This is a genomic window from Paenibacillus sp. HB172176 (genome assembly GCF_011947265.1).
In the GTDB taxonomy this organism is placed as follows: Bacteria; Bacillota; Bacilli; order Paenibacillales; family Paenibacillaceae; genus Pristimantibacillus.
Map to the genome: position 1 here is coordinate 1 of NZ_JAATHD010000017.1, position 57,671 is coordinate 57,671.

The 57,671-nt window shown below is 52.6% G+C and carries 54 protein-coding genes and 1 pseudogene (1 of these 55 running past the window's edge); 31 read left to right on the forward strand and 24 right to left on the reverse strand.

Annotation, left to right across the window (positions count from 1 at the left end):
• Positions 1-262: 262 nt before the first annotated feature.
• Complete coding sequence (locus HFP08_RS19685; RefSeq protein WP_168122320.1) at positions 263-439, forward strand: hypothetical protein; 177 nt, start codon at positions 263-265, stop codon at positions 437-439.
• Between the two features lie 208 nt (positions 440-647).
• Here the strand turns inward: HFP08_RS19685 and HFP08_RS19690 are convergent, their stop codons facing one another.
• Positions 648-839, reverse strand: coding sequence for a hypothetical protein (locus HFP08_RS19690; protein ID WP_168122321.1), 192 nt, complete (start codon positions 837-839; stop codon positions 648-650).
• 261 nt (positions 840-1,100) lie between these two features.
• Between HFP08_RS19690 and HFP08_RS19695 the strand changes: the two genes are divergently transcribed.
• Both HFP08_RS19695 and HFP08_RS19700 read left to right on the forward strand, forming a co-directional pair.
• The gene (locus tag HFP08_RS19695) at positions 1,101-1,529 is read left to right on the forward strand and encodes an SRPBCC family protein (protein ID WP_168122322.1); all 429 of its coding nucleotides are present in this window, start codon (positions 1,101-1,103) and stop codon (positions 1,527-1,529) included.
• Entirely contained in the window at positions 1,492-1,854 is a 363-nt protein-coding gene (locus HFP08_RS19700; RefSeq protein WP_168122323.1) for an ArsR/SmtB family transcription factor, read from the forward strand. The genes HFP08_RS19695 and HFP08_RS19700 overlap by 38 nt, the downstream gene beginning before the upstream one ends.
• 127 nt (positions 1,855-1,981) lie before the next feature.
• On the opposite strand, the gene HFP08_RS19705 is transcribed toward HFP08_RS19700, so the two are convergent.
• Positions 1,982-2,674 (reverse strand): DUF1295 domain-containing protein, encoded by a 693-nt coding sequence (locus HFP08_RS19705; protein ID WP_168122324.1) that lies wholly within the window; start codon positions 2,672-2,674, stop codon positions 1,982-1,984.
• A gap of 142 nt (positions 2,675-2,816) precedes the next feature.
• On the opposite strand from HFP08_RS19705, the gene HFP08_RS19710 reads away from it, so the two are divergent.
• From HFP08_RS19710 to HFP08_RS19735, 6 genes are all read left to right on the forward strand, one after another.
• Positions 2,817-3,464, forward strand: a complete 648-nt coding sequence (locus HFP08_RS19710; RefSeq protein ID WP_168122325.1) for a TetR/AcrR family transcriptional regulator — start codon at positions 2,817-2,819, stop codon at positions 3,462-3,464.
• Positions 3,465-3,602: 138 nt separating this feature from the next.
• Positions 3,603-4,022, forward strand: coding sequence for a universal stress protein (locus tag HFP08_RS19715; protein ID WP_168122326.1), 420 nt, complete (start codon positions 3,603-3,605; stop codon positions 4,020-4,022).
• 476 nt (positions 4,023-4,498) lie between these two features.
• On the forward strand, positions 4,499-7,825 hold the full coding sequence (locus HFP08_RS19720) for a fibronectin type III domain-containing protein (protein WP_168122327.1): 3,327 nt from the start codon (positions 4,499-4,501) through the stop codon (positions 7,823-7,825).
• Between the two features lie 12 nt (positions 7,826-7,837).
• Complete coding sequence (locus HFP08_RS19725; RefSeq protein WP_168122328.1) at positions 7,838-10,312, forward strand: DUF4832 domain-containing protein; 2,475 nt, start codon at positions 7,838-7,840, stop codon at positions 10,310-10,312.
• Positions 10,313-10,675: 363 nt separating this feature from the next.
• On the forward strand, positions 10,676-11,875 hold the full coding sequence (locus HFP08_RS19730; protein ID WP_240941610.1) for a ParM/StbA family protein: 1,200 nt from the start codon (positions 10,676-10,678) through the stop codon (positions 11,873-11,875).
• A 93-nt stretch (positions 11,876-11,968) separates the two neighbouring features.
• Positions 11,969-12,307 carry a hypothetical protein gene (locus tag HFP08_RS19735; protein ID WP_168122329.1) on the forward strand — a complete coding sequence of 113 codons (339 nt, stop codon included), beginning with the start codon at positions 11,969-11,971 and terminating at the stop codon, positions 12,305-12,307.
• A 96-nt stretch (positions 12,308-12,403) separates the two neighbouring features.
• On the opposite strand, the gene HFP08_RS19740 is transcribed toward HFP08_RS19735, so the two are convergent.
• From HFP08_RS19740 to HFP08_RS19750, 3 genes and pseudogenes are all read right to left on the reverse strand, one after another.
• Positions 12,404-13,162 (reverse strand): copper amine oxidase N-terminal domain-containing protein, encoded by a 759-nt coding sequence (locus HFP08_RS19740; RefSeq protein ID WP_206109292.1) that lies wholly within the window; start codon positions 13,160-13,162, stop codon positions 12,404-12,406.
• 175 nt (positions 13,163-13,337) lie between these two features.
• Positions 13,338-13,958, reverse strand: a pseudogene (locus HFP08_RS19745) (FMN-dependent NADH-azoreductase).
• A 149-nt stretch (positions 13,959-14,107) separates the two neighbouring features.
• Positions 14,108-14,557, reverse strand: coding sequence for an RrF2 family transcriptional regulator (locus HFP08_RS19750; protein WP_168122331.1), 450 nt, complete (start codon positions 14,555-14,557; stop codon positions 14,108-14,110).
• Positions 14,558-14,851: 294 nt separating this feature from the next.
• Between HFP08_RS19750 and HFP08_RS19755 the strand changes: the two genes are divergently transcribed.
• A complete protein-coding gene (locus tag HFP08_RS19755) occupies positions 14,852-15,895 on the forward strand; it encodes an NADH:flavin oxidoreductase/NADH oxidase (RefSeq protein ID WP_168122332.1) in 1,044 nt (347 codons plus the stop codon).
• Here the strand turns inward: HFP08_RS19755 and HFP08_RS19760 are convergent, their stop codons facing one another.
• Positions 15,896-16,432, reverse strand: a complete 537-nt coding sequence (locus HFP08_RS19760) for a GNAT family N-acetyltransferase (protein ID WP_168122333.1) — start codon at positions 16,430-16,432, stop codon at positions 15,896-15,898.
• Positions 16,433-16,667: 235 nt separating this feature from the next.
• Here HFP08_RS19760 and HFP08_RS19765 point away from each other — a divergent pair, with 235 nt between their 5' ends.
• Both HFP08_RS19765 and greA read left to right on the forward strand, forming a co-directional pair.
• Positions 16,668-16,946, forward strand: a complete 279-nt coding sequence (locus HFP08_RS19765) for an alpha/beta-type small acid-soluble spore protein (RefSeq protein WP_168122334.1) — start codon at positions 16,668-16,670, stop codon at positions 16,944-16,946.
• A gap of 194 nt (positions 16,947-17,140) precedes the next feature.
• The gene (greA, locus tag HFP08_RS19770; protein WP_168122335.1) at positions 17,141-17,620 is read left to right on the forward strand and encodes a transcription elongation factor GreA; all 480 of its coding nucleotides are present in this window, start codon (positions 17,141-17,143) and stop codon (positions 17,618-17,620) included.
• A 485-nt stretch (positions 17,621-18,105) separates the two neighbouring features.
• Here greA and HFP08_RS19775 read toward each other — a convergent pair whose 3' ends face one another.
• Positions 18,106-19,194 carry an LLM class flavin-dependent oxidoreductase gene (locus HFP08_RS19775; protein WP_168122336.1) on the reverse strand — a complete coding sequence of 363 codons (1,089 nt, stop codon included), beginning with the start codon at positions 19,192-19,194 and terminating at the stop codon, positions 18,106-18,108.
• Positions 19,195-19,457: 263 nt separating this feature from the next.
• Between HFP08_RS19775 and HFP08_RS19780 the strand changes: the two genes are divergently transcribed.
• The 4 genes from HFP08_RS19780 (at position 19,458) to HFP08_RS19795 (ending at position 22,152) form a co-directional block, all read left to right on the forward strand.
• Entirely contained in the window at positions 19,458-20,012 is a 555-nt protein-coding gene (locus HFP08_RS19780) for a hypothetical protein (RefSeq protein ID WP_168122337.1), read from the forward strand.
• 104 nt (positions 20,013-20,116) lie between these two features.
• Positions 20,117-20,659 (forward strand): GNAT family N-acetyltransferase, encoded by a 543-nt coding sequence (locus HFP08_RS19785; RefSeq protein WP_168122338.1) that lies wholly within the window; start codon positions 20,117-20,119, stop codon positions 20,657-20,659.
• 16 nt (positions 20,660-20,675) lie between these two features.
• Positions 20,676-21,350, forward strand: coding sequence for an NAD-dependent epimerase/dehydratase family protein (locus tag HFP08_RS19790; protein WP_168122339.1), 675 nt, complete (start codon positions 20,676-20,678; stop codon positions 21,348-21,350).
• 73 nt (positions 21,351-21,423) lie between these two features.
• Positions 21,424-22,152: a potassium channel family protein gene (locus tag HFP08_RS19795; RefSeq protein WP_168122340.1), complete on the forward strand. Its 729-nt coding sequence runs from the start codon at positions 21,424-21,426 to the stop codon at positions 22,150-22,152.
• Between the two features lie 111 nt (positions 22,153-22,263).
• Here HFP08_RS19795 and HFP08_RS19800 read toward each other — a convergent pair whose 3' ends face one another.
• Entirely contained in the window at positions 22,264-22,596 is a 333-nt protein-coding gene (locus HFP08_RS19800) for an antibiotic biosynthesis monooxygenase (RefSeq protein WP_168122341.1), read from the reverse strand.
• Positions 22,597-22,807: 211 nt separating this feature from the next.
• Between HFP08_RS19800 and HFP08_RS19805 the strand changes: the two genes are divergently transcribed.
• The 5 genes from HFP08_RS19805 (at position 22,808) to HFP08_RS19825 (ending at position 31,779) form a co-directional block, all read left to right on the forward strand.
• Positions 22,808-23,581, forward strand: coding sequence for a hypothetical protein (locus HFP08_RS19805; protein WP_168122342.1), 774 nt, complete (start codon positions 22,808-22,810; stop codon positions 23,579-23,581).
• A 4-nt stretch (positions 23,582-23,585) separates the two neighbouring features.
• A complete protein-coding gene (locus HFP08_RS19810; protein ID WP_168122343.1) occupies positions 23,586-24,074 on the forward strand; it encodes a hypothetical protein in 489 nt (162 codons plus the stop codon).
• Between the two features lie 155 nt (positions 24,075-24,229).
• A complete protein-coding gene (locus tag HFP08_RS19815; protein ID WP_168122344.1) occupies positions 24,230-25,192 on the forward strand; it encodes an alpha/beta fold hydrolase in 963 nt (320 codons plus the stop codon).
• 27 nt (positions 25,193-25,219) lie between these two features.
• Entirely contained in the window at positions 25,220-26,236 is a 1,017-nt protein-coding gene (locus HFP08_RS19820) for an SDR family oxidoreductase (protein ID WP_168122423.1), read from the forward strand.
• Positions 26,237-26,772: 536 nt separating this feature from the next.
• A complete protein-coding gene (locus tag HFP08_RS19825) occupies positions 26,773-31,779 on the forward strand; it encodes a golvesin C-terminal-like domain-containing protein (protein WP_168122345.1) in 5,007 nt (1,668 codons plus the stop codon).
• Between the two features lie 144 nt (positions 31,780-31,923).
• Here HFP08_RS19825 and HFP08_RS19830 read toward each other — a convergent pair whose 3' ends face one another.
• Both HFP08_RS19830 and HFP08_RS19835 read right to left on the reverse strand, forming a co-directional pair.
• Positions 31,924-32,253: a DUF3024 domain-containing protein gene (locus HFP08_RS19830; protein WP_168122346.1), complete on the reverse strand. Its 330-nt coding sequence runs from the start codon at positions 32,251-32,253 to the stop codon at positions 31,924-31,926.
• A gap of 144 nt (positions 32,254-32,397) precedes the next feature.
• Positions 32,398-33,213, reverse strand: a complete 816-nt coding sequence (locus tag HFP08_RS19835) for an AraC family transcriptional regulator (RefSeq protein ID WP_168122347.1) — start codon at positions 33,211-33,213, stop codon at positions 32,398-32,400.
• A 124-nt stretch (positions 33,214-33,337) separates the two neighbouring features.
• On the opposite strand from HFP08_RS19835, the gene HFP08_RS19840 reads away from it, so the two are divergent.
• The gene (locus HFP08_RS19840) at positions 33,338-34,552 is read left to right on the forward strand and encodes an MFS transporter (RefSeq protein ID WP_168122348.1); all 1,215 of its coding nucleotides are present in this window, start codon (positions 33,338-33,340) and stop codon (positions 34,550-34,552) included.
• Between the two features lie 100 nt (positions 34,553-34,652).
• The gene (locus HFP08_RS19845) at positions 34,653-35,051 is read left to right on the forward strand and encodes a DoxX family protein (protein WP_168122349.1); all 399 of its coding nucleotides are present in this window, start codon (positions 34,653-34,655) and stop codon (positions 35,049-35,051) included.
• A gap of 249 nt (positions 35,052-35,300) precedes the next feature.
• Here the strand turns inward: HFP08_RS19845 and HFP08_RS19850 are convergent, their stop codons facing one another.
• Both HFP08_RS19850 and HFP08_RS19855 read right to left on the reverse strand, forming a co-directional pair.
• Positions 35,301-35,735, reverse strand: coding sequence for a MerR family transcriptional regulator (locus HFP08_RS19850; RefSeq protein WP_168122350.1), 435 nt, complete (start codon positions 35,733-35,735; stop codon positions 35,301-35,303).
• 42 nt (positions 35,736-35,777) lie between these two features.
• Positions 35,778-36,194: a VOC family protein gene (locus tag HFP08_RS19855; RefSeq protein WP_168122351.1), complete on the reverse strand. Its 417-nt coding sequence runs from the start codon at positions 36,192-36,194 to the stop codon at positions 35,778-35,780.
• 191 nt (positions 36,195-36,385) lie between these two features.
• On the opposite strand from HFP08_RS19855, the gene HFP08_RS19860 reads away from it, so the two are divergent.
• The 4 genes from HFP08_RS19860 (at position 36,386) to HFP08_RS19875 (ending at position 41,626) form a co-directional block, all read left to right on the forward strand.
• The gene (locus tag HFP08_RS19860) at positions 36,386-37,858 is read left to right on the forward strand and encodes a potassium/proton antiporter (RefSeq protein WP_168122352.1); all 1,473 of its coding nucleotides are present in this window, start codon (positions 36,386-36,388) and stop codon (positions 37,856-37,858) included.
• Positions 37,859-38,068: 210 nt separating this feature from the next.
• Entirely contained in the window at positions 38,069-39,163 is a 1,095-nt protein-coding gene (bglB, locus tag HFP08_RS19865; protein WP_168122353.1) for a beta-galactosidase BglB, read from the forward strand.
• 2 nt (positions 39,164-39,165) lie between these two features.
• Complete coding sequence (locus HFP08_RS19870) at positions 39,166-40,230, forward strand: Gfo/Idh/MocA family protein (RefSeq protein ID WP_168122354.1); 1,065 nt, start codon at positions 39,166-39,168, stop codon at positions 40,228-40,230.
• 391 nt (positions 40,231-40,621) lie between these two features.
• Positions 40,622-41,626 (forward strand): SGNH/GDSL hydrolase family protein, encoded by a 1,005-nt coding sequence (locus HFP08_RS19875; protein ID WP_168122355.1) that lies wholly within the window; start codon positions 40,622-40,624, stop codon positions 41,624-41,626.
• 71 nt (positions 41,627-41,697) lie between these two features.
• Here HFP08_RS19875 and HFP08_RS19880 read toward each other — a convergent pair whose 3' ends face one another.
• Positions 41,698-42,126 carry a hypothetical protein gene (locus HFP08_RS19880; RefSeq protein ID WP_168122356.1) on the reverse strand — a complete coding sequence of 143 codons (429 nt, stop codon included), beginning with the start codon at positions 42,124-42,126 and terminating at the stop codon, positions 41,698-41,700.
• Between the two features lie 261 nt (positions 42,127-42,387).
• On the opposite strand from HFP08_RS19880, the gene HFP08_RS19885 reads away from it, so the two are divergent.
• Positions 42,388-42,912, forward strand: coding sequence for a hypothetical protein (locus tag HFP08_RS19885; protein WP_168122357.1), 525 nt, complete (start codon positions 42,388-42,390; stop codon positions 42,910-42,912).
• 84 nt (positions 42,913-42,996) lie between these two features.
• On the opposite strand, the gene HFP08_RS19890 is transcribed toward HFP08_RS19885, so the two are convergent.
• The 11 genes from HFP08_RS19890 to HFP08_RS19940 form a co-directional block, all read right to left on the reverse strand.
• Positions 42,997-43,710, reverse strand: coding sequence for a DUF3891 family protein (locus HFP08_RS19890; RefSeq protein ID WP_168122358.1), 714 nt, complete (start codon positions 43,708-43,710; stop codon positions 42,997-42,999).
• A gap of 28 nt (positions 43,711-43,738) precedes the next feature.
• Positions 43,739-44,431, reverse strand: coding sequence for an HAD family hydrolase (locus HFP08_RS19895; RefSeq protein ID WP_168122359.1), 693 nt, complete (start codon positions 44,429-44,431; stop codon positions 43,739-43,741).
• 344 nt (positions 44,432-44,775) lie between these two features.
• Positions 44,776-45,204: a GNAT family N-acetyltransferase gene (locus HFP08_RS19900; protein WP_168122360.1), complete on the reverse strand. Its 429-nt coding sequence runs from the start codon at positions 45,202-45,204 to the stop codon at positions 44,776-44,778.
• 19 nt (positions 45,205-45,223) lie between these two features.
• Complete coding sequence (locus HFP08_RS19905; RefSeq protein WP_168122424.1) at positions 45,224-45,724, reverse strand: P-loop nucleotide/nucleoside kinase family protein; 501 nt, start codon at positions 45,722-45,724, stop codon at positions 45,224-45,226.
• A 47-nt stretch (positions 45,725-45,771) separates the two neighbouring features.
• The gene (locus HFP08_RS19910; protein ID WP_168122361.1) at positions 45,772-46,116 is read right to left on the reverse strand and encodes a hypothetical protein; all 345 of its coding nucleotides are present in this window, start codon (positions 46,114-46,116) and stop codon (positions 45,772-45,774) included.
• A gap of 24 nt (positions 46,117-46,140) precedes the next feature.
• On the reverse strand, positions 46,141-46,650 hold the full coding sequence (locus tag HFP08_RS19915) for a GNAT family N-acetyltransferase (protein WP_168122362.1): 510 nt from the start codon (positions 46,648-46,650) through the stop codon (positions 46,141-46,143).
• Between the two features lie 44 nt (positions 46,651-46,694).
• Positions 46,695-47,630, reverse strand: a complete 936-nt coding sequence (locus tag HFP08_RS19920; RefSeq protein ID WP_168122363.1) for an acetamidase/formamidase family protein — start codon at positions 47,628-47,630, stop codon at positions 46,695-46,697.
• 915 nt (positions 47,631-48,545) lie between these two features.
• The gene (gene glpK, locus HFP08_RS19925) at positions 48,546-50,042 is read right to left on the reverse strand and encodes a glycerol kinase GlpK (RefSeq protein WP_168122364.1); all 1,497 of its coding nucleotides are present in this window, start codon (positions 50,040-50,042) and stop codon (positions 48,546-48,548) included.
• A complete protein-coding gene (locus tag HFP08_RS19930; protein ID WP_168122365.1) occupies positions 50,039-50,986 on the reverse strand; it encodes a transketolase family protein in 948 nt (315 codons plus the stop codon). The genes glpK and HFP08_RS19930 overlap by 4 nt, the downstream gene beginning before the upstream one ends.
• Positions 50,979-51,833 carry a transketolase gene (locus HFP08_RS19935; RefSeq protein ID WP_168122366.1) on the reverse strand — a complete coding sequence of 285 codons (855 nt, stop codon included), beginning with the start codon at positions 51,831-51,833 and terminating at the stop codon, positions 50,979-50,981. The genes HFP08_RS19930 and HFP08_RS19935 overlap by 8 nt, the downstream gene beginning before the upstream one ends.
• 13 nt (positions 51,834-51,846) lie before the next feature.
• Entirely contained in the window at positions 51,847-53,280 is a 1,434-nt protein-coding gene (locus HFP08_RS19940) for an L-fucose/L-arabinose isomerase family protein (protein WP_168122367.1), read from the reverse strand.
• A 264-nt stretch (positions 53,281-53,544) separates the two neighbouring features.
• Here HFP08_RS19940 and HFP08_RS19945 point away from each other — a divergent pair, with 264 nt between their 5' ends.
• The 3 genes from HFP08_RS19945 to HFP08_RS19955 form a co-directional block, all read left to right on the forward strand.
• On the forward strand, positions 53,545-54,579 hold the full coding sequence (locus HFP08_RS19945) for a LacI family DNA-binding transcriptional regulator (protein ID WP_168122368.1): 1,035 nt from the start codon (positions 53,545-53,547) through the stop codon (positions 54,577-54,579).
• A gap of 638 nt (positions 54,580-55,217) precedes the next feature.
• Complete coding sequence (locus HFP08_RS19950; protein WP_168122369.1) at positions 55,218-56,969, forward strand: sensor histidine kinase; 1,752 nt, start codon at positions 55,218-55,220, stop codon at positions 56,967-56,969.
• Between the two features lie 77 nt (positions 56,970-57,046).
• A protein-coding gene (locus HFP08_RS19955; RefSeq protein WP_168122370.1) for a glycoside hydrolase family protein crosses the window boundary here: on the forward strand, positions 57,047-57,671 show its beginning. 1,109 nt of this gene lie beyond the right edge of the window; the window shows 625 of its 1,734 coding nt (coding positions 1-625); its start codon is at positions 57,047-57,049; its stop codon lies beyond the right edge, outside the window.

Consider the following 57,671-nt stretch of genomic DNA (forward strand, 5'->3'; position numbering starts at 1 on the left):
CGCTAACTCAAATTATTCGTTCCAAGCAGAAAGCGGCCCAGCAGGACGCCGATTTCCTTGCTTCTTAATGATGTAAAACTTTTTACTGTCCAGATATAGATTAGACTCCTATTTGATGCTGTGTCCCTTTATGTGAAGGATTTTTACATTTTGTGCATTCGACATATGTTCAACACATTTCCCCCTTATCCTGAAGCTAACGATAACGGACAAGAAAGGCGTGATTCATTTGCTTATGGTGCAAGAACGGGAGAATTTGAAGGTGCATTCAAGAAGGCAGGTGGAGGAGATCTGGCTGATGGATACGCGAATCAGCCGCCTCTATGAACAATATGTCGAAGCGCTGGTGGATGGCAAAGAGGAATTAGCCGCATGCATCGAGCGGAAATGCCGCAAGCTCAAGCAAGAGATGCTGGATAAGTACGACGTGATTGTTTGAACTTGGTTGTACTTATTTTAAAGGAAATAAGCTCTTTCCTCTAATTGGAATAGGATGGTGCCTCCTACTTGAAGACCGACAACGATTCCACGAACGCTTCGATTCTGCGAATCAACCGAAGCTTGGGCTTCGAGCCGCTGCGCGGCAGTTATTGAATGTTTGCAGAGCTGTAGCGCTCACAACTCTGCCGGGGGGCTGCTTGACCGATTTAGCTATGCGCTCCCGGCGCTTCACTTTTCATATCCTCCTCGGTAAATAAACCAAACGCCATATCGATATCTCTTTCGGTTACCAAACCTTCATGATCCACGCCTTCCAAACCAAGCGTGTCTTTGCCTTCGCCATCTCTAAGCAGCTTGCTTGTTCCTGTCGAAGGTTTTCCAGAATGCTTGCTTTCCATGTTGTAAGCTCCTTCCGTTGATAATTCTATCCTCTATTGTATATGTCGGTATGCAGATAGAATGCCCATGATTACATGGATTATCAACGGTATTGGATATACTAGTAGCTGCAGGCCGTATGCCAATGACAATTACCAATTGACATAACAGCTTTTGGGTCGTTATGCAAATCATAAATATCATTTGACATAACACCTTTTGGTGTTATAATAAAAAGTAACACCTAATGGTGTTATAAATTAATGTTGGAGGTAGAAACTATGCCATCGCAGGGACAAGATACATTACCGGAAATTCGTCAAACGATACGATTGAACGCGCCGATCGAGAAGGTGTGGAAGGCGGTCGCTACTTCAGAAGGAATCGCGAGCTGGTGGATGAAGAACACCTTCGAGCCCGTACTGGGAGGAGAATTCGTCCTGCATGCGGGCGATTACGGCGATTCGCATTGCAAGATTACCGAGCTGGAGCCGATGAGGCTTGTTGGCTTCGATTGGGGTAAGGACTGGCATCTGACCTTCGAGCTCAAGGAAGTGGACGGCAAAACTGAATTCACGCTTGTTCATTCCGGCTGGGATGCGGATAAGGTTACCGAATTTAATCAACCGCACTCGATTATCCGCGGCCATATGAGCGGCGGATGGGAGAACCTTGTCCAGAAGAGCCTACGTGCAGCCGTCGAAGGTTAAGACGGGCACGGATGTATTCCACGCGATTGCCGATCCTACGCGGCGCTCGCTTCTTCAGATGCTGGCCGTGAGGGAGATGCCGATTGCGGCCTTGACCGAGAAGTTCCCGCTCAGCCGCACTGCGGTGAACAAGCATCTGCATGTGCTGACGGATGCCGGTCTTGTCAGCAGCAAGAAGGTGGGACGGGAGACCAGGTATAAGCTGCAACCCGAACCTCTGATCGAGCTGCAGAAGTGGCTGGACTTCTTTGAGAGCTATTGGACAGAGAAGCTGTCGGCTCTGCAGCAATTCGTGGAGAATGACGATGACGTGGAAAGCTGGTAAATGCGGTACACATGCCGAAGTGTTCGATAGGACTGGATGAAAATTGGATCATTATGCGAAAGAGGCGCCATCGTGGTGCCTTTTTCGCTTTGCCCAGATGGCTTCCAACTCGTCGCATCACAGTCGTTTAATAAAGAAAAGGAATGAATTTCTTCGTCTCGGCGATATACCGGCGGAAATCTTCCCCGTACTTGCTCTCCAGATGCCGGTCGAGCATCGGGATGTTGTAGAAGGCGAAAAGGCAAAATAGCAGCAAAGGAACGATAAGCGCCCATGGATTTCGGGTGACAAGAGCCAATGCGAGCACCCACAGCAAGTCGCCGAAATAGTTAATGTGGGCGGAATAGCGGAACAAGCCTTTCGTATATAATTTGCCTTTGTTCTCGGGCCGCTTCTTCCACTGGTCGCGAAGCCATTCCGAGCAGGTGTTGATGAAGGAGCCGGCGATGAAGAGTAATACAACCGGGAGATCCCATCCGTCCACGACTTCCGAGGCGTTCATGGCGAACAAGGCAAAGCCGACATAATACAGAGAGAAAGCCAGCGGCACGGTGAAGGCTTCTTCCCATGGAATGACTCGCTTCAAAAGATAGAAGATCGTCACGCACATGCGAAGATAGACGATGGCGATCAAGGCGAACAACAGTATATTACGTTCATTCCGACCATCGCCCAAGCTCCAATGAAACCAATCGTTGAGCGTTTGCGAACCCTGGAACAGCAATATCCAGCATGCCGCTGCCAGTATAATTGTTTCGAGCAGCAGCAACGTTACGCGGGGAAGATAATGATTCGTATTTTTGTTGTATATGGTTTTCATGGTCAACCTCCTTAGTTTTGAAATCTTATAATTGTATAGTTCATAACTTGAGTATGGCAGATTCAGAAAAAGAAGACAATAGTTTTGAATTTATATTATGTGATATTTCAAAAAAACATTATAATGGGGAGGAGGTGAGCGAATGAACGGATTCGATCGGAGAACGGAAGGAAAGAAAGTCGCGATTTTGAAGATTGCGCTTGGAGAGCTGAAGGCCGGCAGCTTCGGCATAAAGCCGATCAGAGAAATCGCCAGCGCCGCCGGGGTTTCGCAGGTGAGTATTTATAATTATTTCGGCAGCAAGGATGAGCTCCTTTTCGCGGCGATAAAGAGCGTTCTGGACGATAAGTTGGCACAATACAGGGAGTTTATGCTGGAGGAGAAGAATTTCGCGCGACTAGTTGCGGCGCTGATGAAGGAAGAGGCCGCGATCATTCGATTCGTTCAAGCATGTCTGCGACAATCGGCGAGCCCGTCAGCTCTGCAAGGGAAGGTGGAGGTCTATCAGAGCAGCATGCTTATGCCGTTCTTGCTGGAGCTTATGGAACGCGGCAAGCGGGAGGGTGTGATTTCTGACGATCTGGAGCAACCCCAGCTGCTATTCTACTTCGGCATGTATCAGCGGGAATGGAGCCGATTGATGGGAGGGACGGTAAAGGACGATGCTGCGGAAACGACGGCAGATGGAGCAGAAGCGGAAGCTGTTTTGCAACCTGTGAGCGGTTCATCGCCGCCTCAGATAACGGAAGAAATGCTGGTTCGGTTTTTTTTCAAAGGCTTGATGGGTTGAGCTTGGTACAGGTCGGGCCATCGCGGCTTTGTTTTATTATTTCGGATTTTCAACTTGCTTGTTTACGCTGCGTTTGTTTTGGGTAATTTGGGAGTAGATGAGCATGAACCAAGCGATAGACAATGGAGGCGGGGACTTATGTATAATCATATTTTAATACCGACAGATGGATCGAAGCAGGCGGACAAGGCGCTGGATACGGCGATTGGCTTGTCCAAAGCGCTGCCTCAAGTGAAGCTGAGCGTGATTCATGTCAATCAGCATGTGTACTTGGTCGAACCGGCTATTAATGTGAATGTGAGCGACGTGCTGGAGCGCGAGGCAGCAAAAATTATATCGGAGGCGTCGGGCAAGCTGACTGCGGCCGGATGTCGATTCGAGATTCTTAGCGGTACGGGCGATCCTGCGCAGATCATTTGCCGGGCGGCAGAGGAGCAGCAAGCGGACCTCATCGTCATGGGCAGTCGCGGAGCGGGACTTGTGTCCGAGATTCTCATTGGCAGCGTCAGCCACAATGTCGTGAAGCATTCGCATTGTCCGGTGCTTATTGTGAAGTAACGGCAAGGGCGCGGCGGGCAAGGCTTATATCATACAATTGATTATCATGAACGAGCGGCTGCATGGTCCTGTTGAAGGGCGGTGCAGCCGCTTTTTGGGTTGGGCGGAGGTGCTGCTCCATAATACCTTGGAGCGCGTTATCTTCAACCCGCATCTTAACGAATGAGCATGTCATCTTAAATATCAGGCATTTAAACCATTTACGGGAGAGGGGTAGAATGAACATGTAAAGGAACATCAACTTGATTATGAAAGCGTTTACGAATCAGGGTAATCGATTTCGGCTAATCGCATATCGAACATGTTCAGACAACGGCGCACTCCTGCTAAATGCGCCGTTTTTTTGTCAATCCGAGAGGAGGTGATGCCCGGTTCAATCCATTGTCAGGCCGGACTTTCGAAAGGAGGATGTACGACCGACATCTTGGTGACGACTCGCATGAAAGGATTGAGAAATGAGAGGAGATCGATAGTACATGAACGTTTTTAAAATGAATCGAAAAGCGGCCTTCGCTTCGCTGCTTGCCTTATTGCTCCTGATGAGCGTTTTTGGTTCTTACGCGGCGGCGACACCGGCAGGTCCGCCTTCGCCGCCGGCCGGCTCCGGCATCGCCGATCCTTCCTTGCAGGATCACCCGCTCGCCTACGCGCCGGGACCGCTCGATAATCCGCTGAAGGGCTTTCTGCCGTTCTTTTTCTCGAAGACGGATTATGCGGGCGGATATCCGCACAGCATGGAATGGAGTTATTTTGCGCTGAATGAGGTCATGACGGACGCCAATAATTGCGGCTATTACGATTGGTCGATGATCGAACAGGCTTTGGACGAGATTGCGTCGCGGGGCAATCACGCGGCAATTCGCCTCTATATGGAATATCCGGGCGGAACGGGCAGCCATCCGGGGAACGGCATACCGGCTTGTCTGAACGGAGACGTGACCATGCGGTCCAACACGTTCTGGGGGACGACGAGCCCGGACTACGACGATCCTGATCTGATCGCGGCGCTGGAAGGCTTCATCGAGGCGTTCGGCGACAAATACGACGGAGATCCGCGGATCGGCTACATCCATATGGGCCTGATCGGATTGTGGGGGGAATGGCATACATGGCCGTTCGACCGCGATCTTGCGGACGGTTATCCGGATCTGTTCCCGACCGACGCCTCCGTCAACGCCATCATCGACGCCTATGACGACGCGTTCGACGAGACGAAGCTCGTCATCCGCTATCCCGGACTGGGCGGCGGCCATTCTGTGGAGGCGAACATCGGGTACGCGGACGATTCCTGGCCGTACAAGGAGTTCCGATCGGGTTCGACCGAGCCGAAGAGCATGACGCTTCCGGTCTCGATGGGCGGCTGGTCCGACGCCTTCCTGCAGCTAGCGCTGGATAACGGGGCGGAGAACCGGTGGATGGACGAGGTCATCGGAGGCGAGGCGAGGCCGGAGATTCAAGGCTCGATGTTCTCGAATTGGCCGACCGGCGGCGGACAGGTATCGAACCTGAAAGACTCGATCGAGTTGACCCATATTTCCTGGATGATTAATCAGCAAGGAATTTCGGGTTACTCCGCATCGGATCCGGGCGTGTCGGAAGCCATTCGCCTGATGGGCTACGAATATCATGTGACGGATGCGTATTACAACGACATCGCGGCCGGCGTCCCGCTGAAGGTCGGCGTCAGCATCGAGAATCTCGGCGTGGCGCCGTTCTACTACCAGTGGCCGGTCAAGCTCGGACTCAAGAACGCGCAAGGCGATATCGTGAAGGAGTGGGATACGACGTGGGACATCACGAAGGTGCTGCCTTCCGAAGTCCGAACGTTCCCGGATTGGAATAGCGGGCAGACGTATCTGGATCTCGCCGATCCGCAGTATTACGAGGCGAGCGTCGGCACGAGCGGCGTTGCGGGCGGCACGTACTCGCTCGTCATGCGAGTCGTGAATTCGCTGGAGAACGTGACCGAGGCTTCCGTACGCGACAATATCGAAGAATGGCAGCCGTTCCTGCCGGCCAAGAAATTCCGCTTTGCCAACGCGGATCAGAACGCGGACGGCTGGCTGAACCTGGGCAGCGTCGCGATTGGAGCCGGCGCGCCCGATTCCACGCCGCCGAGCGCGCCGACGAATCTGGCTGTCTCGGCGTATGACAGCGACAGCGTGAGTCTGACGTGGTCGCCGTCTACGGACGATGTCGGCGTTACGGGATACGAGGTGTACCGCGACGGCGCGTCCGCCGGAACGACGGCGACCGCGGCCTTCACGGATACCGGATTGACCGCGTCGACGAGCTATCTCTATCGAGTAAGGGCGGTCGACGCGGCGGGCAACCGTTCCGCCTTCAGCTCAGCGCTGACGGCGGCGACGGATGCGCAGCCTGGCGATACGACGCCGCCGAGCGCGCCGACTAATTTGGCGGTTTCGGCGCATGACAGCTCCAGCGTGAGCCTGACGTGGTCGGCGTCCACGGACGATGTCGGCGTCGCGGGGTACAACCTCTACGTCGGAGGGATGCTTGCCGCTTCGACGGCAGCCGCCGCCACCCAGCACACGCTGACGGGACTGTCTCCCGCTACGGTCTATACCTTGACGGTGACGGCGGTTGACGCGGCCGGCAACGAATCGGCGGCAAGCAATACCGTGACGGCGGCGACGGATGCCGTGCAGAGCGGCGTGTCTTATGAAGCGGAAGCTTCCGGCAATACGCTGGCGCGCGGAGCGGCGACGGCTTCGTGCGGCAATTGCTCGGGCGGAGCGAAGGTAGGTTACGTCGGCAATGGAGGAGAGCTTACGTTCAATGGCGTCTACGCCGAAGAAGCCGGAACCTATACGCTGTCGATCGGCTACCTGACCGCGGAAGCGCGCAGCGCCGAGCTTAGCGTGAATGGCGGAACGGCCGTAACGCATAGCTTCCCGAGCACGGGAAGCTGGGATGCGGTCGGCGTGTCCACAATCGACATTCAGCTGAATGCGGGCAATAACAGCATCCAGCTTGCCAATCCGAGCGGCTGGGCGCCGGACTTCGACAAGATCGCGATCGAAGAAGACGACGACGGCGGAGGCCAGGGCGGCGACACGACGCCGCCAAGCGCGCCGGGAAGCTTGACGGTCGACGGCGAGACGCCGAGCTCCGTCAGTCTGAGCTGGAGCGCCGCGGCCGATGATGTCGGCGTTGTCGGCTACAACATTTACCGGGACGGGGCGATTGCCGCTGCGACCGGGACGGCGACCGCGTATACCGATACGGGGCTGACGGCCGATACGTCGTACAGCTATACGGTCACGGCTGTCGACGCAGCCGGCAACGAGTCGGCGGCGAGCAACGCCGTTCAGGCGACGACCGAAGCTTCCGGCGGCGGTTCGGGCTCCGGTGGCCTGCTCCTCGACAGCTTCGACGGAACGCCGGCATGGCCCGGCGCGAATGATCTTGGCAAGTGGGCGGGAGCTAACGGGTTCGACAATAATGCCGGCGTCCTGGACGGCGGCGCCTTGAAGCTGACGTACAATAACGCGGGCTGGCTCGGCTCGGACATTTTGCAGGATATCACCGCTTACTCGAAGCTGGTCATCCGCGTCAAGGGAGCGTCCGGCGGCGAACAGAGCCACTTTCAGCTGCAACTTGGCGGCGTCTCTGGAACGCTTGGCGACCTTAGCGGCGATACGGTGACGACCGGCTACAAGGATATCGAGATCGATCTGGAGGCAAACGGCGTCAACCGTACATCGCCGGGACAACTGCAGCTGTCGTTCTGGCATGGTCAGAGCGGGACAGTCTGGATCGACGAGATCAGGTTCGAATAGGGAGATGACGAGATGAGAAGGATTTTATCGCTATGTCTGATGGCCGCGCTCATGGCTGCCTACTTCGCACCGGGGAGCGCGTCGGCGCAATCGACGTTCGCGTACCAGGCCGATTACTCGGCGGTGCTCGCCAATCCGGAGCGGGGCTTCCACAATCGGTACGAGATTATCGACGATGTCAGCGTCAACGACTACGCAAGCTCGGCGACGAGCATCGCGGGCTTCAACCCGGATATGCTCGACCGAACATTCGCCCGCGCGAAGCAGAGCGGCAACACGTTGATCCACAGCTACATTCATCTGGACAAATTCAAGGATGTCGATCAATTGCCGCAAGCGCTGCTGGACAATCTCGCTTCGGGTCTGGCCGCCATCCGGGAGGCCGGATTGAAAATCGTGCTTCGTCCCGCCTACGAATGGTCCGGCACGCCCAACGTTCCGGAGAGCCGGATTCTGTCGCATATCGCGGAGCTGAACGCGGTGATCAGCGTGAACGCGGATGTGGTGAACCACTTGGAAGCGGGGTATCTCGGGCCGTGGGGCGAGTGGCACAGCTGCAGCTTCTGCGACCCGTTCAACCGTCAGCAAGCCGACACCCGGTTCCGCGTCGTCAAGCAAATTTTGGCGACGACGCCCGTGACGATACCGGTGGTCATCCGTTATCCGATCTTCATCAAGGAGCTGATGGAGCTGCCAACGCCTTCCGGGACGACGGCGCTCACGCAGGAAGAGAAGGACCGCATCGGCTTCCACAATGACTGCTTTCTGTCCGACTCCGCGGATATGGGCACCTACGACAACAACTCGTGGATGGGCTGGTATTACGTGGAGGAGAAGAAGCAATGGATGTACGATCTCGCGACCTCAACGGGGGCGAACAAGATGGTCGGCGGCGAAACCTGCAATTCGTCGGGCTCCAACGACAGCGCCGGCAGCAACGTGCAGACAGAGATGAGCCTGCTGCACTGGACGGAGATCAACGAAGATTACGCCGAGGTCAATCTGGACATCTGGAAGAACGCGAATCTCGCTGCCTCCGGCCATGATCCTGCCGAGACGGCATTCACGCGCTTGAAGCGCAAGATGGGCTATCGCTTGACGCTCGATTCGGCCTCCTTCGATACGTCGGGCAGTCCGGGCGGGACAATCGCCTTCTCCGCCGAGCTGGACAATGACGGCTATGCCGGGCCGATCAAGCCCAGGCCGCTGTTCCTCGTATTCGAGAACGACAACGCGCGATACGAGGTGGAATTGAGCGGCATCGACATCCGATTATGGAAGAGCGGCCCGGTCTCGATTCCGGTCCGGAACGTGCAGCTTCCGTCCGCGATGCTGCCGGGCGTCTACAAGCTCGCGCTGTGGCTGCCCGATTACTACGAAAGTCTGCGCGGCAACCCGGCTTATTCGATCCGGCTCGCGAATGCTGGGCTATGGGATGCCGACCGCGGCTACAACGTCCTGCATGAAGCCGTCGTCATCAGCGGCGAGCCGTCCGCGCCCGCCGCGCCCGCCAATCTGTCCGCAGCAGCGGGCGACGGCGCCGTTCAATTGAGCTGGACGCCGTCCGCCGGCGCCGAGGACTATACGGTGCTTCGCTCGGAGGTCAGCGGTACGGGTTATCAGCTTGTTGCGGACGCGATCGCCGGGACCGGCTATCAGGACAGCGGGTTGACGAACGGGGTTGCTTATTATTACGTGGTCAAGGCGAATAACAATATCGGAAGCAGCGGCAACTCCAACGAGGCTTCGGCCGTGCCGCTCGCGGCGAGCGCGCCGGCTGCTCCGGGTGGGCTGACCGCCGTTCCGGGTAATAACCAGGTGGCATTGTCGTGGAACGCCGTCGCCGGAGCTGCGGGATACAGCGTCTATCGATCCGATATTTCGGGGACGGGCTACGTCTTGATCGCGAATCAAGCTAGCGGTACCGCAGTCGTGGATTATGGCGTTTCGAACGGCCAGACGTATTACTACGTCGTGCAGGCCTACAACGCGGGAGGCAGCAGCGGCAATTCCGGTGAAGCGCAGGCCGTCCCGCAGCTCGTGGAACTGCAAATCGATACGTTCGGCGATCCGTCAGCGTTCAGCGGCAAGACGAACGATCTGAACGAATCGATCGACTGGACGATGGACAATGCGTATTACGGCTCAGACGCCGCCGGCAATATCATTCTCAACTCGGGCTCGGCCGGTCAATACTTCCGGGAGAACATCAACGGCAGCTTGGCAGGATCAACGAATCTGGTTCTGCGTCTGAGGGATTGGTGGGATTCCGACAGCGAACAGCACTGGGATATCGTCCTGAACGACGGCTCGGACCATACGGCCGGCCCGCTCAGTCAATACGGCAACGTGTCGACCGCCTATGCGGACATCGTAATCCCGCTGGCGGATTTTCAAGCCAATCTGTCGAATGTCAGCTCCATCAAGCTCGTTCATAACAGCTCGACGTATGCTGTGCTGCTAGTCGACAGCATTACGGCGAATTAGCCGCGGTATTGATGAAGCAGATCGGCTCGCGATGTCGCGGGCCGGTCTTTTCTGTTTCGGGCAAGGCTTTATTCCGTTAAGGCGAATAGGAGAAAAGACTCTGTACCTTTCTTCCGGCCATTCGACATGCATGTTCAAAATGATCCTAATTATGCCCTGACTTATCCCCTGTTCCGGCTAATGCGCGCGGCGGAGCCGATTCGATCCGACAAGGAAAGATGAGAGAAACTTAATCGTCCTGCATGACTCTGGCTCGATGCGAAGTCGCGCTCCGTGTGGCAAAGTATGACTATGGGTTACAGGATGTTGTTGCGGCCGCTGCCAGTCTCTTGATTCGCCAAAATCAACGATAGGAGGAAATGAATGATGAAGTATCATTTCTATGTAGGCAATGACAATGGGAACAGCGAGCATGATCTGATGATTGACGGAAGATGGATTGGCCAGCCGAATGTCAATTGCGCGGTGGACGAGCTGCCGTGGAGCGAGGAGCAAGCGCCGGAGAGCTTCGTGAAGCAATTGCAGGATCAACTGGTTGTAACGGTGGATTCGCCCGCCGCAAGGCCGGGCATGTACTATATCGGGAAATTCGCTCTGGAGAGCGGAGAGATTATCGATAATATCCAGATTGGCATCGACGCGAAGAGCGATATGGATCTGCCGATTATTAACACGCTCGCCCAGATTGCGGCGGTGGCCGTGCAGAAGGCGTACGAGGAAGAGAAGAAGATTCCATCCTCCATCAGCGTGGAAGCCGATATGGCGACGGCACTGCCGGTGACGCAGCATACCGATGAGACCGCCGCCAAATTCGAGAAGCGCTTCACCTCCGGGGAGCATCATATTACCGTGCATCTCGGCATTCAGCGAGTGGCGGTGAAGATTGTGTTCCCGTTCGTGAAGACCGTGCCGGAGGCGACGCCGGTCATCTTCACGCTGCAGAAGGATGCGGCGGGCAATTGGCGGGATGGCGAGCTGTTCGGAGATTTCGCGGAAACGTACAGGCTGGAGAAGAAATTCAACGGCAGCTATTTCAAGGACAAGCGTATTCTTCATGTGGACATCGGCGACGGCTCAACGGAATATCCGATCACCGAGGGCAATCGATTCCTCAGGCAATTCGTGCACGGCAGCCATCATGGGGCGGGCTATGCGATCGAGGAGGCGTTGCAGGAGTTTAACCGGCTCATCCATCTCCCCGACAGTCCAAGGCAATTTTTCAGCGATGTGATCAAGAACGGGAAGCATAAGTATCATGCGAGAGCCCTGAAGACGCTGCGCAGACCAATGGAGAGCCAGGTGAAGCAGATTACCCAGCATGTGAAGAAGCAGCTCACGAAGGCGCGCAATGAAATCGATCTGATCTGCGTCTATGGAGGAGGAAGCATCCTCATGCGCTCGGTTTTATATCCCCTATTGAAAACGATTTGCGACGAGCGTGAAATTCAGCTGCTGTACATTCCGGATGACTATGCGGTGAAGTTGAACGCGCTGGGTCTTGACGCTTTTGTCCGGGGCAAGATCTATGACGCGCTCAAATCGAAGACGATGCAGCCTGCATAGGGAATATAGGCTATAGGGGTGCGGCAGACAACCGGCGAATTCGCCTAATAACGGGAGCGGCTCTAAGACGCAATCTGGGAGGTGGGAAGCGATTTGAAGAAGACGAAGCTCCCCGGAGAGAATATCAGCTTGAAAACGAAGAAAGGCGAAGATCCGCTCGTCATGGAGTGGCTGAATGCGCAGTCCAATCTGATGGATTCCATTCGTTATCTCGTGGAGAAGGAAATCGCGGCAAGCGGCGTGCGCAATCTGCAAACCTGCATTCCGGCGGAGCGGGGCGAATTATCGGCTGGCGGCGAATCGGATGTGGAAGCAAGCAAGGCGGCAAACCTCGAATTCTCTACCGGCTTGGGACAATCGGCAGCTGCGGCAGAGACGGCGGCCGAACCCGAGGAAGAGGTCGACGAGGAAGATATCGAGGCTTGGAGCTAAGAGGACATAATGGCAACGGAAATATCACAGGTAATCAGAATGAGCTCGGCAATCTCTACTAAATAGAGACAGCCGAGCCTATTCGATGTATGTCGGTTAAGATACTGTAGTGGCAAAATAATAATCACCAATCAAGATGCTGCTAATATTTCTAGCATCATTCTCAAAGAATCCAATAGATATTGTATAGGTGTTGGAACGTTCAGGTGAAAAGACCATTTCAACCTCTTTGTTGAGCACACCTTCAGTCAATTCATAATAATAGGTAACCGAGCTGCTCCTCTGATCGATAAATCCATTTCCATATTGGCTTAGCGCATCTTCCATGTTATTGCCTAGACCAATATTTTTGCTGGTTCTATACCGATTCGTCTCATTGGAGCCTGCATTCACCATCATTCCGGCAATGACATTGTCACGGTAAAAGATCCATAGACCGTTGTAATTGTATAGTTTCCCAAGAACAAGATCGGAAGATTCCCCCAGTATCTCTTCCGCTTCATCTCTCGTCATACCGAGTTGAATCGTGTTGTGTGTTGTGATATCTGTAATGCTCAAATCGGACATGGTCAAATCTTCTGCTTTACGGCTTAACCATATCGTCTCCGTATTGCCGTCCCACTTCACCTCTTGTCCCAAAGATTCTGCTACAAATCGCAAGGGCACATACGTGGTGTCGTTATAGATAAAGCCTTCTCCCGCTTGCTCGGGCAACTTCTCCACGCCGTTAAACATATACGTGAGCTTGGTGAAATAAACTTTGATCTCGGCAGAATCAGCGGCAAATATAACAGAAGCGCCTAGCATAGATGAACATATGAATCCAAAAATAAAAAATGTAACACGACTTCGCATAATAATTAAGCTCCTTCTTATAATATTGCAGTGTATTTGCATAACATTTATATCCTATTATTCATAATCTGTCATGTAAATAATTTCCAACAATTCCATGCGAAAAAAACGCCAAAACCATAATCGGTCCCGGCGTTTCTCTATATCATGCATTTTTCGGCTTAGATTAAACTTCTTAGAAGCTTGCTGCCAAGGTCGCCGTTTCCTTCAAGCCGTCCGCGATGATGTCCGCGGTGCGGTCCTGGAATTGATTATGCCCTTCGATAATGACTTCTTGCGTTTGAGCGCCGAGCAGTCCGAATAGGGCTTTGACCGGACGAATGGCGGATTCCACGAAGGACATCGGCTCGGAGGAATAGACGCCGCCGCGCGCGCTGAGCAAGGCGACCTTCTTGTCGCCGACAAGGCCTACAGGGCCGGTTGCAGTATATTTGAACGTCTTGCCGGCTTGCGCCAGGTAAGATACATACGTAATAAGCGGAGCGGGAGCAGTGAAGTTCCAAAGCGGGAATGCAATGACGACCTTGTCGGCTGCCAGAAATTGATCGAGATAGCGATTCACAGTATCCGCCGCGCTTTGCTCTTCAGGAGTCAACGGGAAGCCTTGCGCCAGCTTGTACAAGCCTGTAATAGCGGTATTTCCGTAATAAGGCAGGTTCTCTTACAGGTCAAGCTCCGTGATGGTATCGGACGGATTAGCCTCTTTGTATGCGCTCAGGAAGGCGTCGTACATCTTCACGCTCACCGCTTGATCAGCGGGTCTATCATTGGATTTGACGAATAATACGTTTGACATGAATAAACACTCCTTATCCTTGTATCTATTTTGGTTTAAATTGATTGCCATTTAATGTGCTTGTATGAAGCACAATTTCTCCCAAAAAAGAAGTGCAATCAACATAAGCACAGTATAGCGCAATCACTATAAAAAAGAAAGTGTAAATTTCATGGTAGCAGCAGGTCGATTCGCTCAACAACATCCGCAATGGTATATTGGCGAAGATGCTCGATGGTCTTTCGTTCGGTTTCTTCCAAAATCTTCTCAAGCTCCACATCAAGAAGTCCGCCAATCGTGCCGCATTCGGAGCCTGCTTCCGCCCCGCATTCAGAATCCGATGGTGATGTACGGACAGCGCAATACACCTCGCCGAGAGTAATTTCATTCGGGCACTTCTTCAATTGATAGCCGCCTTCCCGGCCGCCGCGAGACTCGACGATGCCCGCAACGGATAATACTTGAAGCACTCTTCTCATAAAGGTGGCGTGAGATTGAACTTGACTGGCAATCATGGCGCTGGACAATAGTCCTCCGCTCTTGGCCAGCCAGACGAGCGAATGAACGGCAATCTTGAAGCGGGGAGGACCTACGTTAATACCGCGATTAGCTGTACTCATTGGGATATCACTCCTGCCTCTGTCGAATTTGATGCTATTTGGAAAAGTATAATGCAATCTTACAACGTGAGCAAGCGGCGAAACGACAAAAAAAGGCTGAAAGCCAGCGCGCTTGGCGCGGACCTTCAGCGTTTTTCTGGTTCGAAGCTCAGTTAGACGAACTCGGATCAGGATCATAGCCAACAGTTCACTGGGATAGTAATGCCGCCAGCGGCTTCACGCTATGTTATTTGTTTTTTGAAGGCAGAGCGCATAGAATAAGGTTCATAAATTCTGTAGGCGAGGTGGATTCACATGTCCAAGATAGATACTCCATTCTCAATCAAAGATCTGGAGCTCAAAAATCGAATCGTCATGGCTCCCATGTGCCAATATTCGGTCGAAGCGCATGACGGAGCGCCGAACGACTGGCATTATGTGCATTATGTGTCCCGAGCCGTGGGAGGAACGGGGCTTATTATTATGGAAATGACGGATGTGGAGCCGGATGGACGCATCTCGAACCGCGATCTCGGCCTGTGGTCCGACGAGCATATTCCTGCTTATGAGCGCATCGTCTCCGAAGTGCGTCGCTACGGCTCCAAGATCGGCATTCAGATCGGGCATGCCGGGCGCAAAGCGGAAGACGCCGCAGACCCGGTAAGCGCCTCGGCCATCCCCGTTCCGTCCTCTCCAAAGGGTGAGGCATGGAAGACGCCTAGAGCGTTGTCCACGGACGAGGTGCATGTCATGGTATCCAAGTTCAGAGATGCGGTTCGCCGAGCTGTGACTGCGGGCTTTGATACGATAGAATTGCATGGCGCGCATGGCTATCTCCTTCATCAGTTCCATTCTCCGAGCTTGAACAAACGGGAGGATGCGTACGGGCAAGATCTGGCTTTGTTCGGTTGCGAAGTGATTAAAGCCGCTCGCAGCGCAATGCCGGAGCATATGCCGCTTCTTATGCGAATTTCGGCTGTTGAATATATGGATGGCGGCTACGACCTGGAGCATTCGATCGCAATTGCGAAGCGGTACAAGGAAGCCGGCGTGGACGTCTTCCATGTGTCCTCCGGCGGCGAAGCGCCTCCGGGGAAGCGGAAGCCGGGCAATTATCCCGGCTACCAGGTGCCCTTTGCCAGAGCGTACAAGCAAGCGCTCGATATGCCGATTATCGCAGTGGGCAAGCTCGATGATCCGTTGTTGGCAGAAGCGACGCTTGGCAATGAAGACGCTGATCTTGTCGCGGTCGGGCGCGGCATGCTGAACGATCCCTATTGGAGTCTGCATGCGATTCAGGCCGTGACGAACAAGGTCTCGCCTCCGGTGCAATACGAGCGGGGCATCTATGTGCGCTAGCTACTCAATCCAATGCAGCACTTCCTCCGGATTGGCGATTTCCCGGCCGTAATAATAGCGTGACCGATCGTTGTGAACGACGCGGCAAGCTTCCTTCATACGCTCCATAATGATCTCCTGCGGAACGTCTTCAGCCGTCCAATAGAGGATGTTCAGAACATAGTCGTTGCCTTCATCGTCTTGGCGCTCGTATTCGATATGATGCGCTTCCTTGAAGCCGTTCCTTTGGTAAAAGGCTAACCGCCGATGCGTATCCACATCCTTCGTATTCGGCGGCTCGGCTTCAAGCAGAATCAGCTTTCCCTTCTCCTTGAAGCGATTGAGAAGGCGGGTACCAATGCCTTTGCCCCGTTCCGTCGACAGCACCAACAGGTAATCGATGAAGATAAAGTCGGGAAATTCCGCATACAGCACGATATAATCCTTCGTCTCCTCCTTGTGGTAAATGTCTTTGTCCGCGATCAAATCCATTAGATGCTCTTTGTCCTTCATCTCTTCATTGGGAAAATAATGATTAAGCCGATCATACCAGTTCATTCGCGTCTCATCCTCCTGCCGGATTCGTTGTATTGAGCTTTTCGAAACACGCGCCGCCAGAGGATGACGCAGCCGCTTCACTTTGCTCTTTCTGTTAAGATTCCCATCTGTTGTTCTGGCATTCTTGCGTTTTTCTGCATCTTTGATGAGGCCGGGGATGTTTGAGCTTGTGATAATGGAACGTAAAGCGGGGTACGCTAATGATAAAAAAAGAAGCAACGAAGGAGTGGCGGATATGGCTAGGAGAAGAAGAAAATATGCGGTACCGGGCGCGGAAGCGGGCATGCAGGCATTCAAAGCGGATGTTATGCGGAGAGAGGGCTACAAGGTGGACGATAAGCATCCCCATGACGTGAAGTTCGAAGTGGCGAAGGAGCTGGGCATTCCAATGCATCCCTACCAGAACGGCGACATGTCGACGGAATCGGCAGGTCATATTGGAGGCAAGATCGGCGGCTCAATGGTTCGGGAAATGATCAGGCTGGCCCAGGAGAAGCTTTCGAAGGAAGAATAGAATTAGCGTTTGACATATGAAGATCTTCAAACAAGCTGACTCTTTCTGCCAAATAGGCTGTTGCGGCGCGGATGAGTCGGCTTATTTTTGCCGGGTGGAGTAGAAAAATTCCCCTCAATTCGATATCATTGCTGATAAGTGTTGCATTGAAGCGCAGCTTGGGCGAAGATGGGAGAAAGGAGTTGGCATACATAGTGGCTAATGAAGAGTTAATCCTGACCCAAGAGGGTCTGAAGAAAATTCAGGATGAGCTGGAAGACCTCAAGACTGTCAAACGCAAGGAGCTTTCCCAAAGACTGAAGGTGGCGATCAGCTACGGAGATTTGAAAGAGAACAGCGAATATCATTCCGCCAAGGATGATCAAGCATTCATGGAGACAAGAATTCTTCAGCTGGAGAGAATGCTTAAGGTGGCCAAGGTTGTGGACACAGGCAGCCTCTCCTCTAGCGTGGTCGGCATCGGCTCTTCGGTTGTTCTGAACGATATCGAATTCAAAGAGCATATCGAATATCAAATCGTCGGACCTGCGGAAGCGGATGTCGATGGCAATAAGATTTCGTACGAGAGTCCGCTTGGCAAGGAGCTGATGGGCAAGAAGGTTGGGGACAAGATCGAAGTTCAGGCCCCTGTCGGCGTAATCGCATACGAGCTGCTGGAGATCAAAGTCGTTTAATGGAATAAGTATGAAAAAAACGCGCCAATAATGCGGAGCCTCTTCCCTATTGCTCGATGCATCTCAGGAATGAACCTGAATGTAAAACGAGCTTGGGAAGAGGCTTTTGTGTATTGAACGTTGGAGCGCTGAATACTCGGGGCGGCAGTTGTAAAAAGCAGCTCTGAAGCATTGGAATGACGGTAGGATGAGCTACAGATAGGGCGGAAAACATTAACCGTGACGCAGTAAGTCGAAAAATTCGACTAGCGGGACGTTAAAGCGCCAAAGTTAGCTCAGTAAGTCGAAAAATTCGACTTGCGGGACGGTAAAGCAGCAAAGTTAGCTAGGTAAGACGGTAAAGTTGACCTGCCGAACAAAAAAAGCGACAGCTAAAAATGGGGAGGCTGCAGCGTTCACCTGCCACTGTTATTGCAAGCAACTCTCCTACGAAACAACCGCCCCAACAACCGCTCTCAACTGCTGCACACTACTACTACCGCATTCTAAGCTTGCAGCCCTTCCATTCGCGCGATTTCCTTGTGGACGAGCGGGGCCACCTGCGTGCCCAGCAGCTCGATTGCGCGCAGCATGTCCTTATGAGGCATGGAGCCGACATTGAGATGCAAGAAGAAGCGGTTCACGCCTAGATTCTTGCGCAGCAAGACGATTTTCTCCGCCACATAGTCGGAATCGCCGACATAGAGCGCGCCCTGCAGGCTGCGGGCGGCGTCATATTGCTCCCGGCTGTACGCCGGCCAGCCTCTCTCCCGTCCGAGCTTGCTCATCTGCTCGGCCGTCGGCTTATAGAACAGATCGGCGGCCTGCTCCGTCGTCTCGCCGATAAAGCCGTGCGAATGCGTCGCGATCTGCAGCTTGCGCGGATCATGCCCGGCTTGAATGGCGGCCCGCTTGTACAGATTGACAAGCGGCGCGAACTTCTCCGGCATGCCGCCGATAATCGCGAAGGCGATTGGCAGGCCGAGCATGCCCGCGCGCACCGCCGATTCCGGATTGCCGCCGGAAGCGATCCACACCGGCAGCGGGCTTTGCACCGCTCTCGGGTAGACGCCGAGATTGTCGATAGCCGGTCGATGACCGCCGTCCCAGCTCACCTTCTCGGACGCTCTAATCTTGAGCAGCAGCTCCAGCTTCTCCTCGAATAACGCGTCATAATCGTCGAGGCTGTAGCCGAACAGCGGGAACGACTCGATGAAGGAGCCCCTGCCCGCCATAATCTCCGCGCGCCCATTGGAGATGCCGTCAAGCGTCGAGAACGCCTGGTAGACGCGCACCGGATCATCGGAGGACAGCACGGTCACGGCGCTGGACAAACGAATGTTCTTCGTCATGGCCGCCGCCGCAGCCAGCACAACGGCGGGCGCGGACCCGGCATAATCGGGACGGTGATGCTCCCCGATGCCGTACACATCGAGCCCGACCTGATCGGCGAGCACAATTTCCTCGACCGCGTTGCGCAGCCGCACATCATGGCGCATCGGCGCGCCTGTATCCGGATCGGTCGTAGCCTCGAGGAAGGTGCTGATTCCGATTTCCATCTTATTGCTTCTTGCTGTGAATGCTGCTTCGGACATAAGAATTCCCCTCCTTGGTTTCTAAAAACCATATTACTATACTTTTGTGTGCATCTCAAATTTATATAGTTAATATGGCAAGGATGTTACTATCGGCAGACCGAGAGAATAGACCATTCTGCAAGAAGGATGGGAGAATAGAGGGTTCTCGCGGATGCGAATAGGTAGAAGACGTGACCAAATCTTCCTCTCTCTCATAAGCTGGCAGTGACAGTAGTCTGTCGGCGCAAGTCTAGCATTACGATTCCAAGAGGAGGAAGAAGATGGCTGCAACAGAGGGAAGTACAGAGGTTGGATTAGCCCCGCCCGAAGTGACGTATTACAATGAGATCAAATATTCGATTGGCGCAGACCCGAATGTCGCGGTTGGCGAGCTTGAGGAACGCGCAGGAGGCAATTACCGCGTCACGCTCACTGTGCAAGGAGGCTGCAGAGCGCGCGCGCTTGCGACGCTGTTGGTGCGCGACAAAGAGCTTGGCAATATTCACGTATATGTAAGGGTGAAGAATGCGGACGGAGAGACAGTGAAACCTGTCAGGGGCAGATTGAGCGCGGAGGAGATCAAGCGTCTCTATAAGAAAGCCTTCTCAACCAACCCGCTGTTCGACTTCGTGAAGAACAGAACGATCTTTGGCAGCACTTACGTCTATCCAGTATACAAAGCGCAGATCATTCAATTCCCGAATGATGATCTGTCCGATTATTACGGCAACTATAATAATGTGGCGGCGTTCGTGTTCCGCGAAGTGCTGAGGAATGCGATCAACAATACGGACATCCAGTTCTCAACGGCGCTGTTGTCGGACGACGAGGAATAATTCTGCTAGAATAGCAGTAGAACGGGCTCAGGAGCATTCGTGTTCTTGGGCTTCTCTCTGGTAAAATATATGGACAACTCCTACACGCAAAGGTGGAAGCAGGCATGATCGATAATTCCCGCATACATATGGAGAAATTGACTTTCTATACGGTAGAGCTATTCACGAAGCTCGCGGCTTGGCATAATGATCCGGAGCTGCAGCCCTTCATCTCTCCCAGACGCACAGTGGAGGAAATCGCGCTTATCGATCCGCGCGGGTATATGGAGAAGGCTCGCAAAAGCCCGAATACATGGATGTATATCGTCTATGACGACGAGACGCCTATCGGCGTGTATACGATCACGCAAGATTCCGGCGCGCTCATGCGCAAAACGGGCAGAACCGCCTGGATCTCCGTGCTGATTGGGGATAAGCGTTATCAGGGCAGAGGCATCAGCAAGCTGATGATGCAGAGCATTGAAGAGGAATGCCGCAGACTGGGCTTCGACGCGATCGAGCTGGGCGTGTTCGATTACAACGAGAAAGCCAAGCAGCTCTACCGACGATCGGGCTATCAGGAGATCGGCAGGAACGCGTCATTTGTCTTTTACAATGGAGAATGGCATGATGATATTCATCTGGTTAAGCCAATAAAACGAGTGTAGGACAGGGGGCCGCAAGATGAGCGCGAAAAAGCTGAAGGTGATTGTTACCGGCGCCACGGGCATGGTGGGCGAAGGGGTGCTTCATGAATGCTTGATGCATCCCCATGTGTCAGAGGTGTTGCTTGTCAGCCGACGAACGCTGAATCTGAAGCACGAGAAATTAACGGAGCTGCTGGTTCCGGATTTCTTCGATCTGTCTGCGATAGCGACGGAGTTGACCGATTACGATGCATGCTTCTTCTGTCTGGGGGTATCCTCCGTAGGGATGAAGGAAGCGGAATACAGGCGGACAACCTATGACCTGACGATGGCATTCGCGGAGCTGCTCTGTCTGCAGAATCCCGATATGATATTCAATTATATAACGGGAAGCGGGACGGACAGCAGCGAGAGGGGCAAGAGCATGTGGGCGAGAGTGAAAGGCAAGACAGAGAACGATCTGCTCAGACTTCCGTTTCGCAAAGCGTATATGTTCCGACCGGGCTACATCCATCCTACGCCGGGTCTGAACAATGTGCATCGCTATTACCGAGCGCTGTCGTGGATGTATCCTCTCCTTAAGCTGCTGTTCCCGGGCAATACGGTCACCTTGAGAGAGGTTGGGCTCGCGATGATTCATACTGCAACGCGCGGCTATGATTCAAGCATTCTGTCCTGCTCGGATATCAAGAAGCTTGCAAGAGCGGAATAATAAGCTAGGTTGTAGGAGTTAACGGCGGCATCTTTATAAGCAGGTTTATTTTGCTGAAGTGGGGGGAGAAGTCATGAAGAAGCTGTCTTTCGGCATGATCTATGAAGTTGGTCTTGCGATACTCGTCATCTTGTCGCTCACTCTTGATTTGTCTACGCGGGAAGGCGAGATCTTTGACTGGATCATATGGGGAATCTTCGTGGTGGATTACGCGTTCCGTTTAATCAAGAGCGAGAAGAAATGGGAATTTGTATACAAGCACCCGCTTGATTTTATCGCAATTCTACCCTTCAGCCAGATTCTCCGTTCTGCGAGATTCGTCAGGCTGATTCGCGTCATCCGCTTAATTATGATCATGAACAGACGCTTATCCTTCCTGGACCAAATGATGTCGAAATACAAGGTGGACACGCTGGTCATTACCGTTATTTCGATGCTCTTCCTGATCGCGCTGCCGATGAAGTGGATCGAGCCCAGCTTTGATTCGTATTCCGATGCGCTGTGGTGGGCGATCGTGACGATGACCACGGTCGGCTACGGTGATCTGTCGCCGGAGACGACGATCGGGCGCATCATCGCGAGTGTGCTCATGCTCTCGGGCATCGGCATTATCGGTATCATAACCGGTACGGTCGCCTCGATCTTCACCAGAAGCAAGGATGATTCTCTGCCTCCCGAGCTGCGAGAGCTGAAGAGCAAGATCGATCGATATCCGGATCTGGATGATGTGGATTATGATTATATGATCGGGAAGCTGACCAAGCTCCAGAGAGAGCAACGCCTTAAGGAAGCGGAGGGCTGAGCCTGTCTGCCAGGGCCAGCGTGACAACAATAGCAGGCACGCAAACCGACCCGGTATTGATTGCGGGCCTGCCGACCTCAAGCGGAAGCTCGTGGGTGGGTGCAAAATTCATTATATAGAAGCTTGAAATTGCCCCTGTCTCACCTTCTTCACCTCATACATATTGACAGTCGTGCTGATGACGTACTCGGGCGGCTGCTGTCCTCTTGCATTGCGATGGCCTTGAATATGCTCGGGACTCTTCTCCCAGGCTTTCCAAGCCTCCTCGGATTCCCAGCGAATGATGACGACTACTTCCTCCGATTCCTTGCTCTTCTTATTCAGCATGACGGTCACGTCGATAAGCCCTTCACGGCCGTCCACCGCGCCTTCCTTCGAGAAACGTTCAATGACCTTGTCGGCGTGGCCGGATTGAACGAGGATCGTTCTTGTCTGGATCAACATCTCGGCATTTCCCCTTCCTGGAATGATGGAGCATTAACGAACGCCAGCATGCAAGCTTTCATTGGCGTGGTCTCATTATAGCAAATTCAGCTCTATTTGTTGAGAGTAATTATCATTATTATTTAGAGTAGGATTAACGTATATCATTTATGTATAATTATCCATTTATTAGGAATTCTAAGAAGATTAATGCTGCTGACGGAGGTTTGTTATGCCTGAGAAGAAAAAAGCGCGCTGGCCGCGGGCGAATTTAAGCACTGCCGGCATTACCCATATCCGTTGGTTTAGCCCTTATATGATTGCTTGGTGGTCGGCATCCTTTCCCGGATTTGGACATTTCTTGTTGAATCAATTTTTTAGAGGAGCTTGTCTGTCGATATCTGAAGTGATTTTCAATTCGCGCGCGAATATTAATCAGGCTTTGATGTATACCTTCACGGGGCAGTTCGAGTTGGCCTCCCAAACCGTTGATCCGGTATTCGCCTTTGGATATATGCTCATTTATTTGATCAGCATCTGGGACAGCTTTCGTTCCGCGCTGCAGCATAATCGCATGTTCCAACTGGCGGAGCTCGAGAACGCAAGGCTTAAGCCGTTTCTGATCACGAAGATGGAGGTGCAATATCTGGAGAAGAAGAGTCCGGTCAAAGGAGCCTTGTTCTCTCTGGCGTTTCCTGGCATGGGACAGTTGTATGTACACCGGATCTGGCTGGCCTTTTATGGTGTTTTCTGGTGGTGGATGTATATTAGTTTTTCCCATGTGTACTCGGCTTATCTAGAGCTCTTCCACGGGAATTTCTCAGTTTCTACGCAGTTGCTGAACGTGCATTGGCTGCTTTTCATGCCTTCCGTATTCGGAGGATCCATCTATCATGCGTTCACGACTACGATTGAGAATAATCGGTTGTTTCGTATCGAGCAACAACAATATTTTACAGAGAAATTCGGCAGCAATCCCTTGATGCTCTTCCCGGGAGGAGGGTGAACAGATGTTAGTTGTGGGAACATTTCAGCAGAATTCTGAGCTTGAGCTGGCTTTATCTGTCCTGGAGCATCAATACCGACTCGGGAATCGCATATTGGTCGTTTCGATGGATGCGGAGAGGGAGCTTTCGCATCCCCTGCCTCCTCAAGGCTCCACGATTAACGAGAAAGCCTTCGAGATTGGTCTGGCAAGCGCGACGGCGGCAAGCGTGGTAGGGGTAAGTATCGGTTTCAGGCTGTATCTCGGGCCCATTCTATGGGGCTTAATCTATGCAATTGCCGCGCTTCTTGCGATGTTCTTCGTGGCGAGGGCTGTTCTGTTGAGCAGGCTGAGGCGCGGACGAGCGAAACAAGCCTTTCGCAAGAGCGGTCTGTGGCCGGAGATTGCAGTGCTTGTGCAATGCGATAAGTCGCAAGTGGAAGCCGTTATGAACGTGCTGTGGGATAATCTCGCCCTAACCGTTGGCAAGCTGGAACAGGCGCAATCCACCTGATTAGGGCTGATCGGGAATTGCTATTGGCATCATCTTCATTGGAAGCTGCGAGGCCGAGGAGCGGCGGTTAAGCTTATGTTGACTCGGATGGGCGTGGGGGCTAAAATGAAGTCGACTCTTTTCTACTATCATCCATTCTATGAGGAGTGTACGACATGCCATTAGTTGATATGCCCTTGGCGCTGCTGAAGAGCTATGAGGGAAGAAGTCCGCGTCCCGATGATTTCGAGGCCTATTGGGATACTGCCTTAAAGGAAATGAAAGCGGTTGACTCGAATGTGGAACTGAAGCCGAGCGCGTTCACCACGACTTTCGCGGAATGCTATGATCTCTATTTCACCGGCGTGCGCGGCGCCCGCATTCATGTGAAGCATATTCGTCCGAAGGCGGGCGGCAAGGAGAAGGGACCGGCGGTGCTGTTCTTCCATGGTTACTCCGGAAGGGCGCATGATTGGACGGATTATCTGCATTATGCCGCGGCCGGAGCTTCGGTATTCGCTATGGACGCGCGCGGACAAGGAGGCGCTTCCGAGGATGTCGGCGGCGTGAAGGGCAATACGCTTCGCGGCCATATTATCCGCGGTCTTGACAGCGAGGATCCGCAGGATCTGCTGTTCCGTCATATCTTCCTCGATACGGCGCAGCTTGCAGGCATTGCAATGTCTATGCCTGAGGTCGACGAAGAGCAGGTTTACGCGACAGGCTGGTCGCAAGGCGGAGCGTTGACGCTCGCTTGCGCTTCGCTGGAGCCGAGAATCAAGAAGCTGGCACCGGTCTATCCGTTCCTGTCCGATTATAAGCGGGTATGGGAGATGGATCTTGCGAAAGCGGCCTATGAAGAGCTTGGTCAGTATTTCAGAGCCTTCGATCCGCAGCATGAGCGCGAGGATGAGATCTTCACGAAGCTGGGTTATATCGATCTGCAATTCCTTGCGAATCGTATTCGGGGAGAGGTGCTCATGGGGGTGGGCTTGATGGATACCGTATGTCCGCCGTCCACGCAGTTCGCTGCCTTCAACAAGATTACGACGGAGAAGCGACTCGAAATCTATCCGGATTTCGGTCATGAAGGCTTGCCGCGCTTGCATGAGAAAATCTATCAATTTCTGCTAGGATAACAAGATTATCGGAGGTGGAGCATGAATATGAAGGCTTTGTTCATTGGAGGAACGGGAACGATCAGCTCGGCGATTACCAGACAACTGGCCGAGCAGGGCTGCGAGCTGTATGTGCTGAACAGAGGCAACAGGAATGCGGATGTACCGGCCGAGGTGAAGCTTATCCAGGGCGATATTAACGATGAAGCGGGAATCGCAGAGCTTATCGCCGATTTGAACTTCGACGTAGTGGCAGATTTCATCGCTTTTCGGCCCGAGCAGTTGGAGCGCGATTATCGTTTGTTCGCAGGCAAGACGAAGCAGTTCATCTTCATCAGCTCGGCTTCGGCCTATCAGACGCCGTTGTCCGACTACCGCATTACCGAAGGAACGCCGTTATCCAATCCGTATTGGGAATATTCGCGGAACAAGATTGCCTGCGAGGACTATCTGATGAAGCAATATCGGGAAGAGAGCTTCCCGGTCACCATTGTGCGGCCAAGCCACACGTACAACGAACGATCAATTCCGCTGGGCGTGCATGGAAGCAAGGGAAGCTGGCAGGTGGCAAAGCGTATGCTGGAGGGCAAGCCGGTTATTATTCACGGAGACGGCACGTCGCTTTGGACGATGACGGATAGCCGCGACTTCGCTAAAGGCTTCATCGGTCTGATGGGCAATCTTCATGCGATTGGGGAAGCGGTGCAGATTACTTCGGACGAATCGCTTACCTGGAACCAGATCTACGAGGCCATTGCCAATGCGCTGGGTGTGCGGCTAAATGCGGTGCATGTGGCGTCGGAGTTCCTTGATGCTTGCAGCACCGAGGATTATCGCGGAGGTTTGCTTGGCGACAAGGCGAATACGGTCGTCTTCGACAACAGCAAGCTGAAGCGGCTGGTGCCGGAGTTCGTCGCGACGACTCGTTTCGATCAAGGCATCAAGGATACGATTCGTCATATCCTCGCCCATCCCGAGCTGCAAGTCGCCGACGAGGCCTTCGACGCCTGGTGCGACAAGGTCGTGGCGGCGATGGACGCCGCGGCGCGGATGGTCAGGGAGTAGCTGTTGTCATGACGACGCTGGATACCGCGGTGCGAATGATGCGGGAGTAACTTCTCGTATCGACGCTGGCTTCTGGAAACCTGCGAATTTTCAGCAGGCGAAGAGTGACAAGGGTAGGCAGAGTAAGGAGTAAATTTGTCATAGAAGGCATCTCTTACGTTCTGAGCGACGGAGGGGATGCCTTCTTTTATTATGTGTCGCGATGTGTCAGGATAGCCGGCAGCCTTGAATGCTATCTTCATTTTGTCAATGATTGATTCTCGTATTTTTGTGATGTATACGAGTTTTTTCGTGCTGGCTTGCTCAGAGTACGACTCTGAGCAAGCTCTATGTTGTGTTCAATTGGCTCAGATTGATCATCGGAGACTCACTATTCATCATCGCAAATAAAGTCTGGTTCCACTATGCTTTTGTTGTAAGCGGATTCACTTTGGAAGAGAGGAGGGTGGTAAACGGGGGGGCGTTGATAGAGAGGAGCAACTCATCCTAACAGCATGAATGTACATAAGCCAAAAACGAATCGTGGAGGTTAATTAATGTCGAGAAAATCAAAAATGAAGAAACAAGCTCGCAAGCTGATTTCCCTTGGACTTGGACTCATGCTTACGTTGAATGTGTTCAGTTCGGTGGCATCAGCCGCCGTTACGCCGCTTCCCAGCCCGAGTACGCCGCTGATTTGGGATGATTTCTCCGGCGGGGGTCAATTCAATCTAGCTTGGATGAACTGGTACAATCAAGATGGAGGCACAGGAACCTTCTCCAAAACAACCGTTGACTCAAGAGATGTCGGCCTATTCGCGCAAACGCCCGCTTCCTCCTCTTCTTGGGCAAAATTCCAGCCATGGAATGAGCATGTGGATCTATCAGGCTATCAATATGTTAATCTGACCCTCAAAAACCCGGGCTATACGGACGAAAAGATTAAATTCGTCGCAAACGACGGCGCCCACAGCTTCAATCTCACAGGAGGTTGGGTATCTGTAGCCGGCACATGGACCGATCTGCAATTTGATCTGGATGCGCTCTCCCCGGCAATTGAGAAGGATAGCGTCATCTTCGAATTATGGCTGCGCCAAGGCAGCGGCACATACGGCGAAGTGCTGGTAGATGAAATCACGGCATCGAATGTTGCCTCCGGCACAGCGCCCACGCTTACAGGCAACACCATGACAGCCAACTCGAGCTCGACCTATACGCAGAACACAACCTTCACCTTCTCTACGACCTACACAGACGCGGACAATGAAGCTCCGTTCGCGACTCAGCTTATTATTGATGATACAGCCTATGACATGGACGAAGTCGATCCGCTTGACACCACGTATACGGACGGCAAGGATTATACCTACGTGACGAAGCTTCCGGCGGGCTCGCACAGCTATTATTTCCGCACAACAGACACCACCTCCAATATGGTGACGACAACGGCGGTCTCTGGCCCGGTGGTGACGCAGTCGACGCAGATTATTGATGTTGTCGTCAGCCAGGCGGGATACAGCGCGAATGATTTCAAGAACGCTCAAGTCACTTCCACCGAGCCGCTGACGGACCTCAGCTTCAATGTGCTTAGCGGCTCTACGGTAGTAAGCTCGGGCACCCTGGTCGACAAGGGCGTAACCTGGGACAAGCATGTGTATTCCGCGGACTTCTCCACGGTAACGGCTACAGGCTCCAATTACAAGATTCAGTCCAATGGAATTTCGTCCTATCCATTCCAGATCGCGACGAACATCTGGGACAATTACAAGGACGAGATGACCGCCTTCTACCGCATTCAGCGTGCTAGCGTGGATACGGTTGACGCCTACCCGGCAGGCTACAGTACAGTCGAGCCTTCTTCGAGCGTCTTTCATCAAGCGGGCCATCTGGATGATGCCGCATCGGAGGATCATACGGTTCAATACGATCTGACCGGCGGCTGGTACGATGCGGGCGATTATGGCAAGTATGGCGGCAACCAGTGGGTAGGCGCCGAGATTGCGCTTGCTTATGTGCGCTATGCCGGCGAGGATGCTGTCGCGTATGACAATGACAACAACGGCATTCCGGATCTGATCGACGAAGCGATCGTCGGAAGCGATTATGTATTGAAGTTCGCCGATCAACTCGGCGGCGCGATGTACGATCTGAGGAATAACTCCGGCGGCTTCAAGCATCCGGAGAAATCAACAGATAATATTCCAGGCACTTCGGATGATCGAGTGATTAGCAATCCAGGCATTGGCGGTTCGGCGAAATCCGCAGGCACACTTGCGGCGACAGCAAGAGCAATTAACGCCGCGATTGCCGAAGGCGATATCGATTCATCCAAGGTGGCGGAGCTAGCTGCACTCTCTGCCGATTACGAGGATGGAGCGGTCGTATTCCATAACTATGTTAATGCGCATCTATCCGATCCGCAAGGCAGCTACAACACAAGAGGCGAGATCAGCAACTCAATGCTGCTTGCCGATGTAGAGCTCTATTTGCTCACGAATGATGCGGCCTACAAAACAGCGGCGGAGGACAAGATCAGCGTCCTCTCCTTCGGCAACATCTCCAACACGAACTATTGGGATATGCGTCCGATGTCGCTGGCTGAATTCTATCCAGTGGCAAGCACTTCCCTGCAGCCGCAAATTCAAGATTTGCTGAAGCAGCAATTGGACTTCTTCATCTCCTCGCAGGATGATACGCCGTATGGCGTGCTGAATCAGTTCAAGAACTTCGGCGTGAATGAGCCGCATATGTCCTATGTTGGCGACGCCATGCGCTATTACGAGCTGTTCGGCGATCCAGCCGCCTTGCGCGCGGTGCTGAAAGGCATGTACTGGGTTTATGGCGAGAATCCTTGGAATATCAGCTGGGTATCCGGCATTGGAACCGATTTTGTCGATTTCTTGCACACGAGACTCGATGAGGATGTGAACACCTCGCGAGAAAGCGGCGTCATCATTCCAGGCGCGATGGTCAGCGGACCGAATATGAAGAATACGCTTGATCCGTACAGCGACAGTCCATGGTACATGGATCGCAGGCTGAATGACGATCATCAACAACAATGGCGTTACAATGAATTCAGCATCAGTATTCAGGCGGGCATGCTCTATACGGTCATGGCTCTTGCAGCTACGGACAGCGTAACATCCGGAGCGGGAACGACTCCGCCAGAGATGCCGATTCTATCGCCAATCATCGGTGATTATGTGCGCGGCGATGTGACGATCTTTGCCGATTCGGACACTCCGCTTAGTTCAATTGAATACAATTCGGGCGGCTACACCTCGATGAGCGTTTCCGGCGACGCCTTCTCCGGCGTCGTGGACGAGAGCGCAGCTGCGCCGCTTGCGACCAAACGAGTAGATGTGCGCGGCACGGATTCATCAGGCAACATGACGTACAGCTCCACTCATTTTACGATTGCGCCAGAGCTGCCGGATCCGACGCATCCCATGCTCTATGATGATTTCAACATAGGCGGCTATTGGGGATCGACGCAGCACACAACCCAGGAATGGGTGAGCTGGTGGACGGACCCTAATAATCAGGGCGGAACGGCGGATTTCAATTCCAAGGAATTGGTTGACGGCAGAACGGCCGGCAAATTCACATATGACCCTGCTTCGGACAGCTCCAAAGCGAAATTCCAGGCATGGGATGACAAATTCGATATTCGCGGCTACAAATATATTAACTTTGATCTCAAGAATCCAGGTTATGAGAATATGACCATTTCCGCTATTATTAGCGACGGCTCGCATACGTTCTCCCTTCTGAACGGATTTGCAACCGTTCCGACTGACGTGTGGACCTCCTATAAGATTGATCTTGATTCCTTCCCTTATGAGATGGAGAAGGACTCGGTCAAGCTGACCTTCTACCTGAAGGGCACGGACGGCAATTACGGCGAGCTGCTCATGGATGATATTACTTTTACGAATGACGATGTGGGAACAGCGCCTACCTTGACTTCCGGAGGCGTGAACTACTCAAGCGGAGATACAACGACGGATTATACGTTCAATGTGACGTATGCCGATGTGGATAACGAAAAGCCATTCAAGGTAGAGCTCTTGCTTGACGGCGTCGTTCATGTGATGGATGCGGTCAACGTGACGGACACGGATTACACGGATGGCAATGTGTACACGTACACAACGAAGCTGCCGCAAGGCATCCATTCGTATTACTTCCATACGACGGATAATTCATCCAATGCGATCAGTACTTCCGTTGTGACAGGTCCGACCGTATCTCAAACTACGTCGCCGCCTGTTACGGCAGGGGAAATCATTATCGACAATACCGATTCGGCTTATGTGACGAAGACCGGAACATGGACTTCGGGAACGAATAATCCCGGTCAGTTCATTGGAGCCGATTACTGGTATGATGGCAATACGGGCAAGGGCAGCAAGACCGTGACCTATACGCCTGACATCGAGACGGCCGGAAGCTACGAAGTGTACATGATGTGGACCGAGCAATCCAATCATGCGGATAATGTTCCTGTCGACATTGTGTACGACGGCGGGACAGATACGGTAACCATCGATCAGAAGAATGAAGGCGGAGAGTGGATTCTGCTCGATACGTATGATTTCGCTGCAGGAACTTCAGGCAGCATTACGATCCGCACAACGGGAACGAGTGGACATGTCATCGCGGACGCCGTGAGACTGGTGCCGGTAGGAACGACTCCGGATCCTGATCCGGAGCCGGAAGCAGAGCCTATCATCATTGACAATACCGATACGGCTTATGTGACGAAGGTAGGCTCATGGGCTTCCGGCACGAACAACCCGGGCCAATTCCTCGGAAGCGACTATCTCTATGACGGCAATACGGGCAAGGGCAGCAAGTCCGTCACGTATACGCCGGATATCGAGGCGGCAGGAAGCTATGAGATCTATATGATGTGGACCGAGCAGTCGAATCATGCGGATAATGCGCCTGTCAGCATTGTATATGACGGCGGCACCGATTCGATGACCGTGGACCAAACCGCCGACGGAGGCGTTTGGAATCTGCTTGGCACCTATGATTTCACGGTCGGCACATCCGGCAGCATTACTATCGGCAATACAGGAACAACCGCGCATGTCATTGCGGATGCGGTGAAGCTTGTGCCAGTAACTACCGTGGTCGTCCCGGATCCGGTTATCGTGGATAATGCGGATGTAACAGGCGTGACGCTGACTGGCAGCTGGGATGTCGGTTCAAGCCAGACCGATCGGTATGGTGACGATTATCTGCATGACAATCAGACAGGCAAAGGCAGCAAGAGCGTAGCATTCGCAGCTGATTTGGAAGTATCCGGCACCTACAACGTGTATGCGATGTGGGCGGATTATACCAACCGAAGCACGGCTGTTCCGATCACAATCACCTATGACGGCGGAAGCGATGTTGTTTACGTGAATCAATCAACGAACGGAGGCGTATGGAATCTGCTCGGCACCTATGAATTCGATGCTTCGACCGGAGGCGTCGTCACAATCAGCAACACCGGCACAACCGGCTATGTTATTGCCGATGCGGTGAAATTTGAATATGCGGAATAGACTGGCGTTCAAAGCGATGACGGCATAAAAGAAAGGCGAAATGAGAAAACCTCTACCCTCGGCCTTTCGAAGATGAGAGACCGCGATATTGTGGTAAAAAACAACACCGATCCTTAGGATCGGTGTTGTTCGCTTTTATCCGCACTATCCCCAGAACAAGCCTCGTTCATCGCGATCGACAATTTCGAGCTGCTTCTCGAAATCGCTGTCGGGTTCGATATCGTCGACCCAGTGCCATTTGTCCTTGCTGTCCCGCCAGTATACCTTCCACATGCCGTCATTCAGCCGGAACTGTGCAATGTCCAGCTGCGTCCAGCCCTCGCCCTTATAAGCCGGTCGTTCTTCCATTAACGTAATGTTCTGGCCTCTTGTTTTGTAGATTAATCTGATTTGATCCCGAATATGAGGTGGAATCTTCCCCGCTATGTAACTGTCCATAATTTTCGCAATCCGTCTTTTCGTGAAATCATCCATGTATACATGCTCCTTATGGTTTGGTCGCACCACAGAAGAGGTGTCCTATTCATGATAGTGCTTCAAGGAAGGATGATCAACCGCTTTCTGCAAAAAAAAGCCCCGCCCTGCTTGCCAGAAATCGGGTATGAAACGGCCAGGCGCTTAGTGAACCTGTCCGGATTCACCGCGGCATTGCTCGGGACGTACGCCATAGATGCCCGCGAACGCGCGATAGAAGGGACTGGTGCTCGAATAGCCGAGGCTGAGAGCGATATCCGTGACGCTGGCGCGTGTTGTCCGCAGAAGACGCATCGCTTCTTTCATTCGCAGCTTCAGCACATAGTGATAGGGCGTATCGCCGGTCGCTGCTTTGAAGGAGCGAATGAAATGATAGCGGCTTTGCGCGGCGATGCCGGCCATCGCATCGATGGAGACGGTCTCCCTGAAATGACTGTGAATGTAATCCAGCACTTGATCGAGATAGCGGTCCTTGCCTATATTCGTAGTGCGTTCGGAAAGCGAAGCCGACATTGTATTCCCTGTCATCATAGCGCTCAGATACGCAATGACCTGCGCTTCTGTTTGCTCTCGGATCAACCTGTCGCAAGGATCGCTTCTCATCAACGCGTCGATCCAGGTTCGATAATAGCCGCTCAATTGCAGCGAATCGAAGGATTGCCGCACGCCGCGCGCAAATCCGGGGGCTGATTCCGAGCCGCGCCAGGCTTCTTGCCTGATTTTGATAATAATCAATCCCGACAAGCTGTCCGCCTCGAAGGAATGCCGCTCGCCGGGATGCTGAACAAGCGCTCGTCCGCTGCCAAGAGAAAATTCCTTATGCTCGAGTTTGAAATGGCAGTTGCCCTGCAGTGGGACTGTAATTTGATATTCAGCCTCATGCGTATGAGGCTGATTCGAGAATTGCCCGTCTATTCTCCATAGCTCCAGGAGCGGAGTCGTAAGCTGTACGATCATCATTGTTCACCCGTTTTTATTGTATCACGAAAATGCAGCAATTTCGGTCATGCATCGCGCAATATTTCGGAGGTTTCGCCCCATGGGCTGGGTTAGGATAGGGAGAAAACGAAAAAGGTGATTACAAATGTCGAATTCTTCATCCGTTGTTTCTTCGTCCCAGCGGGTCGCCGCGACTACGCTGCTTGGCGTCAGCATGGCGCATTTGCTGAATGATCTGATGCAAAACGCCGTTCCGGCGGCATTCCCCATGTTCCAGCAAGCCATGCAGCTCAGCTTCACGCAAATTGGCTGGATTGCGTTCACGCTCAATCTGACCGCATCGATTCTGCAGCCGCTTATCGGGGCGTATACGGATCGCAAGCCGATGCCCTTCATGCTGCCGCTCGGCATGATCTTCACGCTGCTCGGCATGGCCGGATTGGCGTTGTCTCCGAACCTGGCCGCTCTCATTCTCTCCGCCGCGTGCATCGGGATCGGCTCATCCGTCCTGCATCCGGAATCGTCGCGGGTGGCTCATCTCGCGGCAGGCAAGGGAAGGGGCATGGCGCAATCCATCTTCCAGGTGGGAGGAAATACGGGGCAGGCGCTCGCGCCGCTCCTCGTCGCCTATGTCGTGACGCCGCGCGGTCCTCATGCGTTCCTCTGGTTTATGCTGTTCGCGGCAATAGGCATTGTTATTCAGGCATACATGGCTCGCTGGTATAAGGCGCGGCTGCGCCTCATGCAAGAGACGCAGCGCAAAACGGCTGCGCCAAGCGAACGATCGAATCTGTCGAGAGGCTTTGTCCTGTTCGTAATCGGCGTCCTGCTTACGCTGCTATTCTCCAAGTTCGTTTATCTGGCAGGCATGACAGGGTATTACGCCTTCTATTTCATGGACCATTACGGACTGTCTCTGGAACGGGCCCAAACCGTGCTGTTCGCTTTGCAGTTTGCCGGCATGGCGGGAACGCTGCTGGGAGGACCGCTAGCGGATCGCATCGGCCGCAAGCAGGTGATCTGGTTCTCCATACTTGGCACGGCGCCGTTTTCCCTGCTGCTGCCGTATGCCTCGCCGGGTGTTGCCCTCATCCTTTGTCTGGCGATCGGCGCTATTCTGATGTCGGGCTTCTCGGTCATTATCGTCTACGCGCAGGAGATGCTGCCTGGCCGGGTAGGCACGATTGCAGGGTTGTTCTTCGGACTTTCCTTCGGCCTGGCCGGGCTCGGCTCGGTCGCGCTCGGCTGGCTGACGGATCAGACAGACGTCGCGTTTACGATTCGGTTGTGCTCGTATTTGCCGCTGCTGGGCATATTCGCGTTCCTGCTGCCAAGGGACAAGAAGTTAATGAATGGCTAGAAGAGGACTTTTTCAAAAAAAATAATGCCTTCCTTGTCGATCTCTCTATTTCTCATTCGTCGTGTTCATAGAAGGATCAATTGAGAAGGAGAGATGAACAATGACAAGAACAATTTCTAAAGGCAGAGTATGGACGGCGAGGGTGATGAGCGGTGCGGCTATCGTGTTTATGCTGATGGACAGCATCATGAAATGCTTCAAGCCGGAGTTTGTTGTGGATTCAGTTGAAACGCTTGGCTTTCAGGAGCATCATATCTATGTAATGGGGATTCTCGGGCTGCTGGCTACGCTGATTTATGCATGGCCCCGTACGGCGATTTTGGGCGCGGTGCTGCTGACCGGCTATTTCGGCGGGGTTATCGCGACGCAGGTTCGCCTGGACGCACCGCTTTTCTCCACGATTCTGTTCCCTGTCTATCTGGCTGTGCTGGTATGGGGAGGGCTGTGGCTGAGGAACGAGCAAGTGCGCAAGCTGTTTGCTTTGCAGACGAAGGCCTAAGGTCTAAGGAAGACTCATAACGTTATAATACCCTTCACTCCATGGTGCAGAGATCTAACGAAGAACTGTATTCTTATTTCACGTATTTGGACGGTGAAGGAGACGTTTATGATGCAATAGCGTTGTGAATATTCGTTAGATTTGGGAAATGTCCGATTTCGGGCAAATAGCGTTATGAGGCTTCGTAAGCTCATGTCAGATGCCAACACGCCAAAATGCGAGAAAACCAAGTGGAACTACAGGAGCTGATCAGTTGTTTCCGGCGTGCGCGCTTTCGGAGCCGCAGCCTGCCTGATTCAAATCCGGATTGGCTGCAATCTCGTCATAATTGTCAATTTTGTATGCTAGGATTCGCTGTGTCTCCTGCAACTGCTCAATCTGCTTCTGAATATGGTTCTTATGCTCCTTCAGAATAGACTTTCGCTGGGGGATCGAAGCATTTCCCTCCTCATAGAGACTGCGGAAGTGCTTCATCTCTTCCAGCGTCATTCCGGTCGATCTAAGCCGCGTCAAGAAGATCATGCCCGCCAATTGCTCTCTGCTGTATGTTCGATGTCCGTTTGCCTTGCGGTCGGCATAGGGCAGCAAGCCGATCTTCTCGTAATAGCGAATCGTGTCCTGGGAAAGCCCCGTGAATTCAGCCGCCTGTTTAATCGAGCTTGCGGTTTCAGGAATGATCGTCACTTTGCCGCACCTCCCTTTTACGACCATTCTACCACATCTGTCTCAGCCATTGACTCCGCTGGAATTCTTGCACTTCAATGCGGGCTGATACAATTCCAGACGCTCTCCGTCAGGTCCCGCGAAGAAGGTGAAGCGGGTTCCATCGCCTGTGGTGATAATGCGTTCATTCAGAAAGGCGGCGCCCAGCGCCGTGATGCGAGCGGCCTCCTTCTCGATATCGTCCACCGCGAACGCGATATGATTCACGACTCCCTCGCTCGCCGGCTCTGCATTCGAGCGTTCCACGAACTCAATAATCGATGCCTCGTCATCGGGGAATCCGAGAAATCCGAGCCTCACATTCGGACCAGGCTGTCGGAGCTCCTTCAACTCCAACCCCAGTGTTTTTTCATAAAACGCCGCGCTCTCCTCGATACTCTTCACTACAACGCCGACATGCTCCAGCTTCTTAATCGTCATGGTGTTGTCCCTCCAAATGGTAAAATAAACTCCTTGAGCCCATGCTACAACTTGGAGCGCACTCCAAGTCAAGGGTTGAATGCATAAAATTCTTGAAACCTTTTGGGCAATAAAACGTATACGGAAGAAACTTTGACGAAAAAGCTGTTTAGCAGGCGGCATATGCTATGGGCAAGCGAGGAGGAAGTGAATTGGATTTTACAGTAGACAGCTCCATCTTGCTATTCTCTACCCTGTTAATTATCGGTGTAATCACGACGAAGTTCTCCTCTCGATTGGGCGTGCCCTCCCTGGTGTTCTTTATTGCCGTCGGTATGGTGTTAAGCAGGTTTATTTATTTCGACAGCGCTTATCTGACGCAGCTCTTCGGAGTGCTTGCGTTAATTGTCATCTTGTTCGAAGGCGGCCTTCAGACCAAATGGTCGAATGTGAGGAAGGTTATAGCGCCTTCCGCGACGCTGGCGACCGTTGGCGTGTTTCTCACCACGGTTATCATAGGCGCGTTTGCCAAGTATATATTGGATTTAACCTGGCTGGAGGGCATGCTGTTCGGCGCGATTGTCGGTTCCACCGATGCGGCTGCAATATTCGCCGTGCTGGGGAACAAGAATATTCGGCCAAAACTCACGGCAACGCTGGAAGCCGAATCGGGAACGAATGATCCGATGGCGATCTTTCTCACCATATCCCTGATTGAATTGATTCAAAATCCCGATGCAAGCTTTTTGACGCTGATTTTGGGTTTTGTATGGCAAATGGGTCTTGGACTCGTTATGGGCCTTCTCCTCGGCAAGCTCTCGGTCTGGGTTATTAACAAGATTAACCTGGATTCTTCCGGGCTGTATCCCGTGCTTTCCATGGCGCTTGCCATATTGACGTACAGCGGCACGGCGATGCTTCATGGAAGCGGGCTGCTGGCTGTGTATGTGATGGCGGTTCTGGTCGGGAACTCGGATCTGACGTATCGGCATTCCATATTTCGTTTCAATGAAGGCTTTGCCTGGATGATGCAGATTTCGATGTTTATTCTGCTCGGATTATTGGTGTTCCCGGATCAATTGTTAACGGTGATTTGGCAGGGCTTGGGGTTGTCGGTGCTGCTTATGTTCGTAGCTCGGCCCATTGGCGTGCTTGCAAGCCTGATCTTCATGAAGTTCAATGTGAAGGAAATGACCTTTCTGTCCTGGGCCGGATTGCGGGGAGCCGTGCCGATTGTGCTCGCCACCTACCCCATGATAGCGGGAATCGAGCATAGCCAGCGGATATTCAATGTCGTCTTCTTCGTCGTCCTGACCTCCGCGTTAATTCAAGGCTCTACCATTTCCTATCTGGCGGGCAAGCTGGGCTTGTTGGGCGGGAAGAAGGCCGCAGTGCCGCATACGCTCGAGCTTGTTTCCATCGGGAAGACGCATTCGGAGATTATTGAGATCGATGTAGAGGAGCAGTCCTCGGTTGAGGGCAAGGAGATCAGGAATGCCAATCTTCCGGAGGAAGCCCTGGTAACCGCTATTGTTCGCAATGAGAAGATTATTACGCCCAAAGGCCGAACGCGGATTCAGTCGGACGACATCTTGTATGTTCTGTTGCCGAAAGCCTTGAGGGAGCAAGTGAAGGGAATGTTCGTGAGGAAAGAGGGAACAGAAAAAGGAGAGGGAAACGAGTAGCCTCTTCTATACGCCTCCATAAGAAAACAGCGATAGCCTGGAACGCTCATTTCGCGTTCTGGAGCGGTCGCTGTTTTCTTATGGAGGCTGAAAAAACCAATTGACAAGGGTTTTACGGGCAGTTCCGCAATAAATGTGGACGCTAAATTATTGTTTATATACACGGAATGCGGATTTATGGTCTTATGGAAGGGAATGAGGAGGGGAATTATGCAGGGACAAAGGCGGAAGCAGAGAAAGACGGAGTTGATCGACAGAGTCATCGAGCAGTTGATGAACATGAAGGGCAGTCTCGCGGAGACGGCTCCGATCGGCATCATCGATATGAAGAACTGGGAATGGCCGCAGGGCGTGGCTTTGTTCGCGCTCTATCAGTATTACAAGGAGACGGGAAGAGAAGAACTGCTGAATTACTTGTACGGATGGTTCGATTCCCATATCGAAAGCGGAGATATTCCGGCGAAAAATGTGAATACGATGTGCCCGCTATTGACGCTGAGCTACCTCTACGAGGAGACGGGCAAGGAAGCTTACGGAGCGCTTTGCCAGGAATGGGCGGAGTACGCGATGCACGAGATGCCGCGGGCAGGCGAAGGCGCGCTGCAGCATATCGTGTCGGGCGAGGAGAACGCGGGACAGATTTGGGATGATACCCTGTACATGACGGTGTTGTTCCTGACGCGCATGAGCGTCATTCGGAAGGATGACAGCTTTCTTCAGGAGAGCGTACATCAATTTCTCGTTCATTTGAAATATTTGACCGATCCCGTTACCGGCTTGTTCTTCCACGGCTGGACCTTCTTAGGGCGCCACCACTTCGCGGGAGCGCTGTGGGGGCGCGGCAATTCCTGGTATACGGCCGGTCTGGTCGATTACCTGGACATGGCGCCGGTGCAGGAGGGCGTGAAGCGGCATCTGCTGGCTTCGCTGCTGACGCAGGTGGAGAAGCTGGCGGAGCTGCAAGGGGAAGACGGCATGTGGCATACCTTGCTGACGGATGCGGACTCCTACAAGGAAACATCGGCTACGGCCGCTTTTGCCTATGGCATTTTGAAGGCGGTTCGCAAGGGCTATCTGGACGAAGGATTTGCTGCCGCGGGCTGGAAGGCTTATGACGCCGTATGCGCGCAAATTGACGAAGAAGGAATTGTGCAGAATGTGTCCTACGGAACCGGAATGGGCGCATCGCTGCAGTATTATAAAGATATACCCATTTGTCCCATGCCCTACGGCCAGTCGATGGCGCTGCTGATGCTGGTAGAGGCGCTAAAGCATGATGGACAATACAGAGGAGGAGAAAGATAGAGATGATTGTAAAGTTGAAAATCGGCATTGTAGGTACGGGAGGTATTTTTCGCGGAGCGCATGCGCCTCTGCTGGCGAATCATCCGGAGATAGAAATCGTCGCAGCCTGCGATAGTGATGAGGCCAAAGCAAAGAAGATCGCGGAGCAATTCAGCATTCCGAATGTGTATACGGATTACAAGGAGCTGCTGCGAAAGCATCCCGAGCTGGACTTCATCGATATCTGCACGCCGAATTTGTATCATTCCGAGATAGCGGTAGCCGCGCTCGAAGCGGGCATGCATGTATTCTGCGAGAAACCGGATGCAATCAATCCCGTGGAGGCTGAGAAAATGGCCGCGGCGGCCGAAAAATCCGGCAAGCTGCTCATGACCATGCGCAATAACCGCTTTCGTCCGGCGGTGCAATTCCTGAAGCAATATGTAGAAGGCGGGCATGCCGGGGAAATCTACACCGGTCGTTGCGGCTGGGTGCGCCGGCGCGGCATTCCGGGCAAGGGAGGCTGGTTCACGACGAAGGAACTGTCCGGCGGCGGGCCGCTTATCGATCTCGGTGTTCACTTCATCGACGTGGCGATCTGGCTGATGGGCAACCCGCGTCCTGTGTCCGTTGTGGGCGCTGCCTACACGAAGTTTGCCGAGAGCTCCATCAGCGATTCCGTACACAGCGGCTTCGGCGAGAAGAAGGATGAAGGAACCTTCGATGTGGAGGATCTCGCGACCGGCTTCATCCGTTTCGACAACGGAGCTACGCTTCAGGTCGAGTTCAGTTGGGCCTCGAATGTTGAGACAGAGACGAATTTCGTTGAGCTGCGGGGCACGAAGGCGGGCTTCTCCTTCGACAAGGGCGAGCTGAAGCTGTTTTCGGAAATCGAAGGCACGCTTTGCGATATTGTGCCGAAGCTGAAGAAGGACCATCATGGGCATTCGGACTATCTGCAGCATTTCATCGATTGTGTGCAGGGACGGGATATGCCGATCATGCAGCCAATCGACGGCGTGCATATGATCAAGCTGCTGTCCGCGCTGTACGAGTCGGCGCGTACGGGCGATGAAGTGAAGCTGTAACGGCAGCGGCGTTTAGAGGAGGCGGCGGCAGCCTGAACTTTAATGAAGTTCGGGGCTGCCGCTGTTTGTTTGGGTGCGAAATGACGTTGTAAGCAGATCCGATGCTTGGCGCGCCGGATGCGAATGGTGCTCGAGGCTCAGGTAGCGTGCGAGTGAGGCTCGAATGGGGTGCGAACAACGACCAAAGCTTCTTTTGCTTGTGAAGCTGATTTCTAAAGAAGAAGGAGAACGTTAAAGTTCATACGATGCACGAATTGAAATTTTAACGAAGAATGATAGCTTTATTTATCACCAACATCCTGTGATACATCACATATTCCCGCAAACCTTTGTGCTAATGTGTAGGTATTCTGCTATGGGCGGAGGAAGAAACTCGAAACGAGGGATCAAGATGATAAGAGATGGCATTTACTTTCATAATGTGACGGAGTTGGAGAGCTTTCCCTATGTGGAGGGCTTGTTCCTGCGCAGATATCCGAGGGAGATCAGACATATACTCGATGGTCACGGGCGAGTGGTATCCGAGGAAGCGACCGGCTGCGAGCTGCGGTTCGTCACGAGCTCGAAGCAGATCAGAATTACGCTGGGCATACCGGAGAAGGATAGCGCGATACGCATCTACAAAGGCGGCATGTTTCATTCCGAGCATCGTTTCGCTGCAGGAAGCCGCCGAACGTTGCTCCTTGAAGAGCCTGCGGCGAAATTCGGCATGGTTAATCGAAAGCATCTGCTGCAGTCGGGCTTTGCTCCAGAGGTATGGCGGGTCTGCTTCGGGCGCTCCGTCGGCATCTTCTACGATCTGAATACATTCGGGCATGAGGTGAGGCCTCCTCGCAAGGAGGAGATGCCCCGACTAAGATGGCTGGCGTACGGCTCCTCCATTACGCACGGTCCCGACAATGCTTCGCTGTCCTATGTGAGCCAGGCAGCTCGCAGGCTGAAGGTGGATGTTCTAAATGCTGGCCTCAGCGGTTCCTGCTTATTCGAGCGGGAGACGGCAGAATTCTTGGCAAACCGCGACGACTGGGATTTCGCCAGCTTCGAGCTTGGCATCAACATGCGGGACGATCGGCCTGAGGATGTATTCCGGTCACGGTCGCGCTACCTTCTCGAGCAAGTCATTGCGCGTCATCCCGACAAGCATCTCTTCCTTATTACAATCTATCCGAACTTCGCCACCTTCGCGGATACGAATGCCACGCGAATGGATCGGCGCTTCAATGAAATACTGCGTTCCCATGCTGAGGAGCTGAATCATCCGAATCTTCATCTGATCGAAGGTGACACAGTGATGACGGATATGAGCGCCATGACCTGCGATCTCGTGCATCCGAGCGAATACGGGCATATGGTGATGGGCGAGAATCTCGCGAAGCAAATGGGGCCTTATTTGTAGAGAGGCGGATCATTCTTTTGGAAGCGGGCTTCACAGCCGCAGGCCTCTTCTTTTCTCCGTTTCCATTTTTGTCATGGCAAATGCAAGGTTATTCCTGAATCAAATTTCGAAATAACCCATTCCTTGTTTATCTGTTTTAATTTAATCTTATCCGTCACAGCTTCATTGCTTCCAACATCGACTTTTACAAACGCATACCTGCTGTTTTTTCCGGACCAGAACACTGTACTTATTTTTATTCGCTTTATTTCGCCATACCAGTTTCGATCCATAATTAGAAGGTTTGCAATTCTTCCCTGCTTTTCACTTTCTGACAGATCTGATCTAAACTTCACATCAAAAAAGGTGTAGGCGTTCGCGTAATCCCTGGCGATGAAACCATCGTAAAATAAATGCAAGGTTGTCTCCACGTCTTTCTTCTTGTGCAGACAAAGAAAAAGATATGCCGTTGAAAAAAGAATTAGAAATACCATAACTGCTATTGTGAATTTCTTCATCACGTTCAGAGTGCCTCCGTCCATCATCGACTTTTCCTGGTATAGGGCTAATTCTCGAAGCGGTATTCTACCGTGGCTGTGCCCGCAAATATTCGATTTCTACTTAGACGCACTTTCAAACCTAAAGGTTTCAATAGACGCCAATGCGGTCAACCGATTTTGGTAGCAGGTTCTGCTATTTTTAGTTGGAAGGCATGTCCGAGTGCAACCTTTCTCCTCGATAAGAAGTCTTAGAAGGAAACGGAAATGAGGAGGCGCGGTTTCATGATGAGTAAACTGGCGGGAGTCGGGTTGACGTTGTTTATTCTTGCGATGCTTGTTGGAAGCATGCCCCGAGCGGGCTCTATTGTTGCCGCGGACGCAGAAATGCTGAAGGCGGGCATGAATCAATTGAAGCCGCCAACGCTTCAAGTCACTGCCCTGGGCGATACCATTGCAGCGTCGATGGGCTCCTACCACTGGCAGAGCGGGAATGTTGGAGTCTTTGCGGATGCCGCGTCAGCGCCTCCATCAAATAATCCGAACAATAAGCCTGTTGTTGCTGCAATTGGCGATACCGTTGAGCTTGTCTTCACAACCGCTCCGAAAGCCGGGTCTGTCGTAGTTGTGCTCTGGGATACCGGGCCGTCGAAAGAAAATAAGCTCATTCCTATGGAGGACAACCGATTTCGGATAGCCGATATGGAGGGGACGCAGTACTATCTCGTTAAAGCGAATTGGCCGCAGGGAACCATAACCTATTCGTTCGCGGTTCAGGCTTCAGAGAAAGGAGCCGCGAAGGTGGAATAAGGCTGTGCTTTCGGAATAGTGGAAGGGCAGAATGACACGGTCTATGGAACAAAATGAATCTGTTGTTCAAGCGTCTCGGCTTCCCTATAAGCTTCCGCGATACCTAAATGCTGTCGGGACTCTTTCGACACATGCTTGCTCTTCAAGCTCACCGTGAACGCTTCTCGGAACGGAAAGGGCTTCATTCGTATTTCCCCGGAATGAACCCATGTGGCGGAGAAAGCCTCCATGAAGTCTGGTCTCGAAGCCATCCCTATACCAAGGATGCTCCTCGTCCTTGCCAGCACCTGGCTCATTCATACAGACGTAGAGAGATATTTCATCGCATAGCTGCAGCAGACGAAGATGCTGTGCGATGACAGGGGAAGCTGGGCTTAGTCGCAGTTGCTGGGTGATTCGGTTCTGCCTCTCTTCTTCATGCTGGATATAGGCTATGCAATCGGGATGACTAGAGGCCCGAATAGCCTTAAATGAGGCATAGTGCAGACTGCAGATAAGCGCAGCATAGGCATTCCTGTCCTCAACCTCATCAATGCCTCTCGTATACATGGGAAGCTTCGGATAGAGCGGATAATCCATGAAAGAGTATGGAGCTTTGATACGATCATACCACACTGGGGTCTCATCCAAGCTAATCCAGCCCCGGTCATGCTCCCGAATAGCGAGCAATACAGCCTCCAAGAGGTGGGGGTCGATCCATAATTCGGATTTGAAATGGGCGGCAATCTCTCCCGAGAAGCAAGCATGCTCATGCTGCGTCGTCATGACGAACTCCGTTTTCGTTTCACGTACAATCATCGCGTTCTCTCCTTTCTAATGATTCACATTATGTCATCGCATCCCCTATTATCAGCGAGTACACCTCATGCAAATTTCTACAAATAAAGTCCGGAACAATACCCTCCGGCAAAGATTTATTCGATCGATTCAGCCAAACGGTGCGAATGCCCAAACCTTGGGCCCCTCCAACATCACTGACTGCGGAATCTCCAATATGTATCACTTCACTGGCTTGCAAGTTATATCGCGTCAATGCTTCTACGAACAATTCAGGTCTTGGCTTATACGACCGCACATCTTCGCTGGTTAGAATGCCGGCTGCCTGAATGCCGTGATAGGCAATGGCTGCTCGGATATCGGCGGTGTCAATATTGGATAGGATGTATACCGGTATGCCATCGAGAGTTTGAAGAAACTGCAAAGTGTCTTCGTATATGCCAGGCCTGACCCAATGCTCGAATTGAAGCGAAATCAGCTCTTCAACCGTACAACTGGAGTCGAAATGGGCTAAAGTCTCTGCCAAGGACTGGATCCCAATCTCTCTTTGCGACAAGAATTTGTCTCCGTAGCTGCTTCTGAATCTATCGGAAAAGGCTTTCCACCAGTAGCTGCCAATTTCTTTGGCGCTGCACGCAGTAGCTGCCTTTGCTCTAATTTGCTCGTAGATGACCGGAAGAATATCATCATCTTCATGCACCAGCGTTCCGTAAAAATCGAGAAATAAGGCTTTGCATTTCACGCAATCAGCTCCATTCTGCTTCCTTAATGCTTATGATGAAATTCATCTTCATGCCGCAGCTTAGCTTCCTCCATTGCTTCTCGATTTCGAAGAGACAAAGCAGTTAAAGACCCGAGTACCCAGCAAATAAACACAATCGAAAATCCATCACTTAAATCATAATGATTATGGGATATCATATAAATGAAGCTGCTTACTAGCACAATTACTTGCATGAGTTCCAGAGCTTTTCTGCACAGAATCGGAATTCCAAATGCGGCGCATACCATGAATAGCAACAGTAGAATGCTTAGAATTATAAGACCTCCCTGAGTCACTGTTTTTCGTCTTTATCGCAATGTATGTTACTGGACTTTGCTTTCGTGAATAACACCGAACATTCCCGTCATTCCATCATGATTATGAAAGCCAAATGGTTGATAGAATGATTCTTTGCCTTTCGTCGCAAATAAGCCTATAAATGATTTTTCCGGGGCGTGTTCAGTCAAATAAGTGGTGATTACGTCCATGATCATACGTCCGACACCTTTATTCTGATGCTCAGGAAGAACGGCGATGTCTTGAATATAAAAATACATCTTCCCGTCACCTACGATTCTTCCCATGCCGATCGTATCATCTTGAAGTTGAATAACAACGCCAAACAATGACTGGCGTAGAGAATCTTCTGCAACACTGAAATTCATAAAGTTAGTCCAGCCGACTGCATGACAAAGCTCCTTATATTCCTCAATTGTTGGCATTCTTAAGTGAATGCGATATTCATTGCTCATTATAATCCCCCCATAGAGATCATCTCCTAAGTTTTAGCTGCTTGTATAATGAATTCAAGCTCTCTTTCACAGTTTGGCGGGCTGTGTCGATGACGATTCGCTCGCGGTCCCAACGCTCATACTTTCGATTTCTTACCTGATCCCATGTTGGAAGGACAAAGCCAGGAATATCGGCAGCGCGACTTTCCACTCGATGTCTGTGTTCTTGCTCGTCGGAGCATATCACTTCAATTTCTACAAATGAGGCCTCGATAGAAATTGCCGCATTACGCCAGGCTTGGCGCGTGATGTGAATGGGATTGACTGTATCTGCTATCACATCTAGGCCTAATTGGAGATTCTGCGATGCAACGGCATAGCACACCATGTAGCCTTCAGGCCCTTCGATACTCGTTCCAGCCTCTCGCATCGCCTGCTCCACAACATCAACCCTGAGATAGACAGCCCTTAGTTGTCTAGCTAAAGCTGACGATAATGTAGTCTTCCCGCTGCCGGGCAAGCCGCTAAAGATATAGAGCAATTTTAACACCTCCGTCCTCATAAGGCCCTTTAGATCATTTCAATCATTCAATCGATGATTCTCCACCAAAAGCCATCCTCCATGCGAAAGAGAAGTCCCAATATGCCAAAGGTTCTGAAGGTGGTTTCTTCTCCGTTTTTAAAGGCATAATCTTTCTCGTAAGTGGCGTATATGGCTGCATTTTGAAAATGAGCAGATTTAGATATGATTTTTTCTCCATCTTTGTAGCAGATGTTGCCCAGTTCAAAATCCGGCTCGCAGACAATTCCGTTTTTCTTCATCATCCATTGATGGATGGTATCGTAGCTGGGCGTCGTTTTCACCATGCCGAATAAGAAAACGATCAGCCCGATTACGATTAATCGCACACCTCTATTCTTCTCCGTTTGCATAATCGCTCCCTTCGATTTGCCTGATCAGATTTCTTTGTAATACAGAGTCGTGCCGTCCAGCTTCCCGCTGGATGATAGAGCGTAACTTGGAATACTGCCGACTTTCACATAACTCAACGACTGATATAAGCGGTTGGAGGGATCGCCCGAGCGAGTGTCCAGAACCAATAAGCTTCGTCCATTGATTTTAGCCAATTCCTCTATGGCCGCCATTAAGCCTTTTGCTATTCCCAGTCTGCGGAACAACGAATGTACCATTAATTTGCATACCTCCGCTCGATGGGCGCCATTCGGCTTCATAGCCATTTGCAATTGTACGCTTCCAACAATTAGATCATTCTTCTGCGCGATTAACAATATAACTCCTGGTTCGAGAGCTTTATTCCAATATGCCTTTGCCTCCTCTCTGGACAAGGGCCATAAGAAGCCTACTGAAGCGCCGTCTTCAACCGCGTCAATCAACAAATCGCTTAATTGCTCAAGAGTCTGTGGTTCAATCCTATTCAATTGGTGAAAGGAAATGTCTTCAGGCATGTATTTTGGTCCTCTCTGCTCATATTTTGCTGTAAGAGTGGCGTTCACTTCAAAATGCCGTGGGGCAGACAGGCGTGCACTCCTTTTACCCCATTTACAATTTGAGTTATGCGCAAATCGACAACTGAGCTTCCTAATGCCATAGCCTCGACGCGAGTTAAACCATATAATTCGCCCATCAAAGCAAGCATGCCATCTAAAGCTTGAACCGTTGCTTCATTAAGATCTTCATGAAATCCAAAGGTAATCCACCCTGCGGGTGTATGGGCTCGAGGGTTCGACAATTGTATCTTTTCAATTAAGTTTATCGTTATATCGACAACTTCCATTGGACATTCAATGGCTTGGCAACTAATCTCTCCGTCGCCTTGCAGGGCATGACCATCACCTATAGCGAGGTAGGCCCCATCGACGGGAATAGGAAGATACAATTTACTGCCTTTCACAAGCTCTTTGCAATCAATATTTCCGCCACAATAACGCGGAGGCCAAGTAGAGTGGATGCCCACATCATCCGGGGGCATTCCGATAACGCCCATGAAAGGTCGCAACGAAACAGAGAAGGGGTTGCCGCCTATTTCACATACTCCCGCCATGGACTTATTATCAAGTTTCCAGTCCAGAATAATCTCCTTATATTCGGTTAAGTGCAGCTTCTGATTTTGCCAATTCGGATATTGACCAGCAGCAGTAAAGCCATATTGCCCAGGGATTATATCATTAAAAGTGATCTCTAAAGTCGTTCCTTTCTTAGCACCTTCGATATAAATAGGCCCTATCAGAGCGTGACCTCCATCTAACTTCTCTCTTCTTGAGAACGGCTTCACTCTTTCATTGTTGCTTCTTCCAGTGCCCCAACCAGCATCTAATGTTTCAAAACGTATGGAATCACCAGGCGAAACGGAAAGGATAGGAGTTACTTCCTTGGTAAGTGAACCTATAAGTGATTCTTGGGAAAATTCAATTTTATGTAGAGCCATAGCATCGCCTCCTGAGGATTTAATAATTGCAAAAAGTATCCGTGCAAGGTTGTCCGGCTGATTATAGTTCCTTGCTACTGAAACCTCCTTGAATCTAACAATTGGTTACTCCACAGGTGCCTGATAAAAGAGATTTGGAATAATAAAGAACTATTAAAATGAAAGTAAGTATTACAATTAGGAATACGATTAATGTTATTACAAAATTCCTTCTGACTTTTCTTTTCTGGATTTGTATTTTGGATACTTCTTTTTGATTCCAGATATCGTTCATAAAATAGGATGACCTCCTATTCAATTCGCTGTCGATAATCAGCAAGAAGATGGAAACCAGAACGGGGAACGGGGGGAGTAAGAATGGACCTAACAGCAAGGTCATCATAAATGCTCTAAAGGTTTCGACATACGCTCTCCTCCACGAAATATCGTAACATAATTGGAAAAAGAAGTTAACCGAATTACTGCTTCCAAAACCACATTTGTTTATAGAGTAATCCCATGAATTTCGTCTGATGTTTTTCGTCTGTTGTTTGGTGAAGGGGGAGTGTGTAGAGCTCGAGGTTAGGTATGTATGTTGAACTGGAAATAGTCCAGTAGATTTGACCACATTTCCGTTTTTCGCGCATTAAAGTGGAATTACTCCAGTATAAATACTGCTGGCTTGAGAATTTCGGCTATATTGTCGATTTAAGCAGGAGAAATTCCAGCTTAACGGTTAAATTGTAGCTGATGGGAGAAATATGAGGGAGAAATTCCTGTATAACGATTCGACAAAGCAGCCCCCGGCTCGTCGTTTCGACGGAACGGGGGTTGCTGCATGAGGTAAGTCGACTGCAGTGTGCGGAGTGAGTAGAGGGTGCGCAGGGAGCAGATGATGAGTGGAATGGATGGACGAGTGGGCGCAGCAGAGGGGGATCAAGCTTGACTCTTGATCACAGCCCTCACCGCATGCTTCCAACCGGCATAGTGCCGCGCACGTTCGTCGGGATGCATGTCGGGGGCGAAGGCTGCGCCCTGTACGGCGACGAGGCGCAGCTCCTCCAGCGAGGACCAGAGGCCGACGGCGAGCCCGCCCATATAGGCGGAGCCCAGGGCGGATAACTCGGCCGCGCCTGCACGAATGACGTTAATGGCCAATAGATCCGCTTGAAATTGCATCAAAATATCGTTAGAAGAGGCGCCGCCGTCCACGCGCAGCTCTCCGAGCGCAATGCCTGTCGCTTCTTGCAGCATATCGACCGCATCCTTCACCTGATAAGCGATGCTTTCCACGGCCGCTCTCGCAAGATGAGCCTTGCCCGTGCCGCGATTCATGCCGATGATCGCCGCGCGGGCGTTCGGCTGCCAATACGGCGCGCCAAGTCCGACGAACGCCGGTACGAGATACACGCCTTCATTGTCCGGGGCTTGCAGCAGAAGCGCGTCGAGCTCATCGAACGAGTCGAACAAGCCAATGTCGTCGCGTATCCACTTGATGCTGTCTCCCGAGGTTCGGATGATGGCTTCAGCCGCATAGGTAACGGTCCCGCCTTGTCCCCATGCAATGGCTTGGACAAGCTCTTTGCTCGCGGCTGCCGGCTTTGCCCCGGTGTTCATAAGCACGGAGGTTCCGGTGCCGTAGGTCGCCTTCGCCATTCCTTCCTCCAGGCAGAGATGGCCGAACAAAGCGGCCTGAGAATCTCCGATAACGCCGGCTATGGGAATGCCGTCGGCAAGAGGAGCGGCTCCCCGCGTATAGCCATACACCGCATCAGACGGCCTCGCCTCGGGAAGCAGCTCGCGCGGCACGCCGAATAGCCCGCAAAGCTCGTCATCCCATTGCAAGGTATGGATGTTGTACAGCGAGGTGCGGCTGGCGTTCGTATAATCGGTCGCGTGAACGGCGCCGCCCGTCAGCTTCCACAGCAGCCAGCTGTCGATCGTGCCGGCCAGCAGCTCGCCCCTTGCCAGCTTTTGCCTGGCGCATGGAGCATGGTCAAGCAGCCAGCGCCATTTGGAGGCGGAGAAGTAAGGATCGAGAAGCAGACCCGAACGGGCCCTAACCGTCGGCTCATGGCCGGCTTGCTTCAACTGCTCGCAGGCTTCACTGGTTCGCTGACATTGCCATACAATGGCCGGGGCGAGGGGCTCGCCCGTTGTTCGGTCCCAGACCAGGGCGGTTTCCCGCTGGTTCGTTAAGGTAATCGCGGAGAGCTGCTCCGACCCGATTCCCGCTTTGTCAACGGCCTCTCCGGCACATTCCAGCACATTTCGATAAATCTCGACGGCATCATGCTCCACCCAGCCGGGAGAAGGATAGTATTGCTTGTGCGCCATGGCGCTGGAGGACAGGATGCGCCCGCCGCCCGTAATGACAAGCGCCTTGGTTCCGGAGGTGCTCTGGTCGATCGTTAACAGCCAGCTCTCCTTCATGCGTCGCAACGCTCCATCAATTCGAATGCGGATTGACGCAGCCCCTGTGCGCTGATTCCGTAATGCTGGAATACCTCCGCCGTTTTCCCCGCGATGGCCGGTTCATCGGGAATGCCGATAATTCGCATGGGAACCGGGGCGTGCTGCCCGACCAGCTCTGCGACAGCCGCTCCGAGTCCGCCGTGAATGCTGTGCTCCTCGACGGTAATGATGCGTCCCGTCTCGCGGGCGGCGCTCAACACGGCCTCGCGATCCAGCGGCTTGATCGTATGCATGTTGAGCACGCGGCAGGAGATGCCTTCCGCGCGCAGAACGATTTCGGCGTCGAGCGCAACTCTTACGGTCTCTCCGGAGGCGATGATCGTCAGGTCGGAGCCGTCACGCAGCATTACCGCCTTGCCAAGCTCGAATTCGTAGTCGTCGGATGGATAGACATCCTCGACCGCATTGCGGCCGATGCGAATATAGGCGCCGCCTTCATAATGGACGAGCGCTTCCGTCATCCGCCGGGTCTCATGCCGATCAGCCGGCATAAGCACGGCAATACCGGGAATGGCGCGCATGACGGCCAGATCCTGTACGGAATGATGCGACATGCCAAGCGCGCCGTAGCTGATGCCGCCGCTGATGCCGACCAGCTTCACGTTGGTAGCGGAATATGCGACGTCGACCTTGATCTGCTCGATGCTTCGCATGCTGAGGAAGCAGGCGGGCGAAGCGACGAACGGCTTCTTGCCGCTATGGGCAAGTCCGGCGGCGATGCCGACAATGTTCTGCTCGGCGATCCCGACTTCGATGAATTGCTCGGGATAAGCGCTTGCGAACGGAGCCATGGCTGCGGAGCCGCGGGAATCGCTCGCAAGCACCATGACGGACCGATCCTCCTTGGCGATGTCGAGCAACGTCTCGCAAATAACCTGACGATTGGCAATGGTATTAGCCATGCTGATGTACAGCTCCTTCCTCCGTTAGTCTAGCCAGCTCGGCGGACAATTCGGTCAGCGCCTGCTCCAACTCGGCATCGCTTGGCACATGATGATGCCACTTCGCGACGTTCTCGGCGAAGGAGACGCCCTTGCCCTTTATCGTATTGGCAAGGATTAACGTCGGCTTGCCCGGCCGGGTCGGAGCGGCCTCGAATGCTTCGACGAGCGCTTCCATATCGTTGCCGTCCAGCGAGACGACGTTCCAGCCGAAGGCCGCCCACTTCTCGTCGAGCGGGTCGAGTCCCATGACCTCCTCCGTCGTGCCGCTGATTTGCAGACGATTGCGGTCAATGATTCCGATGAGATTGTCGAGCTTGTAATGAGCGCCGGCCATGGCCGCCTCCCATACGGAGCCCTCGGCCTGCTCGCCATCGCCCATCAGGCAATAGACGCGATAAGGCTTGTTGTCCTTCTTGGCCGCTATCGCCATGCCAACCGATACGGCGAGCCCGTGTCCGAGCGCGCCCGTATTCATCTCAATGCCCGGCACCTTGTTGTTCGGATGGCCGATCAATCTTGTGCCGAATTGACTGAAGGTGGCCAGCTCTTCCCGGGGGAAGAAGCCCAGATCGGCAAGTATGCACCACAGCGATTCGACGGCATGGCCTTTGCTGGCGACGAAGCGGTCCCTGTCGGGATCCTTCGGAGCACCCGAATCAATGTTCATGACGCGATAATACAGGGCGGTCAGAATATCGGCATTGCTGAGGGAGCCGCCGGTATGTCCGCCCTGCGCGCGGTGAATCATGCGAAGCAGATCCATCCGGATTTGGACGGCTTTCGATTTCAATTGATGAATATCCATGCTTCTCCTCCTCTTACAGCCCTTTGCCGCGAAGCCAGGCCTGGATTTCCTGCTCCGTCGGGTCGACGGGATCCGGCGTCAGGCCGGGAATGTACTGACAAGCTTCATATAATGCCGGGATGGCGTTGGCGTGAATGCCGACGGCATGGTGCACATAAGGTCCTTTCACGAGCTTCTCCTCCCACAGCGGCCAATCGTTCACTTCCACCCACACATACGAGCCGCGCGTGTAAGGACCCTGGATGCCCCGGGCCTTGCCCAGGAACAGGCTGTACTCGCCGTGATCGCCGTCGAACCGGGCCAGCGTCATGTCGCCGCCGCGGATCTCCCCCTCATGGGTGCCGGGCGAATGATCGTCGAACAGGAAATGCTTGCGAAGCTTTGGCTTGTTCTCCACGGACAAGGAAACCGGGAAGTTGCCGCAATGGAACAGGAGCTCGCCGTTCTCATTGTCCGGATGGCGAATCGTCAGGTCGGCGAAAAAGGTTGGATGCTGATTCATCGTTGCCGCTTGCGTCATAATCGACGTGATGGCTCCATGAATGTCCGTCTCGCAAGTGACAGGAATCTGCTCATCGGTAAGGATGGCGTTGGCCAGACAGGGCATGATCCCCATGGCATCCTGCAAGGACGACCAGCACTGAATCGCGATCGCCGTGCTTCCCGTCTGCGCCGCGTATTGCTTCATCGCAACCTTGAGCGCCGCGATGCGTCGGACATCTGCCTCCGTTACCTCCGACCAGTCGAGCTTCGCTTTGATATGATCCATGGCCGCGGCGAGCTCGGAGCCGTTGCCGCTTTCGATTCGCTTGGAGGCGCGCTGAATGTCGACGATTGAGATGGGATGGAGCTCGATGCCGAATCTCTCCAGCAGCTCGCCTTCATTGCACATCATCGTCCAGAAGGAAGCGGGCCGCGGACCGATCTGCAGAATGCGCAGACCGCGGAACTGCCGAACGACGTTGGCCGCGGCGATGAAATTGGTGAATCCGCGCTCGAATACGGGGGCGTCGACCCGGCTGTTGGTCACGTAGGTGAACGGCACATTGAAGCGGCGCAGCACCTTGCCCGTCGCGAACAGCCCACACTGCGTATCACGCAGCCGCATGCCGTCCTCCAGAGGAGCCTCGTCGCGCGGACCCCAGAGCAGCACCGGCTTTCCCAGCGCTTTGCCGACTCGAGCCACCGTATCCTCGGTGCCGAAGTTGCAGTGGGGGAAGAATACGGCGTCCACCTTCTCCCGGCGGAATCGTTCAATAATGGCGTCTGCTCCGATATGATCGTCATACAGCAAGCCCTCATCGTTAACGCCTTCAAGATCCGCGATCTCGATATCGAGTCCGAAGCTCTCCATTTTTTCGCGAATCATCACTTTGTAGCGATAAGCATCCTCCGCGCTGAAGACGAAGCGCCGCGTAGGCGCGTAGCCGAGTTTCAATTTTGACATTGGATATGCCTCCTTGTTTGAATTTGTTTAGTTAAGTTTAGTTTAGTTAAAATAGAATATAAGGAATGCCTGTTTAGTGAAGGTTAAGATTGGAATTACCATATCATGCGAAATTAATCGGAGTCAATACTAATTTATATAAAATTAACTAAACTATAGATATATTAAACTAAACATTTTAGTTAAAACTTAAGAGATTGATTGCATATTGTTAAGTTGCCTTGTACACTAGAGGTTAAGATCTTTACGTAAGGAGGCTTCTCGATGAAAATGGAAGACATCGCTCGACTCGCAGGCGTATCCAAAGCGGCGGTGTCGCTCGCGTTCAGCGGCAAGCCCGGCGTAGCGCCGGAGACGCGCGAACGCATTCTTCAAATCGCGCATGAGAACAATTACGAGCTCAAGTCTCGCAAGCATCAGGGGGATACAGCCTCCAGAGCGATTACCTTTCTGGTGTTCGCCAATTCCGGGCTTGTCGTGGATTCTTACTACCAGCAGCCATTCTTCCGCGAGCTGATTCACTACACGGAGGAGCGTTGCCGGATGCTGGGTTATTCGCTAATGTTCAGCACGATCTCCGTCGACAAGCTTGACGAAGGCGCGGCTTCCCTCATAGATGGAGGAAACAGTCAGGGCGTCATCTTGCTCGGGACCAATCTGGGGAGGGCCCAAATTTCACTTCTTGCAAGTAAGCTGACTTTGCCGATGGTCGTCATCGACAATTGCTACGAGACGCTTCCGATTCAATTTGTGGAGATTAACAATATGATGGGCGCGTACGACGCCGCTTCGCATCTCATCGAGCAGGGGCATCGCAGCATCGGCTATATCTCTTCCCGCGACCGCATTCATAACTTCGAGGAGCGGAGAAGAGGCTTTGCGTTTGCCGTTCAAGAGCATGGAGCCGAGCTTCATTCCGATTGTATCTTCGAGGTTGAGCCGACGGTACTTGTCGCCCAGGAGTCGCTGAAGCGCAAGCTGTCCGAGTACAGGGAGGAGGGGAAGAAGCTTCCAAGCGCTTTTTTCTGCGAATGCGATTATATGGCGATCAGCTTGATCAAGACGCTCGCAGAGATGGGCGTGCGCGTGCCGGAGGAAGTATCCGTTATTGGCTTCGACAATATATCGGAGGCGCGGATCGTAACGCCCGAGCTGACCACCGTGCATGTCGAGAAGGAAAGCATGGCCCGTCTCGCCGTCAACGCTCTCGTGCAGCAAATCGAAGGAGTCGAAGCTATCCGCAGTAAAATTTCAGTAGACACGCAGCTTGTGGTTCGAGCATCGACAAGCGCCGTCTGAGAGAGGGATTCCACGGGGATCCCTTTTTTTGTAGATGTAGAGTTTATAAAACTTTCGCTGGGAATGAATGCTTACGACTGTAACGGACATTTTCGAGTCCCGCTAGCTGGTTTTAAAGGTCATCCGCGACCGTTACGCGACGATATCAACGATTTTCAGAATGTAAGGGTCGCATTTGAGGCTGTCGATTAACTGTTGGCCAGGCTGAAATGCTGATTTTCAGCTCAGCAGACTCGGATGACGCTCCCACTGGCGCTCTAGCGCAGAATTTCAGCTCTGCAACTTCAAAAGCGGAACCGGCTGAGGTGTTCTACAAGTTGGTGATCCACAGTTAATCGGCAGCCTTGCATTTGACCGTTACGCTACTACACGCCTTGGTCAAATAGCCGTGCGCTCAACGGTTGGGCCCAGCGCATTCCTTAAAAATGTTCGCTGTTTTTTAAGTTTTCATCACTATTCATCCCAAGCGGGCGTCTATACAATATGGGTAGATGCTCCTGACCGCGGCTCGCGCAGGATAGAAAAGGAGGAGGAGATTCAGATTATGTTGTCGGCTGCTGCTGATTGCTCTTATACTTGTTGTAACTAATATGGAAGCGCTTCAAAAGAGCTGCCAGATACGAAGGAAGGCTGTTACAATGAAAAATTTGAGAATCGTGCAGAAGATGGCGCTGGGATACCTGCTGCTCGTGCTGTTGCCCGTTATTGTGTTCGGAGGGTATTTGTACAATCAATTCTATATGGATGTAATGTCCGAATATTCGGAAGGCAAACAGAAGCTGGTCGTTCAAGCGGGGGAAGGGTTTCGTTCGAATCTGAACAAATTGGAGTCGATTCATGCTCTATTTCAGAACAACCAGCAGTTGATTGATTATCTTAGCGGCTACTATGTCTCGGATGCGCAGCAGGTTTACAACTATCTTAAGGATATCAGGCCGCTATTCATGTACGCGCAATCGCGCGATAACGAGATTTCATCCATTAAGCTGTACAAAACGATGTCCGAGGTTCAGACGGTTCAGGGCGAGTTGGAGAATGTGGACCAGATGAACGAGAGGCCGCTGGATTTGCTAAGCACAGTGAACGTCGACGAGGGAATCTGGCTTCGCGGCAGAGGTGACGATACGACAAAGTTGCCGAGCCTCAGCTACTATCAGCGAATTTATAATAACAGCTATACGGAGCCGCTGGGTGTGCTGGAGATTAAGTCGAATGAATTGCTGCTGCGGAATTTTCTCAAAGCGGTCGATGTGAATCAGAATATGCAGGTTGCTATTGTGCAAGACGGCGCAAAGGTGTACCACAGCGATGGAATCGAGCTCGACGATGAACAGACCAATGAATTGCTGGCGATGGCCGATGCAAGCAATCGGGGCTACGCCTATTTGCGCAAGCAGAGAACGCTCGTCAATTCCATATCCGTGCCGGAGCTGACCACGACGTTCTACTTCTTCAGCCGAATGGACGAGGTATTCGTCGATATCAAGGTCAAGATTATCGTGCTCGGACTTACGTTGTTAGTCTCGCTCGCCGTATTGACAGGCATCTATTATGCGACGGCCACCTCGCTTGTCCGCAGGGTTCTTGGCTTGGCTAAGCATATGCGGCAGGTGGACGAAAGCAATCTGACCTATTACGCCGCGGGTGACTCCAATGATGAGATCGACTTTTTGACCCGATCCTATAATTCGCTTGTCCGCCGTATCGATGAATTGCTCGGCACCGTGCGCAAAACTGAGCTTATGAAGAAGGAGGCCGATTATCTGGTGCTGCAAGCGCAGATCAAGCCTCATTTTCTCTACAATACGCTTGAATCGATCCGCATGCTGGCGGAGCTGAACAACGATCAGGAAGTGGTGGGCGCGACGTATACGTTCGGCCGCTTGCTCCGCTACACGCTTAATTCCGGAGAGAACGAATCAGAGCTTAATCTGGAGCTTGATAATGTTCGGCATTATCTGGAGATGCATAAGCTGCGAATGCTGGATCGGCTTCGCTTCTCGATCGAGGTGTCGGCGAATATCGACGATATTCGCTGTCCGCGCTTTATTTTGCAGCCCATCGTGGAGAACTGCATTCAGCACGGCATCGGGCGCAGCCGCAAGCGGGGAGAGATCGATATCGCCGTTCGCAGAGAGAGGACGGAGCTTGTGATTACAATTAGGGACAACGGGCCGGGCATCCCGGAGGAACGGTTGAAGGTGCTTCGGGGCGTGCTCGACAATGAATTGGAACGGGAGACTCTGCAAACCGACAATTCCGGCTTCGGCTTGTACAATGTCAGCGAACGCATTCGCGCGTTCTATGGCGGACAGACCGCTTTGCTCATCGAAAGCAGGGAAGGCGAGGGCGCGACCTTCACCTTGAGGCTGACGGTACCGGAGAGATGACGACGATAGCGAGCAGCGGAGGATTGATCTGTTCTCGCAGCACCATATTACCTTATTGAGATAGGAGTGGGAAACGAATGGAACGAAACACAGGCAGGCTTATCCCCGACACCTTGATGCTGGAGGAGCGCGCGGCTCATGCGATCAACGCGATGATCGGCATGGCCGATGACGATCATGGAGGCATTCCCTTCTTCAGCGCGGATCTGATGCACAAGCCCGCTTATATGCTGCATGGGGACTGGGACTACGGCTCCTCTCACGGAAGAATGGTAGACGGCTTGATTCTCGCCAGACATATGTCGGGCGAGACATACGGCAAGGAGGTCGAGGAGCGGTATCGCGCCAACCTGCTGTCCTTCTTCAAGGAAGACGGCATGAGCTACCGCCAGAATAATCCGACCCGGGATTGGGAGGCGAACGCCAATCTGATCGATCAGCGCGCCGTTATTCTGTCGCTGACGAGCTGGTATATGGAGACGGGAGACGCGAAGGTGAAGGAAGCGGCGGATCGGCATGTGGCCGCTCTGAAGCGAATCGCGGTCAAGGAGCGGGATGTCTGGTATTATCCCGCCTCGGAATACAAGGAATCGGGCTGGCCCTCGGCCAACGGGATACAGCTAAGGCTGGCGCCGGATCCGGCCGCCTTCTGCGGCAGGCTGGTTATGCCGCTGCTGAAATATTATGAGCTGACGGGAAATG

Excerpts from the sequence above, each read along its gene's own strand:
- HFP08_RS19690 (WP_168122321.1), bottom strand. The coding sequence starts at position 839 with ATGGAAAGCAAGCATTCTGGAAAACCTTCGACAGGAACAAGCAAGCTG.
- HFP08_RS19695 (WP_168122322.1), top strand. The coding sequence starts at position 1,101 with ATGCCATCGCAGGGACAAGATACATTACCGGAAATTCGTCAAACGATA.
- HFP08_RS19705 (WP_168122324.1), bottom strand. The coding sequence starts at position 2,674 with ATGAAAACCATATACAACAAAAATACGAATCATTATCTTCCCCGCGTA.
- HFP08_RS19710 (WP_168122325.1), top strand. The coding sequence starts at position 2,817 with ATGAACGGATTCGATCGGAGAACGGAAGGAAAGAAAGTCGCGATTTTG.
- HFP08_RS19715 (WP_168122326.1), top strand. The coding sequence starts at position 3,603 with ATGTATAATCATATTTTAATACCGACAGATGGATCGAAGCAGGCGGAC.
- HFP08_RS19720 (WP_168122327.1), top strand. The coding sequence starts at position 4,499 with ATGAACGTTTTTAAAATGAATCGAAAAGCGGCCTTCGCTTCGCTGCTT.
- HFP08_RS19725 (WP_168122328.1), top strand. The coding sequence starts at position 7,838 with ATGAGAAGGATTTTATCGCTATGTCTGATGGCCGCGCTCATGGCTGCC.
- HFP08_RS19730 (WP_240941610.1), top strand. The coding sequence starts at position 10,676 with ATGATGAAGTATCATTTCTATGTAGGCAATGACAATGGGAACAGCGAG.
- HFP08_RS19740 (WP_206109292.1), bottom strand. The coding sequence starts at position 13,162 with ATGCGAAGTCGTGTTACATTTTTTATTTTTGGATTCATATGTTCATCT.
- HFP08_RS19750 (WP_168122331.1), bottom strand. The coding sequence starts at position 14,557 with ATGAGTACAGCTAATCGCGGTATTAACGTAGGTCCTCCCCGCTTCAAG.
- HFP08_RS19755 (WP_168122332.1), top strand. The coding sequence starts at position 14,852 with ATGTCCAAGATAGATACTCCATTCTCAATCAAAGATCTGGAGCTCAAA.
- HFP08_RS19760 (WP_168122333.1), bottom strand. The coding sequence starts at position 16,432 with ATGAACTGGTATGATCGGCTTAATCATTATTTTCCCAATGAAGAGATG.
- HFP08_RS19765 (WP_168122334.1), top strand. The coding sequence starts at position 16,668 with ATGGCTAGGAGAAGAAGAAAATATGCGGTACCGGGCGCGGAAGCGGGC.
- HFP08_RS19775 (WP_168122336.1), bottom strand. The coding sequence starts at position 19,194 with ATGTCCGAAGCAGCATTCACAGCAAGAAGCAATAAGATGGAAATCGGA.
- HFP08_RS19780 (WP_168122337.1), top strand. The coding sequence starts at position 19,458 with ATGGCTGCAACAGAGGGAAGTACAGAGGTTGGATTAGCCCCGCCCGAA.
- HFP08_RS19785 (WP_168122338.1), top strand. The coding sequence starts at position 20,117 with ATGATCGATAATTCCCGCATACATATGGAGAAATTGACTTTCTATACG.
- HFP08_RS19790 (WP_168122339.1), top strand. The coding sequence starts at position 20,676 with ATGAGCGCGAAAAAGCTGAAGGTGATTGTTACCGGCGCCACGGGCATG.
- HFP08_RS19795 (WP_168122340.1), top strand. The coding sequence starts at position 21,424 with ATGAAGAAGCTGTCTTTCGGCATGATCTATGAAGTTGGTCTTGCGATA.
- HFP08_RS19800 (WP_168122341.1), bottom strand. The coding sequence starts at position 22,596 with ATGTTGATCCAGACAAGAACGATCCTCGTTCAATCCGGCCACGCCGAC.
- HFP08_RS19805 (WP_168122342.1), top strand. The coding sequence starts at position 22,808 with ATGCCTGAGAAGAAAAAAGCGCGCTGGCCGCGGGCGAATTTAAGCACT.
- HFP08_RS19810 (WP_168122343.1), top strand. The coding sequence starts at position 23,586 with ATGTTAGTTGTGGGAACATTTCAGCAGAATTCTGAGCTTGAGCTGGCT.
- HFP08_RS19815 (WP_168122344.1), top strand. The coding sequence starts at position 24,230 with ATGCCATTAGTTGATATGCCCTTGGCGCTGCTGAAGAGCTATGAGGGA.
- HFP08_RS19820 (WP_168122423.1), top strand. The coding sequence starts at position 25,220 with ATGAAGGCTTTGTTCATTGGAGGAACGGGAACGATCAGCTCGGCGATT.
- HFP08_RS19825 (WP_168122345.1), top strand. The coding sequence starts at position 26,773 with ATGTCGAGAAAATCAAAAATGAAGAAACAAGCTCGCAAGCTGATTTCC.
- HFP08_RS19830 (WP_168122346.1), bottom strand. The coding sequence starts at position 32,253 with ATGGATGATTTCACGAAAAGACGGATTGCGAAAATTATGGACAGTTAC.
- HFP08_RS19835 (WP_168122347.1), bottom strand. The coding sequence starts at position 33,213 with ATGATGATCGTACAGCTTACGACTCCGCTCCTGGAGCTATGGAGAATA.
- HFP08_RS19840 (WP_168122348.1), top strand. The coding sequence starts at position 33,338 with ATGTCGAATTCTTCATCCGTTGTTTCTTCGTCCCAGCGGGTCGCCGCG.
- HFP08_RS19845 (WP_168122349.1), top strand. The coding sequence starts at position 34,653 with ATGACAAGAACAATTTCTAAAGGCAGAGTATGGACGGCGAGGGTGATG.
- HFP08_RS19855 (WP_168122351.1), bottom strand. The coding sequence starts at position 36,194 with ATGACGATTAAGAAGCTGGAGCATGTCGGCGTTGTAGTGAAGAGTATC.
- bglB (WP_168122353.1), top strand. The coding sequence starts at position 38,069 with ATGCAGGGACAAAGGCGGAAGCAGAGAAAGACGGAGTTGATCGACAGA.
- HFP08_RS19870 (WP_168122354.1), top strand. The coding sequence starts at position 39,166 with ATGATTGTAAAGTTGAAAATCGGCATTGTAGGTACGGGAGGTATTTTT.
- HFP08_RS19875 (WP_168122355.1), top strand. The coding sequence starts at position 40,622 with ATGATAAGAGATGGCATTTACTTTCATAATGTGACGGAGTTGGAGAGC.
- HFP08_RS19885 (WP_168122357.1), top strand. The coding sequence starts at position 42,388 with ATGATGAGTAAACTGGCGGGAGTCGGGTTGACGTTGTTTATTCTTGCG.
- HFP08_RS19890 (WP_168122358.1), bottom strand. The coding sequence starts at position 43,710 with ATGATTGTACGTGAAACGAAAACGGAGTTCGTCATGACGACGCAGCAT.
- HFP08_RS19900 (WP_168122360.1), bottom strand. The coding sequence starts at position 45,204 with ATGAGCAATGAATATCGCATTCACTTAAGAATGCCAACAATTGAGGAA.
- HFP08_RS19910 (WP_168122361.1), bottom strand. The coding sequence starts at position 46,116 with ATGCAAACGGAGAAGAATAGAGGTGTGCGATTAATCGTAATCGGGCTG.
- HFP08_RS19915 (WP_168122362.1), bottom strand. The coding sequence starts at position 46,650 with ATGCCTGAAGACATTTCCTTTCACCAATTGAATAGGATTGAACCACAG.
- HFP08_RS19920 (WP_168122363.1), bottom strand. The coding sequence starts at position 47,630 with ATGGCTCTACATAAAATTGAATTTTCCCAAGAATCACTTATAGGTTCA.
- glpK (WP_168122364.1), bottom strand. The coding sequence starts at position 50,042 with ATGAAGGAGAGCTGGCTGTTAACGATCGACCAGAGCACCTCCGGAACC.
- HFP08_RS19930 (WP_168122365.1), bottom strand. The coding sequence starts at position 50,986 with ATGGCTAATACCATTGCCAATCGTCAGGTTATTTGCGAGACGTTGCTC.
- HFP08_RS19935 (WP_168122366.1), bottom strand. The coding sequence starts at position 51,833 with ATGGATATTCATCAATTGAAATCGAAAGCCGTCCAAATCCGGATGGAT.
- HFP08_RS19940 (WP_168122367.1), bottom strand. The coding sequence starts at position 53,280 with ATGTCAAAATTGAAACTCGGCTACGCGCCTACGCGGCGCTTCGTCTTC.
- HFP08_RS19945 (WP_168122368.1), top strand. The coding sequence starts at position 53,545 with ATGAAAATGGAAGACATCGCTCGACTCGCAGGCGTATCCAAAGCGGCG.
- HFP08_RS19950 (WP_168122369.1), top strand. The coding sequence starts at position 55,218 with ATGAAAAATTTGAGAATCGTGCAGAAGATGGCGCTGGGATACCTGCTG.